This window comes from Streptomyces sp. NPDC018029, assembly GCF_044327655.1.
Classification (GTDB): domain Bacteria; phylum Actinomycetota; class Actinomycetes; order Streptomycetales; family Streptomycetaceae; genus Streptomyces.
On sequence record NZ_JBIRFV010000008.1, the window covers coordinates 279,070 to 334,034 of the forward strand.

Below are 54,965 nucleotides of genomic sequence, written 5' to 3' on the forward strand. Positions count from 1 at the left end.
GCGCCTTCCTGCTCATCCAGAGCCGGACCGCGCACCCGATGATGCCGCTGCGGCTCTTCAAGGACCGCAACCGCTCCGGCTCCTTCGCCACGATGCTGTTCATCGGCGCAGGCATGATGGCCACCTTCTACTTCCTCACCCTGTACATGCAGCTGATCCTGGGCTACAGCGCGGTCAAGACCGGCTTCGCCAACCTGCCGTTCAGCCTCGGCATGGGTGTCGCGGCGGCCCTCAGCGCCAAGCTGGTCACCCGCCTCGCTCCCCGCGTGATCGCCGGACCCGGTCTGCTGGTGGCGGCCGGGGGCATGTTCTGGTTCGCCACGCTCACCCCGGACTCGTCGTACGCGGGGCATCTCATGCCGGCGATGTTCGTGACCGCGCTCGGCCTCGGCATGGGCTTCGTCCCGATGACGCTGGGCGCCGTCAGCGGCGTCGACCACCAGGAGACGGGCATCGCCTCCGCGCTCCTGAACACCGCCCAGCAGATCGGCGGCGCCCTGGGCCTCGCCGTCCTCGCGACCATCTCCACCTCAGCAGCCAACGACCGGCTGCCCGAAGCGGCCGCCTCGTTCTACCGGGGCGTGGCCACGAAGGACCACGGCCTGGTGGCCGAGGCGGCCGACGCCCTGACCCACGGCTACACGCTGGCCTTCGTGGGTGCGGGCGTCATGTTCCTGGCGGGCCTCGCCGTCACGGCGCTTGCCATCAACGCCCGGAAGCAGGAGACGGCCGAGGGCGCGGCGCCCGTCCACATGGGCTGAAACACATGGGCGGAAGCCGCGGCCGGCCGCGGCGGCCGGGCCGGGCCCGACCGGCTAGGGCTTCCAGTCGCCGAGCCAGTCGGCGGTCTCCTGGTCCGCGGCCTGGGCGTCCGTGAGGTGCGGGCGGTCTCCGTTGGGGCCGCCCGCGCCGGGGCCGGTGTTCTTGTACTCGGCGAAGCGGTCGTCCTTCCAGGAGAAGCCGCCCATGTCGGTCCAGGGAGCCGTCTTGACGGCCGCGCCGAGCTTGCTGTCGCGGATGGTGGCCTGCGGGTCCAGGCTCGCGTCGCCTCCGGCGTGCCAGGGGCGGCCGAGGTGGAAGCTCCGCGCGGTGACGTCACCGTCGATGGTGGTGCGGGTGATGAGGAAGCCCTTGCGTCCGGCCGGGGTGCTGGGCGCGGTGACGTATCCGGCCGAGGTGCCGTTCCAGCGCTTCTTCAGGGTGAGGATGGACTTGTCGATGACCGCGGTGGCACGGCCGAAGACGAAGTCGGTGTTGCCGATGACGTAGGAGTTGGTCAGGTAGACCCGGCCCGCCTTGTCCTTCGCGGCCGTGTCGAGGAGCAGCGTGTCCTGGTCGCCGCTGACGATGAGGGAGTCGAGGCGGACCCGGTCGGCGGCGGTGCGCAGCGCCACGGCCTGGTGGCCGTCCAGGTTCTGGTTCCGCGCCTCGTCGAAGTCGTTGGAGATGGTGAGGTTGCGGACCTGGAAGTCGTCGGCCTCCACGGCGACGGTGGCGCTGCCGCCGGTGCCGTACGTACCCCCGCCGGGCTTGGTCATCCCGGAGGCGTGGCCCTCGACGATGACGGTGTCCTTGCGGCTGGTGCCGGTGCCCTCGAAGGTGACGTGGGGCTTGTTCGACGGGACCTTCACCGTCTCGCGGTACGTGCCGGGCGCGATCCGGATCACGACGCGCGAGGAGTTGCCCGCCGGGACGGCGTCGACGGCCTTCTGCACGCTCGTGTACCGGCCGCTGCCGTCCTTGGCGACGGTGAGGGTGCGGTCGGCACGGGCGCCGGCCGTCGTGCCGAGGGAACTCCGGGGGCCCGCGCCGGACTTGAGGAGCGCGGGGACGTCGGCCGCCTTGTCGAGCTTGTACTTGTAGTACGCCTTCGGGTCGAACGCCGTGCCGCCGCTCTCGTTGCGGCCGCTGGTCTTGGTGAAGACGTTGCCGCGCTGGACGAGGGCGGCGGTGGCGTCCTTGATGACCGGGTTGTTGATGCCCTGGAAGTAGCTGTTCTCCAGGACCATCTTCGTCCTGCCGCGCGAGTAGTTGCCGTACGACGAGGTGATGTCGGTGCCCGGGTCGTCCTGGAGGTAGTTGTTGTAGAGGTGGGCGTGGGCGACGTTGTCGGTCGACGGGTTGCGCTGCTCGGTCTCGCGGAACCAGTTGTGGTGGATCGTGAGGTCGGCGGTGGCGTTCTCGGTCCAGCCGATGCCGAAGGTCTTGTTGTTGTCGCTCAGCTTGTTCCAGGACACGGTCACGTAGGTGGTGTCCTTGCGGCTGTCGATCAGACCGTCGGCCATGTGCCGCAGATCGTTGTGGTCGATCCACACGTGGTGCGCGCCGTCCATCTGGATGGCGTCCCAGTCGTGCTCCTTGTCGTTCCAGGTGCCGTCGTACGAGTCCCGGATCGTGAGGTTCCGGATGATCACGTTGTGGACGCCCCGGCCGAGGAAGAAGCCGCCGCCGACGAGCTGTCCGGAGGTGCCCGCGCCCACGATCGTCTTGTCGGAGGCGACCTTGATCTCCTTGCCCTTGGGGTCCATGGTGATCGTCGCGGCCACGACGATGACGTACGGCTCCGGGGCGGTCGCGTACTTCTCCAGCTCGGCGAGGCTCCGCACGGTGACGGTCTTCCCGTCCCGGCCGCCGTACGTCCCCTTCTGCCCCAGCGCGTGGACCGACGCGAAGCCGTCGGCGGTGTCGTCGGCCCAGGCCGGGGCCGCTGCGGTGGCGGCGGCCGCGCGGGGCTGAGCCTCCTCGCCGAACGCGCCGAAGGCCGTGCCGTACGCCATCGCGGCGGCCGCGGCGACGGCCAGCGGGGCGCCCACCAGGAGGGCCCTCTTCTTTCTGCGGTGTCGCGCCTTGCCATGGAGGTCGGTCATGCGTCGCTTCCCGTCTGTCGTACGTGGGGGGCGCCCGTGTCCGGTGGACCGGGCCGCTGAGCAGTCGCCGCCGAAGGCACAGAAGGTTGCCCGTCGATACAATTTTTTTGGCGAGGTGTCGAGAACGCGCCGTCCGCTCCGACGTCTCCTGTGAAAGTCACCCGCGAGGGGTGACGGCGCAGCCGAGGAGCGAAGTCATGAAGTATCTGGTGATGGTGCAGGGCTCGCAGGCCGACTACGAAGCGATGGCGGGCAAGCCGTCCGCGGACGGTCCGGCGTGGAGCGAGAAGGAACTGCAGGCGATGTTCGCGTTCATGAGCGAGGTCACCAACGACCTCGCCGAGTCCGGTGAGCTCATCGACGCGCAAGGGCTCACGGAGCCCGCGCAGACCCGCTTCGTCAGCAGGGACAAGGACGGCCGCCCCGTGATCACGGACGGTCCCTACGGCGAGACGAAGGAGGTGCTCGCCGGGTACTGGCTGCTCGAATGCGCGAGCCTGGAGCGCGTCACCGAGATCGCGCAGCGCATCAGCGAGTGCCCCGGACCGGAGGGTGTCGTCGACCCGCCCGTCGTGATCCGTCCCGTGCAGGACTCCTCGGGAGGCGAGTGTTGAGACGTACGGCCCATTCCTCGGGAGACGGGCGTTGAGACGTACGACCGAGGCCGAGGACCTGCTGCGCCGGCACGCGCCGCAGGTCCTCGGCGCGCTCGTACGCCGGTACGGGCACTTCGGCGCCGCCGAGGACGCCGTGCAGGAGGCGCTGCTCGCGGCGGCGCGGCAGTGGCCGGACTCCGGAGTGCCGGACAATCCGCGGGGCTGGCTGATCAAGGTCGCCTCGCGCCGCCTCATGGACCAGCTGCGCGCCGACGAGGCGCGGCGGCGGCGCGAGGAGGACGCGGCGCGCCTCACCCCCCGGGACGCGTTCACCGCTCCCCCGCCGGGCGAGAGCCGCGCCCCGGCCGACGACGACACGCTCACGCTGCTGTTCCTGTGCTGTCATCCGCAGCTGACTCCGGCCGCGCAGATCGCGCTGACCCTGCGCGCCGTCGGCGGTCTGACCACGGGCGAGATCGCCCGGGCACATCTTGTGCCCGAGGCGACGATGGCTGGGGGCACCTCCCACGCCCTTGAGGCAGTGGGGGAGGATCAGCCGGGCGAAAGCGAGGATCAAAGGAGCGCCGTTCTTGCAGCCGGGGCCCGAGGACCGCGACGCGCGGCTCGCCGTGGTCCTCCAGGTGCTCTACCTGATCTTCAACGAGGGCTACACGGCGACCTCCGGCGAGGCCCTGCACCGCGCGGAGCTCGCCCGCAAGGCGATCCGCCTGACGCGTTCGGTACGCCGCCTCCTGCCCCACGAGGGCGCGGTGACGGGCCTGTTGGCGCTGATGCTGCTCACCGAGGCCCGCGGCGCTGCGCGGACGGGGCCGCACGGCGAGCTGATCCCGCTCGACGAGCAGGACCGCACCCGCTGGGACCGGGAGGCGATCACCGAGGGCACGGTGCTCGTCGAGGAGGCGCTGTCCCAAGGTCCGCCCAGCGCCTACCAGTTGCAGGCGGCGATCGCGGCGCTGCACGACGAGGCGGAGCACGCGGAGGCCACCGACTGGCCGCAGATCCTCGCCCTGTACGACGTTCTCGTACGCCGCGCGCCCGAGCCGATGGCCGAGCTGGGACGCGCCGTGGCCTACGCGATGGTGCACGGGCCCCGGGCCGGGCTCGGTGAACTGGCCGCGCTGGAGGACCGGCTGAAGGGCCATTACCGCCTGGAGGCCGTGCGCGCCCATCTGCTGGAGAAGGCGGGCGACACCGAAGGGGCCCGCGCCGCCTACCAGTTGGCGGCCCAGGGCACCCTCAGCCGCCCCGAGGCCCACTACCTTCAGACGCGAGCCGCCAGACTGGCGCCCTGAGCGGGGGCCGCGCCGAGCGGCGCGCAGTGCTCGGCGACGGTGTCGGCGAAGGCGCGGGCCAGCGGGCTCAACGCGTCCCAGCGGCGCACCGCCCAGCCCACCGAGAGCGGCGGCAGCTCCGGAACCGGGACGAGACAGAGGCCCGCGGGGCCGCTCTCGCGCCAGCCGGGCAGCGCGGGCACGACGGCCTGGCCGAGCCCGAGCTCGGCGAGGAGGACGGCGGTGTCCCAGTCCGCGACGCTGGTGACGGTCGGCAGCACCACATCCAACTGGCCGAGGTGCGCGTCGAGTCGGCCGCGCGATGTCGAGCCCTCCGGGGGCGTGATGAGCTGTCCCGAGGCCAGCTCGGCGGGCTCGACGCGCGGGCGGCCGGCCAGCGGGTCGTCGGTCCGGACGGCGAGGACCCAGGGCAGCTCCACGACGGGCCGCTGCTCGATGCCGCGCACGGGTTCGCCGAGAGTGATCCAGGCGAGGTCCAGGTCGTCGGCGGCGAGCGCGTCGAAGCAGCCGCGGCTGGAGCTCACGGTCTGGAATTCCAGGTTGACGCGCGGATAGCGGTCCCGGAAACCGACGACGGCTTCGGCCATGAAGTGCCGTACGGAGGTGGCCCCTGTGGTGATCCGCACCGCGCCGCCGTCACCGCGCACCTGCTCGCGCAGCCGGCGCACGGCGAGGTCGATGCCGCCGATGCCGTCGGCGGCGGCTGCCCGCAGGGTGCGCCCGGCCGAGGTGGGCACGACGCCCCGCGCGTGCCGCTCCAGGAGACTGACGCCGAGCTCCCGCTCCAGGCGTTTGACGTGCTGGCTCACCGCCGACTGCGTACAGGACAGGTCGCGGGCCACGGCACTGAGGCTGCCTGCGCGGCACACGGCGATGAAGATGCGAAGGTCGTCGAGGGTCACGAGGGCGAAGTTATCCCTTGGAGGGCTACAAGGAAACCTGAGGATTGACTTGGGTTTTCGCCGTGCACCAAGATCGTCCATGGCCCGGGCGGCGACCCGGCGACGGGCGTCGACCCGGGGTTCACGGAGCCCCGGGGGCGCGGGCCATCGACTCGGGAAAGGTGACGTGTGGAAGCGCTCGAGATGGTGGCCGTCGGGGCCGCCGGTGTCGCGGCCGGCGGGCTCAACGCGGTGGTCGGGTCCGGCACCCTCATCACCTTCCCCACGCTGATGGCGTTCGGCCTCCCGCCGGTGCTCGCCAACGTGTCGAACAACCTCGGCCTGGTGCCGGGCACCCTGAGCGCCGCGTACGGCTACCGCCGTGAGATGAAAGGGCAGTTAAGACGCCTGGTCCGGTTCGGCGCGGCCTCCCTCATCGGCGGCCTGATCGGCGCGCTGCTCCTCCTGCGGCTCCCCGCGGACGCCTTCCAGGCGGTGGTCCCGGCGCTCATCCTGACCGCGTGCCTGCTGGTCCTGCTGCAACCCTGGCTGAACCGCCGGCTCAAGAACCGCCGGAGCGGAGCGAACCGCGACGGCGGCGCCCCCATGTGGTGCGGAGTCCTCGTCACCGGCGTCTACGGCGGCTACTTCGGCGCGGCCCAAGGCGTGCTGCTCATGGCGCTCTTCGGCACCTTCCTCCCGGACGACCTGCAACGCCTGAACGCCGCGAAGAACGTCCTCGCCTCCCTCGTGAACGGTGTCGCCGCTGTCGTCTTCATCGCGGTCGCGGACATCGACTGGACGGCGGCCGGCCTGATCGCCGCGGGTTCGACAGTGGGCGGCCTGATCGGCGCCCGCTTCGGGCGCAAGCTCCCGCCGCTGGCCATGCGCACGTTCATCGTCGTCGTGGGGACGACGGCTTCAGTGATCATGCTCATGCAGTAGGACGACGTAACGCAGGTCACAGCCCCGGCCCCCCGGGTCAGGGAACCCCGATCCATGGTTTATCGTTGAACATGATGTGACCCCGACCGAGATTCCCCCGTCCGGTCGGGGTCACATTCCATTCATGGGGACGTCTTCCCCTGTTTTCACGCCTTCGAGGGCGAATATGCCAACCGCACCGCGTGACACACGCCCGGGCGGCATCATGCGTCCATGGACGGTGCCAAGCCTGTGCAGGTCTTGTTCACGCCCGATGAGTACGCCGCGATCGCGCGCCACGCGGATCACCTCGGGATGCCGGTGGCCGAGTTCGTCCGCCGCGCCGTGACCGTCCGGACCGAGGAGCGGTCCGGCCCGTGCCAGACGTCCGACAGCCGGCGCGGAGCGGCCGTTCCGCCGGTCCAGCGAGGGCTGGGGAGGGACGGGACGCCCGCGCTCAAGCGGTTCCTCGACACCCTCGCCGCCTCGGCCGAGCCGAAGGCCCTGGGAGGCGATCGGGACCGGTGAGAGATCAGGGCGGGAGTCAGCTGAGGGTGATCTCCGGCTTGTAGAGGTCCAGCCAGAGCGCCAGGTCGAGCGTCCGCTCCAGGTCGCGGCGGGAGGCCTGGGTGATCTGCGGCGCCTCCCGGTCGGCGGCCCGCGCGGCCCGCTCCCGGTCCACCAGATCGAAGACCGGGTGGCCGGGCCGGGCGAGCAGTTCCTTGACGTGGCCCTGGAGCGCGACCGCGTATTTGGGGTCCTGCGTCGACGGGTACGGGCTCTTCACCCGGTCGTAGACCGACCGCGGCAGCACATCTGCCGTCGCCTCCCGCAGCAGGCTCTTCTCCCTGCCGTCGAAGGACTTCAGCGCCCACGGCGTGTTGTACACGTACTCGACCAGACGGTGGTCGCAGAACGGGACGCGCACCTCGAGGCCGACGGCCATGCTCGCGCGGTCCTTGCGGTCCAGCAGGACGCGGACGAATCGCGTCAGGTGCAGATGGCAGATCTTCCGCATCCGGTACTCGAAGTCGCTCTCGCCGTCCAGGCGTTGGATACCGGCGACGGCCGTCGCGTAGCTCTCCTTGATGTACGCGGGGAGGTCGAGCGCGGCGGTCAGGTCGGAGCGCAGGACACCGGCGTCGTCCCCGAAGTGATCGGCGAACCGCACCAGCCAGGGGAAGGTGTCGGCCGTCCGCGCCGTCTCGTCGAAGAACTGCAGATAGCCGCCGAAGACCTCGTCCGCGGACTCCCCCGACAGCGCCACCGTGGAGTGCTCACGGATGGCGCGGAAGAGAAGGTAGAGAGACGCGTCCATGTCGCCGAAGCCCATGGGGATGTCCCGTGCGCGGATCATCTTGGCGCGCACGTCCGGGTCGGCGAGGGCGTGCGAGTCCAGGACGATGTCGCGGTGCTCGGTGCCGGCCGACTTCGCCACGTCGTGCACGAAGGGCGTGTCGGGCGTGGAGCGCAGCTCGTCGGCGACGAAGTTGTCGGCCTGGCCGACGAAGTCGACCGCGAAACTCCGCACCGTCTCGCCCGTCTCGGCCAGCTGACGCGCCGCGAGTGCCGTCATCGCCGAGGAGTCGAGGCCACCGGAGAGCAGCGTGCAGCGTGGCACGTCGGAGACGAGCTGGCGGCGCACGATGTCGTCGAGGAGCTCCCGCACCTTCGCGACGGACGCGTCGCGGTCGTCGGTGTGCGGACGCGTCTCCAGCGACCAGTAGACGTGCCGCCGCAGCCCCGCGCGGTCGACCGTCACGACGGTGCCGGGCTCGACCTCCCGCATGCCGTCCCACACGGCGTGCCCGGGCGTCTTGACGACCGTGAAGACCTCCCGCAGGCCGTCCAGAGTGACGCGGCGGCGGGCCAGCGGGTTGGCGAGGATCGCCTTGGGCTCGGAGCCGAACAGGACGCCGTCGGACGTCTCGTAGTAGTAGAAGGGCTTGATGCCCATGCGGTCCCGGATCATGACGAGCCTGTCGTGGCGCGCGTCCCAGATCGCGAAGGCGTACATGCCGTTCAGCCGCTCGGCGAGGGCCTCGCCCCATTCGAGATAGCCGCGCAGCACGACCTCGGTGTCGGACTCGGTGGTGAACCGGTGGCCGCGCCCCGCCAGTTCGCGGCGGAGCTCGGTGAAGTTGTAGGTCTCGCCGGAGTAGACCAGGGCGACGGTGCCCGTAGGTGTCTCGACGGTCATGGGCTGGCGCCCGCCGGGCAGGTCGATGATCGCGAGGCGACGGTGCCCGAGCCCGGCGGGGCCGCCGGTCCACGTGCCGCGGTCGTCGGGACCGCGGCAGGACATCGTCTCCGTCATGGCGTCCAGGGTGGTGGACTCGACCGTCAGATCACGGTCGAAGGAGACCCAGCCGGTGATGCCGCACATGCGCATTCCTTCCGCTCGCCGAACTAGGTGTATCTAGCACCTATATAGGCAGAGTGCGCCTCCGATTGCGTACGGTCAACGCGCCGGCTGCGCGGCCGCCTCACCGACCCCGACGATTCCGGCCGCTTTTTACCAAGGCCAGAGCCGCGTCGCGCGGGGGCGCCCCCCTTTCGATCCGCCCCGACAGGCAAGCCGCCCCTTCAGCGGAACGAAACATTCCAGCCATCGGCAAAGACTTGTCAACGATCCTCTTCGGCTGCCCTTAACAGCCCTGCGGCATCCTCGCGCGCCTGCTCGACGGCGGCGGGGAACACCTGGAGGCCGTGCGCCACGAGCGCGCCCTCGTGCAGCAGCATCAGCGTCCGCCCCAGGCGCGCCGCCCCGCGCGGCGCGATCTCTGCCGCGAGATCGGTGAAGAGCGCGAGCATCCAGGCTTTCTGGCCGGTGATGACCGCGTACGCGGGGTGGCCGGGGTCACTGATCTCGGCGTGCGCGTTGACCATGCCGCACCCCTTGGCCGAGTGCTCATCGACCCAGTCCCGCAAGGCGTCGAAGACGGCGAGGATCCGGGCGCCCGGCGAGGGCGCGGCCTCCAGATACGGGGCGAGGAAGGCACGCCAGCGCTCGTCCCGGTCGGCGAGGTACTCGACGACGATCTGCTCCTTGGAGCCGAACCGGTCATAGAGGGTCTTCTTGGTCACCCCGGCCTCGGCGGCGATCAGGTCCACCCCCACGGCGTGGATGCCTCGCTCGTAGAAGAGCCGCCCCGCGGCGTCGAGGGCGCGGCGAGCGCCCGGCGTCATGACGATGCGGCGCGGCGCCGCCACACCGCCCGCTTCCGTTCCGTGCATGCCGTTGCTCACGAATCCATCGTAAGCCTGCAGTAGACCGATCTGTATACTCGACGTTCCACTGAGGTATACAGATCGGTCTACTGGCTCACCGGCTCAGCCGCATCGCACGACGGGGAGGCATCCATGAACGTCCTGCTGTCGGCCGCATTCGTACTCACCTGGAGCTCCGGGTTCATCGGCGCCAAACTGGGCGCGGGCAGCGCGTCCGCGGTGACGATCTTGATGTGGCGCTTCCTGCCCCTGGCCGTGGTCCTCGGGCTCGCCGCCCTGGTCCTCGCGCGTGCCTCCTGGCGGGGCCTGACGGCGCGTGACCTCGGCCGGCAGGCGGCTGTCGGCGCGCTGTCGCAGAGCGGCTACCTCCTCACCGTGTACTACGCCATCCAGCTCGGCGTCTCCAGCGGGACCACCGCGCTGATCGACGGCACCCAGCCGCTCGTCGCGGGAGCCCTCGCCGGGCCGCTGCTCGGCCAGTACGTCTCCCGCACCCAGTGGATCGGGCTCGTCCTCGGCGTGAGCGGAGTCGTCATCGTCACCGCCGCCGACTTCTCCGGCGGTGGCGGCGCCCCGTGGTGGGCCTATCTCGTGCCGTTCCTCGGCATGCTCTCGCTGGTGGCGGCGACGTTCCTGGACCGGCGCGCACCCCGCCCGGTCGGCCCTTCGGTGTCGATGACGGTCCACTGCGTCACCAGTGCCGTGGTCTTCACGGGACTCGCGCTGGCGGCGGGAGCCGCGACACCGCCCGCCGAAGCGTCGTTCTGGACGGCCATCGGGTGGCTGGTGGCGCTCTCCACGTTCGGCGGGTACGGCCTGTACTGGCTGATCCTGCGGCGCTCCGGGGTCACCCAGGTCAACACCCTCATGTTCCTCATGGCTCCGGTGACCGCGCTCTGGGGTGCCCTGATGTTCGGCGAGCCCTTCGGCCCGCAGACGGTGTCGGGCCTGGCCGTCGGACTCGCGGCGGTGGTGGTCGTACGGCGGGGTGCGGGCCGGTCCGCCGCCGTCGCGCCGGAGGACCGGGTCAGGGCGGGGTCGGGAAGGCCTGCACGGCGGGCGCGTACCGGTCGGTGATCTCGTCGGTCTCCGCGGCCGGTGAGCAGGTGAGCAGGTGACGACCATGTGGCGGCCTGGCTCGGCGCAGGCGGTGCCGTTACGTTCCTCCCCTCATGTCACCTTCCCTCCAGAGCCGTCCCCTCGGCGGACCCGCCGCGCCGGGTGGTCCGTCGTGCGGTCTCCGGGGCCGGTTCCGAGGGGATGGCCAGGGCGGTGGCGCAGGCGATGAGCGCGACCGTTCCCGCCAGGGTGAACGCGAGGTGGTAGCCGCCCAGCGTGGGGACCTGCACGCCGTCGACCGACGACGTGTGCCGGACGAGCACGGCGGCGACCGCCGCGCTGGAGAGACTCTGGCCGATCGTCCGCATCAGGACGTTGACGCCGTTCGCGGACGCGGTCTGCTCCACCGGCACCGCCCGCAGGATCAGCGTGGGCAGCGCCGAGTACGCGAAGGTCGTCCCGGTCGCCACGACCGCGGCGCCGACCACGATCACCCACAACTCCCGGCTCTCCACGATGCGTACGAGATAGCCGAGCGCCATGATCGCGCCGCCGACGGCAAGGGTCACCCGAGGGCCACGAGCCGTCGAGACGCGGGCCGACACCGGCGACAGGACCAGCATGACCACTCCGTTGGGCAGCAGGCACAGGCCGGTCGCCACGATCGAGAGCTCCAGGCCGTAACCACTGCCGACGGGCGCCTGCAACAGCTGCGCGGTCAGCAACGAGTTGGCGTAGAAGGCGAATCCGGCGAGCAGCGCGGTCACGTGCGGCAGTGCCACGCGGCGCCCGGACGCCAGGCGCAGATCCACCAGGGGCTGTTCCGTCCGCAGCTGCGTGTGCCACCACAGGGGCAGGATGACGACGGCACCCGCGAACAGGCCGAGGACCGGGCCGCTCCCCCACCCCCACTGGCCGCCCTGCGACACCGCGAGCAGCAAGCAGACCAGTCCGGCCGTGAGGCCCAGCGCGCCCCGGATGTCGAAGCGCCCAGCTGAACGCACGGGTGACTCCGGCACGGCCCACCGGGTGAGGAGGAGTCCGAGGGTGCTCAGTGCCGCTGTGGCCCAGAACATGGCGTGCCAGTCCGCGTACTGCACGATGAGCGCGGCCAGCGGCAGACCGAGTGCGGCGCCGATCCCGACCGTCGAGCTCATCAGGGCGACGGCGGAAGCGGTGCGCCGTGGCGGGAGTTCGTCCCGCAGGATGCTGATGGACAGCGGCACCACCGCGGCGGAGCCGCCCTGCAGGGCGCGCGCCGCGATCAGCAGCCGGACGTCGGACGTGAGCGCGCAGAGCACCGAACCCGTGGCCATCAGGCCGAGGGCGAGCAGCAGGACGCGGCGCTTGCCGTACATGTCGCCGGCCCGGCCGAGAACGGGCGTGAGGACCGCGCCGGCCAGCAGCGTCGCGGTGACCAGCCAGGACACGGCCCCGGCCGAACTGCCGGTCAGCCGGGGCAGATCGGGCAGCAGCGGCACGACCACCGTCTGTGTGACGGCCATGAGGATGCCGCCGAAGGCCAGGACGGGAACGGTCAGCCGGGCGCGCAGCCCCCGTGCGTCACCCGGTTCCGGAACGGACCCCATGACGTCTCCCCCGCCCGATCATCTCTCGGCCCCGCCCGCACACGGTGAATTCGAATTCACCGTAGTGGGTGAATGGCAATTCACCGCCGGGAATTCGCCCCGAAATCTCCACCTCAATCTCTCCCTCCACCTCTACCGATGGAATCGAAGATTCTGTGGGTCGGACCGGATGGTCCCCGGACCGCCCCGTGCTCGGCCCCTGCCCGGCCCCTCCCTGGCCGTGAACCGCCTCGCCGGACCGGCGGACCACCGCCGCGGGAGGTCACCGTGGGGCGGCTTCGGTCATACTGCGGCCCATGAATCGACTCCGAATCGGCCTGGTGGGCACGGGTCCCTGGGCCTCCGCCACGCACGCCCCCGCACTGGCCCGGCACCCGGGCGTCGACCTCAGCGGCGTCTGGGGACGCCGCCCCGAGGCGGCTGCCACCCTCGCGGCCGCGCACAAGACGACGGCGTACGCGGACGTGGACGAGTTGTTCGCCGTCAGCGACGCGGTGGCGTTCGCGGTACCGCCCGACGTACAGGCGCCGCTCGCCGCGCGGGCCGCGGCGGCGGGCTGCCACCTGCTGCTCGACAAGCCGGTGGCCACGACCGTCGACGGGGCCCGGGACCTCGCCGCCGCGGTGGAGCGGGCCGGAGTGGCGTCCGTGGTCTTCTTCACGCTGCGCTTCGCCGCCGACACGTCGGCCTGGCTGTCCGAACAGGTCGCGACGGGCGGCTGGTTCACCGGCCGCGCCGACTGGTACGGCTCGTTCTACGGCCCGGACGGCACCGAGGCGTTCTCCTCACCGTGGCGTGCGAGCCGGGGCGGCCTGTGGGACGTGGGCCCGCACGCCCTGTCCATGCTGATACCCGTACTCGGCGACGTGAGCGCCGTGACGGCCGCGCCGGGCCCCGGCGACACGGCCCATCTGATCCTGCGGCACACCGGCGGCGCGTCCAGCACGGCGACGCTGAGCCTGACGGCACCGGCGAAGTGCGCGGGGCTGACCGTCGAGCTGCGCGGCGAGAGCGGCACCGTCGTGCTGCCGACGTGGGAGCCGGGCGAGGCGTTCCGGACGGCGGTCGACCAGCTCGTCGAGTCGGCGGGCAGCGGCACGGCGCACCCGTGCGATGTCCGGTTCGGGCTGCGGGTCACGGAGATTCTGGCGCAGGCGGAGGAGCACCTCACGGCCGCGTGATCCGCCCGGCACCAACGATGTGAGCCGGGATCCGGCCAAGTCAGGCCGTGGGGTTCGACGAGAGCGGCCACGGCGTCCGCCCGGGGCAACCACGGGCGGCCGGTACCGTGGCCGCTACGTAATGGCGAGTGACGGCACCGACCGCAGCCGGGGATCCTACGGAGCCACCGCGGGAAGTAGCGCCGTGCGGTCCTGCGCTGCTCCGATTCCGACCACTCCGACGACTCGGGCCGAAATACGAACAGTTGTCCCACACGCTTCCCGCATCAGCCTCAGTAGGCCTAGGGGGTACCCAATGCCGGGGAATTTCAGCCATTCTCGAACTCCCCGGACAAGATGCCCCGCTGGTGCGCACGGGCGCCACCCGACGATCAAACCTGCAGGTCGGTGACCCCGCACGCTCCATGATGCCCCAGCGACTGATCGTTTTCTTCGGGCAATGTTTACTACCAAAGCCGATGTGAATATTTAGACTGATCACGCTCCAACTCGGCGTGCACCAAGAGGGATTACCCACCATGAACAAGACGGCGCTCCGCGCTCTGCTCCGCGAACGACGCGCCCTCATAGCCCCCGAATCGCACGGCTTCGCCCGCCCCACAGGTCAGGGCCGGCGCGCCCCCGGCCTGTCCCAGCACCAGGTCGACCAGTTGCTCCACCGCACGTTCGGGACGTATCACCGCCTCGAGTCCGGCAATTACCCCAATCCGCCGACCTCGTTGCTCCGGGACGTGGCCCGCCTCTTCGGGCTCAACGAACAGGAGTGGGTCTCCCTCTGCCGCTACGCACTGCTCCAGGACCCGCCGGGACCGCTGCATCTCTCCTCCGGCAAGGAGGTGCCCGGAGTCTGGCAGGAGGCCGTCGACGGGATCGGTCACATGGCCTACGTGACGGACGCGTCCTGGGAGATGCTCGCCTACAACACGGCCTTCGCGGGCATGTTCCCGAACGGCAAGGTGCCGGGCAACACGCTGCGCTGGATGCTCCTCGACCCGCACGGCCGCGAGACGCTGATGAACTGGCACACCGCCTGGGCCCCCATGGTGCTGCCGCAGCTGCGGGCGGCGCTCGCCACCAGGCCCGACGACGACATACTGCGGCAGATCGAGAAGGAGATCCTCGCCGATCCCGAGCTCGCCGACCTCTACACCGCGGGCAACTCCCACCCGCACCCCGACGGTGACGAGCGCCCCCTGCTGCACGCCCTGGAAGGCCCCGGCTGGGTCACCATGTGTGCCGCTCAGCCCCTGACGGCGCCCGGCTCCCGGCTGATGATCCTGGTGTTCCACCGCGGCACGCAGCGCACCCACTCGCGCGCGTCCATTCTCCGCTCGGACTGACGCGCCCTGCCCCGGGCGGACCACCCCCGCACACGGCGCTCAACAGGGCACTTCGGCCCCAGTGCAGTACGTTGGCCACATCCCCACCCGCTCTGCCGATCCTCGGGGAGCCGCCTCGTGACCGCTCACGTACTCAGACCCCGTACCGTCCTCGGCGACCACAAGGTCACCACGGCCGAGATCGCCGACGATGTGAGCAGGCACCACGCCGACCACCCGCGCCTGCGCGCGATCCTCCGCGTCATCGGCAACAGCGGTGTCCAGACCCGCCACTTCACCCGCCCCCTCGATTCCCCCACCGTCTCCGGCACCGCCGACGTCGGGGAGCGCGCCCGCACCGCCTTCGGCGACGCGCTCGCCATGGCGGAACGGGCCGCGACCGGGGCCCTGGACGACGCGGGGCTCGCCGCGCGGGACATCGACGCGATCGTCACCACGCACACCACGAGCTGGGCCGTCCCCCACCTCGACATCAACCTGGTCTCACGGCTCGGCCTCCGCCCCGACCTGCGGCGCGTCGCACTCGCCACGGTGGCCTGCACGGGCGGCACCCAGGCGCTCGCCCGCGCCGCCGACCTCGTCGCCGCGCGACCTGGCAGCAAGGTCCTCGTGGTGGCCGCCGAGGTGCTCTCCAGCATCTACCACCACAGCGACACCACCATCGAATCGATGATCTACAAGGCGCTGTTCGGCGACGCGGCCGCCGCCACGATCGTCACCGACACACCGCTGGGGCCCGGTCTCGCCGTCGAGGACACCTTCGAGTACGTCCTGCCGGACAGTGTCGAACGCCAGCGCGGCCGGATCTCCACCGACGGCATCCACTTCGACTCCACGAAACAGGTCCTGGCCGCCGTCACCGACGTGCTGCCCCCGCTCCTGGAGTGGCTCGGGCCGCGCCGGCCCGACTTCGCCCTCATTCACCCCGGCAGCCCCCGCATCATCGCCGACACGACGGACGCCCTGCGCCTGGACGAGCACGCCGCGCGGCACTCCACGGACACGCTCAGCCACGAGGGAAACCTCGGCGGCGTGAGCATTCTGCGCGTCCTGGAACGCACCCACGCCGATCCCCCGCACGACGGCGCACACGGCGCGGCCGTCGCCTTCGGCCCCGGCTTCGCCACCGCGGCCGCGCGCTGCCGCTGGCAGGCATGACCCACAGCCGCTGACAGGGCCGAGCCCGCCGCCCGCCAAAACCGGTTGCCGCCACCGCACCGCCCTGCTGAGGTGACCCCATGGATCATGCAGCGGTATTGACCGCGTACGACCGGCAGCTACGGCACGACACGCAGGGCGAGGGCGGCGACACACGGGGCGAGCGGACCGGCGGTGTCGTGCGGGTGACCGGCTCGGCACACGACTGGAACGGCGTCCTGTGGGCCGACATCGACGCGTCGACGGCCGACGCCGTCATAGCCGAGCAGGTGCGCCACTACACCGCGGCCGGGCGCGAGTTCGAGTGGAAGCTGCACTCCTACGACCAACCCGCCGACCTCGCCGAACGCCTCCTCGCGGCCGGCTTCGAGGCCGAGCCGGTGGAGACCGTGATGGTCGCCGAGGCCGCCTCGCTGCCCGCGGGGCCCGAACTGCCCGACGGCGTGCGGCTGCTCCCGGTGACGGACGCCGAGGGCGTGCGGCTCATGGCCGAAGCCCACCTCGCGGCCTTCGGGGAGGGCGACGCCGCGCTGAGCGAGCACCTCGCCCGGCGCGTGCTCGCCCAGCTCACCGAGGCGCCCGACGACATCGTCGCGGTCGTCGCCATGGCCGGTGACCGGCCGGTGTGCGGAGCGCGGATGGAGTTCCGCCCCGGCACCGACTTCGCCGGCCTCTGGGGCGGCGGCACCGATCCGCAGTGGCGCGGCAAGGGCATCTACCGCGCGACGGTGGCCCACCGCGCCCGCATCGCCGTCGAGCGCGGCTACCGCTATCTGCAGGTCGACGCCTCCGACGACAGCCGCCCGATCCTGGACCGCCTCGGTTTCACCACGCTCTGCACGACCACGCCGTACGTGTACCAGCCGTAGGGACACCCGCGCGGGCCGCGCCGGCGCGCCGGTCTAGCGGATCGGCATCCCCGACAGCGTGCGCGCGATGACGAGGCGCTGGATCTCGCTCGTGCCCTCGAAGATCGTGTAGATCGCGGCGTCGCGGTGCATGCGCTCCACCGGGTACTCGCGGGTGTAGCCGTTGCCGCCGAGGATCTGCACGGCCTGCGCGGTGACCTTCTTGGCGACCTCGCTCGCGTACAGCTTCGACATGGAGCCCTCGGCCGACTCGAACTTCTTGCCGGTGGTGGCCATCCAGGAGGCGCGCCACACCAGGAGGCGGGCCGCGTCGATCTGGGTGCGCATGTCGGCGAGCTGGAAGGCGACGCCCTGGTTGTCGATGATCGGGCGGCCGAACTGGGTGCGCGTCTTGGCGTACTCCAGGGCCTCCTCGTACGCGGCGCGGGCCGTGCCCACCGCCATGGCGCCGACCGCCGGGCGAGACGCCTCGAACGTGGCCATCGCGGCGTTCTTCACGCGCTCGCCGCCCGACTTGGCGCGCTCACGGGCGCGGGCGAGGCGCTCGTCGAGCTTCTCCTTGCCGCCGAGCAGGCAGTGGCCGGGGACGCGTACGTCCTCCAGGACGACCTCGGCGGTGTGCGAGGCGCGGATGCCGTGCTTCTTGAACTTCTGGCCCTGCGCGAGACCGGGGGTGTTCGGCGGGACGATGAAGGAGGCGTGGCCCTTCGAGCCGAGCTCGGGGTCGACGACCGCGACGACGACGTGGACGTTGGCGATGCCGCCGTTGGTCGCCCAGGTCTTCGTGCCGTTGAGGACCCACTCGTCCTTGGCCTCGTCGTAGACGGCGCGGGTGCGCATCGCGGCCACGTCGGAACCCGCATCGGGCTCGGAGGAGCAGAAGGCAGCGACCTTGACGTCGTTCACGTCGCCGTACATCTGCGGGATCCAGGTGCCGATCTGCTCCTCGGTGCCGTTGGCGAGCACGCCGACGGCGGCCAGGCCAGTGCCCATGATGGACAGGCCGATGCCCGCGTCACCCCAGAAGATCTCCTCGGTGGCCATCGGGATGCCGAGGCCGGAGGGGTCGAAGAACTGCTGGGCATAGAAATCGAGCGAGTAGATCCCTATCTTCGCCGCTTCCTGGATGATGGGCCACGGGGTCTCTTCGCGCTCGTCCCACTCGGCGGCCGCGGGGCGGATCACCTCGGCGGCGAATCCGTGGAGCCAGTCACGGACTTCCTTCTGTTCGTCGTTGAGCTCCATGGTGAACTCGGCCATGACCCCTCCAGGACCTGCGATCAGCTGCGGCTGCGATCAGCCACGGCGTTACTTGCGGTAACCAGAAGTGTGTTACCGGCCAGTAGTCCATGTCAACTCCCGGCGGCCCGTTCGATGCCTGCCGGCCGCCGGGTGTTACGTTGCGCGTGCGTCACCGATTCAGCACGGGCGGGGAGAAACGATGGAGACCACGCAGCAGACCGATCAGCCACGGTCCGCGGATCATCAGCGGCGTCGGCGGGAGCTGCTCGAGGCCGCGGACCGGGTCGTGCTCCGCGACGGCCCCGGCGCCTCGATGAACGCCATCGCCGCCGAGGCGGGCATCACCAAGCCGATCCTCTACCGCCACTTCGGCGACAAGGGCGGCCTCTACGCCGCGCTCGCCAAGCGGCACACCGACGCACTCCTCGAAGCCCTGCGCGCCGCCCTCGACGCACCCGCCGAGCGCAGGGAGCGGGTCGAGGCGACGCTCGACACCTACCTCTCGGCGATCGAGGCACGCCCCCAGGTCTACCGCTTCCTCATGCATCCGTCGGAGGCCCCCTCACCCGGCGAGCAGGGCTTCGACGTCGGCCTGCACTCGGCCCCCCTGCTGCGCCGCCTCGGCGAGGAGCTCGCCGAGGTCATCGAGGAGCGCGTCGACCTCGGCCCGGAGAGCGCCGAGCTCGCCCGGGTGTGGGGGCACGGCATCGTCGGCATGATGCACGCGGCCGGCGACTGGTGGCTCGGCGAACGGCCGTGCTCACGCGCCCAGTTGGTGCGCAGCCTCGCCGACCTGCTGTGGGGCCGGCTCGCGGCGGCGGGCAACCGCGTCGGCGGTCCCGGGTTCTGAGCCCTTCAGGAGTTCCCGCTCCCGGCCTCTCGGGAGTTCCACGAAGCCCTGGCGGCGGCCCGCAGCACCCTGCGGCGCCGCCAGCCCGTGACGCGGTCGGTGTAGACACCGCCGTCCAAGTGGTCGCACTCGTGCTGGAGACAGCGCGCGAACCAGCCCGTCCCGTGCACCCGCACGGGCTCCCCCCGCACATCGACGCCCTCGACCACGGCGTGGTCGAAACGCGGCGTGCCGGCTTCGAGTCCCGGCAGCGACAGACAGCCCTCCGGGCCGCGCACCGTGACGCCGTCCACCTCGACGAGTGTCGGGTTGACCACGTGCCCGAGGTGCCGGACGTCCTCGTCGTCGGGGCAGTCGTACACGAACACCCGCCGGCCCACGCCGATCTGGTTCGCGGCGAGTCCCACGCCCCGCGCGGCGTACATCGTCGCGAACATGTCCTCGACGAGACGCGCCAGTTCGGGCCCGAAGTCGGTGACCTCCTCGCAGGCCGTGTGCAGCACGGGGTCACCGAGCAGGGTCAGAGGTCGTACGCGCCCCGAGGCGCCCGGGATCGTGCCGTGTCGCATGGCGGCAAGAGTACGGTCTCGGCATGGAGCGGCACCGCCGAGGTGCCGAGGTGGTGCCGTGATTCGGGCTTGTCAGTGGATCTCGATAGGCTGAGCAGCGAAACGATGCCGGGGGCAGGCGCGGCGCCGTACGCAAGGAGGATCTCGACAGATGTCAGGCAACACGGACCCGCTGTCGCCGCGGGCCAAGCTGGCCGTGACGGCGGGCAAGGCGGCCGCGGCGGTCTCGCGGGCTGCCGGCCGCGGCAGCGGATCGGTGATCGGCGGCAAGGTCGCGCTCAAGCTCGACCCCGAGCTGCTCGGACGGCTCGCCACGCACCTGGACGTGGTCCTCGTGTCGGCCACCAACGGCAAGACGACCACCACGCGCCTGATCGCCGAGGCGCTGCGGGCCAGCGGCCCCGTCGTCTCGAACGCGCTCGGTGCGAACATGCCCGCCGGAATCACCTCGGCGCTCGCCGGCGGGTCCGACGCCAGGTTCGGTGTGATCGAGGTCGACGAGAAGTACCTCGCGGGTGTCGCCCGTGACGTCGACCCCAAGGCGATCGCCCTGCTGAACCTCTCGCGCGACCAGCTGGACCGCGCCGCCGAGACCCGCATGCTCGCCGAGAAGTGGCGCGAGGGCCTGGCGGGCTCCAAGGCCGTCGTCATCGCCAACGCCGACGACCCGCTGGTCGTCTGGGCGGCCTCCTCCTCACCGAACGTGGTGTGGGTGGCCGCCGGCCAGGAGTGGAAGGACGACGCCTGGTCGTGCCCGTCCTGCGGCGGCGTCATGCAGCGCCCCGGGGACGACTGGTTCTGCGGCGAGTGCGGTTTCCGCCGCCCGGCGCCCAGCTGGGTGCTCTCCGGCGACCACGTCCTGGACCCGCACGGCTCGGCCTGGCCGATCCACCTCCAGCTGCCCGGCCGCGCCAACAAGGCCAACGCCGCCACCTCGGCGGCCGTCGCCGCCGTCTTCGGCGTGCCTCCGCAGGTCGCCCTGGAGCGGATGTACCAGGTGCAGGCGGTCGCCGGACGCTACGACGTCGTGCAGTTCCAGGGCCGCGACCTGCGCCTGCTCCTGGCGAAGAACCCGGCGGGCTGGCTCGAAACGTTTTCGCTGATCGACCCGCCGCCCACCCCGGTGATCCTCTCCGTGAACGCCCGGGGGGCGGACGGCACGGACACCTCCTGGCTCTGGGACGTCGACTACACCCGGCTCGCCGGTCACCCGATCTTCGTGCTCGGCGACCGCAAGCTGGACCTCGCCGTCCGCCTGGAGGTCGCGGGTCTGGACTTCCGGGTCTGCGAGAGCGTCGACGAGGCGGTGCAGTTCGCCCCGCCGGGACGCATCGAGACGATCGCGAACTACACCGCGTTCCAGGACCTGCGCCGCCGCGTCGGCAACTGACCCGCCCGGCCTCTAGATCTTCGTAGGGACAAATGAGCATGAGCGACAACAGCCTGCGGCTGGTGTGGGTCTACCCCGACCTGCTGAGCACGTACGGAGACCAGGGCAACGCCCTGGTCGTGGAGCGCCGCGCCCACCAGCGCGGCCTCCAGGTCGAGCGCTACGACGTACGCAGCGACCAGCCGGTGCCCACCTCCGGCGACATCTACCTGATCGGTGGCGGCGAGGACCGCCCGCAGCGTCTCGCGGCCGAGCGGCTGCGCCGCGACGGCGGCCTGCAGCGCGCGGTGGGCAACGGAGCGATCGTCTTCTCGGTCTGCGCCGGCTACCAGATCCTGGGCAACGAGTTCATCAACGACCTCGGCCAGCGCGAGCCCGGTCTCGGCCTCCTCGACGTGGTCTCCACCCGCGGCGAGGGCGACCGGTGCGTCGGCGACGTGCTCGCCGACATCGACCCGCAGCTGGGCCTGCCCCCGCTGACCGGCTTCGAGAACCACCAGGGCATCACGCACGTCGGCCCGGCCGCGCGGCCCTTCGCCCGCGTCACCCTCGGCCGGGGCAACGGCACGGGCGACGGCACCGAGGGCGCGTACAACGGCACGGTCTTCGGGACGTACATGCACGGCCCCGTTCTCGCCCGCAACCCGCTCATCGCGGACCTGCTGCTCAAGCTGGCCCTCGATGTGAACGCGCTGCCGCCGACGGACGACCGGTGGTACGAGGCGCTGCGCGCCGAGCGCATCAACGCCGCGCAGCAGCCCGCGTAACACTCCGGAACACCCCGGAACACGCCGGATCGAAGCCCGCTTGACGCCCCGCCCGCACATGTGAGCGGGGCCGTCCAGCCTTCGGACGCGAGGTGCGGCCCCGCCCCCCGGCGCCTATAGGGTGGCGGGGATCCAGCCGGACGACGTGGTCCGGTCATCGACCCACGTTGCAAAGGTATTCCGGGCAATGCGCATTGGTGTCCTGACCTCCGGCGGCGACTGCCCCGGCCTGAACGCCGTCATCCGCTCCGTCGTGCACCGCGCGGTGGTGGACCACGGCGACGAGGTCATCGGCTTCCACGACGGCTGGAAAGGCCTCCTGGAATGCGACTACCGCAAGCTGGACCTCGACGCGGTGGGCGGCATCCTCGCCCGCGGCGGAACGATCCTCGGCTCCTCGCGCGTCCAGCCCGCGCACCTGCGGGACGGCGTGGAACGCGCCAGGGGGCACGTCGCCGAGCTCGGCCTCGACGCGATCATCCCGATCGGCGGCGAGGGCACCCTCAAGGCGGCCCGGCTCCTCTCCGACGCGGGCCTGCCCATCGTCGGAGTGCCCAAGACCATCGACAACGACATCGCGGTCACGGACGTCACCTTCGGCTTCGACACGGCCGTCGGCGTCGCGACCGAGGCCCTCGACCGCCTCAAGACCACCGCGGAGTCCCACCAGCGCGTGCTCATCGTCGAGGTGATGGGGCGGCACACCGGCTGGATCGCCCTGCACTCGGGCATGGCGGCGGGCGCGCACGCCATCGTCGTCCCGGAGCGTCCCTTCGACATCGAGGAGCTGGCCGCGAAGGTCGGTGAGCGCTTCTCCGCCGGCAAGAAGTTCGCCATCGTCGTGGCCGCCGAGGGCGCCAAGCCCCGCGCGGGCTCCATGGAGTTCGACGAGGGCGGCAAGGACGTCTACGGCCACGAGCGGTTCGCCGGCATCGCCCGGCAGCTCTCCCTGGAACTGGAGCAGCGCCTCGGCAAGGAGGCCCGCCCGGTCATCCTCGGCCACGTCCAGCGCGGCGGCACCCCCACGGCGTACGACCGCGTCCTCGCGACCCGCTTCGGCTGGCACGCCGTGGAGGCCGTGCACCGCGGCGAGTTCGGCCACATGACCGCCCTGCGCGGCACGGACATCACGATGGTGCCGCTGGCCGAGGCCGTCGAGACGCTGAAGACGGTGCCCGAGGAGCGGTACGCCGAAGCGGAGTGCGTGCTCTAGTCTCCGCCGCCCCGCGTATGACGCGCCTTAATCGCCTTATGCGCTTTACTCGCCCCCGGTCGCAGCAGCGGCCGGGGGCGGTTCTACTCTGGTGCGGACACACGTCGCACAATCCGCACGAATCAGGAGCCACTGGATGGATCACAGCGGGCACGGCATGAACATGGATCTGCCGCCGTTCACGCTGGGGCGAGGCCTCGAACTGTCGGCCGATCCCTTCTTCCTCATCGGCTGCCTGGTGGCGCTCGCCCTGTACGGGTGGGGTGTGGCGCGGCTCGTGCGGCGCGGCGACAAGTGGCCGGTGGGCCGCACGATCTCGTTCGTGCTCGGCATCCTGACCGTGCTGCTCGTGATGTGCACCAAGCTCAACGACTACGGCATGGTCATGTTCAGCGTGCACATGGTGCAGCACATGGTGATCAGCATGCTGTCGCCGATCCTGCTGCTGCTCGGCGCGCCCATCACGCTGGCGCTGCGCGCGCTGCCGGTCGCCTCCCGCGGCAGCAAGGGCCCGCGCGAGTGGCTGCTCTGGCTGCTGCACAGCCGGTACATCAAGATCATCACGCATCCCGCGTTCACGATCCCGCTGTTCATCGCGAGCCTGTACGCGCTCTACTTCACGCCGCTCTTCGACACGCTGATGGGCTCCAAGCCGGGCCACATCGGGATGATGGTCCACTTCCTCGCCGTCGGCCTGATCTTCTTCTGGCCGATCATGGGCGTCGACCCGGGGCCGCACCGGCCGGGCTACATCATGCGGATGCTGGAGCTGTTCGCGGGCATGCCGTTCCACGCGTTCTTCGGCATCGCGCTGATGATGGCGACGCAGCCGATGATCGGCACGTACATGCACCCGCCCGCCTCGCTCGGCATCGACGCGCTGGAGGACCAGGAGGCGGCGGGCGGCATCGCCTGGGCGTTCAGCGAGATCCCGTCCGTGGTGGTCCTGGTCGCCCTGCTCTTCCAGTGGCGGCGCTCCGAGGACCGTGAGGCGCGGCGCAAGGACCGTGCCGCGGACCGCGACGGCGACAAGGAGCTGGAGGCGTACAACGCCTATCTGGCCTCACTGGCCGCTCGCGGACGCTAGCGCCAGAGGGTCTTCCCGGGTCACGATGGTCTTCGGACCGCGGTCCGGGCGCACGGGCGCCGCGGACTGCCGGGAGGAGGCTGAGCGATGCCCGGTTCCACGAAGACCATGGGTGGGTTCACCATCGGAGGCCTGGTCATGGTGACGGCCTATACAGCGGCGCTCGGGAGCAACGGCTGGTTGTGGTTCGGCTGGGTCGTGCTCGGTCTGATCACACTGGCGATGGTGCTGTCGCGCGCCGCATGAGCGCGGTACCGCGCGACAGCCGCCACGAAGCGCGAAGCCCGGACACGGAACGCTCGGAAGCGCGGGGCTCAGAAGCGGAAGACGTGGCCGGTGTCCGCGTCGAGCGCGCAGGCGTTCGGGTACGTCTTGCGCCAGCCGACCGGCCGGCCCTTATACGACCCGGTCACCTTCACGCTGACCGGCTCGTACTCCTTCGTGCACGCGTGCGGGTCGTCGGGGAGCGCGTCGAAGTTCCCCTTCGCCCGAGCGATCGCCTCGCAGGCCTCGGCCGCCTGCGGGTGGGGACCCGACGGCCCGGGCTCGCAGCGCAGCAGCACACCGCGGATCCAGGTGTTCTGGGCGCCGGTGACGGTGAGGAAGAGGCCGCGCTTCGGGGCCGGGGCCGGGTCCGCCGCCTGGGCGGGAGTGAGCGCGCCGAGGGAGCCGAGGGAGAGCAGGGCGGCGGCGGCGAGGGCGAACGGACGCATGGGGAACCTCCGGGATACAGGTCGGACGCGACGGCGTCAGCGACGTCGACCGGGACGGTGACGTTCCGTGGCGTCGACGACGCCGGGGCAAGCCCAGGGCACCCCTCGTACGCGCCGCCCGGCGAACCGCCGCGCCGGTCGTTCCCCCGCTCGGCCCCGCGCAAGGGCCCGAACGGGCTCTCGCATCCGCGCCACCGATTGACTACCGTGCGTCGGCACCGGGACGAGGGGGAAGGCTGCCGCCATGTTCTACCTACTGCTCAAGCACGTGATCCTCGGCCCACTGCTCCGGCTGATGTTCCGGCCCAGAATCGAGGGCCTGGAACATGTGCCGGACTCCGGCGCGGCAATCGTCGCTGGCAACCACCTGTCGTTCTCCGACCACTTCCTGATGCCGGCGATCATCAAGCGCCGCATCACGTTCCTCGCGAAGGCCGAGTACTTCACGGGGCCGGGCATCAAGGGACGGCTGACGGCCGCGTTCTTCCGCAGCGCCGGGCAGATCCCGGTGGACCGGTCAGGCAAGGAGGCGGGGCAGGCGGCGATCCGTGAGGGCCTCTGCGTGCTGCGCAAGGGCGAACTGCTCGGCATCTACCCGGAGGGCACCCGCTCGCACGACGGCCGGCTGTACAAGGGCAAGGTCGGCGTCGCGGCGATGGCGCTCAAGGCCCAGGTGCCGGTCGTGCCGTGCGCCATGATCGGCACGTTCGAGGCGCAGCCACCGGGCCAGAAGGTCCCGAACCTCAAGCGGGTGACGATCCGCTTCGGCGAGCCCCTCGACTTCTCCCGATACGTCGGCATGGACAACGAGAAGGCCGTCCTCCGCGCCGTCACCGACGAGATCATGTACGCGATCCTCGGGCTCTCCGGGCAGGAGTACGTCGACAAGTACGCGGCGGTCGTGAAGGCCGAGGAAGCGGCGGAGGCCGAGCGCGAGCGCGCGGCGGCGGGCGCCAGGGAGCGCCGCAGGTTCCCGAAGCCGCCGCTGAGCTGAGCACCGCTCCCCTGCCTTCGCCCGTCTGCCGAGAGCAGATCCCTCTTCGGCGCACGTATGCCGGGACGTACGGTCCGATCATGAAGAAGACATTGGTGATCGGCGCGACGGGGCAGATCGGGCGCGTGGCGGTGCGAGCCCTCGCGGAGGACGGCTGGGCGGTGCTGGCGGCGTCGCGGGGTGCGGACTGCGACGTACGGTGGCCCGAGGACGTACGAACGGTGCGGCTCGACCGGGAGGACGACGCGGCGCTCGCCGAGGCGCTGGGAGACGGCGTGGATCTCGTGGTCGACACGGTGGCGTTCACCGCGGCGCACGCCCGGCAGTACGCCGGCCTCGGCGATCGCATCGGGTCGGCCGTGGTGCTCTCCAGCGGAGCGGTCTACCGGGACGGGCGGGGCCGCAGCTTCGACACCCAGGACCAGCCGGACGGCTTTCCCGAGTACCCGGTGCCGATCCCGGAGAGCCAGCCCACCGTCGAGCCCGGTGACTCGACGTACGGCACCCGGAAGATCCGGATCGAGCGGGAACTCCTGGCGCTCGGCGAGAAACTGCCCGTGACGCTGCTGCGGGCCGGGGCGGTCTACGGCCCGTACTGTCGTACGCCGCGCGAGCTGTACTTCGTGAAGCGGAACCTGGACGGGCGGCGTACGCGCGTACTGGCGCACGGTGGACTCAGCCGCTTCCATCCGGTGAGCGTCCACAACATCGCGGAGCTGGTGCGGCTCGCCGCCGCGCGGCCCGGTTCCCGGGTACTCAACGCGGGCGATCCCGACGCGCCCACGGTCGCGGAGATGGGCGCGGCGATCGACGCCGTGATGGGGGTCGGGGGCGAGACGGTGACAGTGACGGTGCCGGGTGCGGCGCCCGCCCGGAACGTCGGCGTCACGCCCTGGACCACGCCGCACCCGGTGGTCTACGACATGTCCGCGGCGGAGCGGGAACTGGGCTACCGCGCCGTGACGACGTACACCGACTCGGTGGCGGAGACAGTGGGCTGGCTCGCCGAGCGGCTGGGCGACCGCGACTGGCGTGAGGCGTTCCCGAAGATGGCGAAGAACTACGATCCGTCGGTCGACCTCTTCGACTACGCGGCGGAGGACGAGTGGCTGGAGCGGCGGAGGTCCTGAGGCCGGGCATGGGGGCAGGCGCGGGGGGGGGGCGGCCGCCGCCGGAAGTCGATCCGGTGACGGCCGCCCGCGTGTCTGCGCGTCTGCGCGTCTGCGCGTCTGCGCGTTACGGCTTCGGCGTGGCGTGCGGGGCGCAGGTCACGTCGGAGGCATCAAGCTTGCCGGTCAACAGGTAGGTGTCGACGCGGTCGTTGAGGCACGGGTTGGCGATGTTGGTGATGCCGTGCGAACCGGCGTCCTTCTCCGTGATCAGGCGGGAGCCCTTCAGGCGCTCGTGCAGTTCGACGGCGCCGGGGTAGGGCGTGGCGGCGTCACGGGTGGACTGGACGATCAGCGTCTGCGGCAGGCCCTTGTGGGTGCGGATCTCCAGCGGGCGCTGCTGCTTGCTCGACCAGGTCGCGCACGGCAGGTTCATCCAGGCGTTGCCCCAGGTGAAGAAGGGGCTGGTCCGGTGGATGCGGGTGTTGTCGCGGTCCCACTTCTTCCAGCTGCGGGGCCACTTGGCGTCGGCACACTCGACGGCCGTGTAGACCGCGTTGCTGTTCTCCTGGGCGATGTTGCCCGCGGTGTCGGCCATGTCGGGGCTCGCCGCCTCGACGAGGGGCTTCGGGTCGCCGGCGACGTACTTGCTCCAGTTCGTGGCGATCTCGACCCAGTACGAGTCGTAGTACGGCGCGTTCTGGAAGTAGGAGTGCAGCTCGGCCGGGCCGACGACGCCGTCCAGGGGCTGCTTCTTCGCGGTGGCGCGGAGCTTGTCCCACTGGGCGCGGACCTTGTCGTAGGTGTCGCCGAGGTGGAAGGCGGCGTCGTTCTTCGCGACCCACGTCATCCAGTCGATGAGGCGCTTCTCGAAGGCGACGTCCTGGTCGAGGTTGACCTCGTACCAGATCTTGTCCGTACGCGGGTTCACCACGGAGTCGAAGACCATGCGGCGCACGTGCGTCGGGTACAGGGTGCTGTAGACCGCGCCCAGGTAGGTGCCGTAGGAGACGCCGAGGAAGTTCAGCTTCTTCTCGCCGAGCGCGGCGCGGATGACGTCCAGATCGCGGGCCGTGTTGGGCGTCGTCATGTGCGGGAGGAGGTCGCCGCTGCGCTCCTGGCAGCCGTCCGCGTACTCGGCGGCGAGCTTGCGCTGGGCGCGCTTGTCGGCCTCGCTGTCGGGGATCGGGTCCAGCTTCGGCGCCTTGACGAACTCCTGCGGGTCCACGCAGGAGACGGGGGCCGAGTGGCCGACGCCGCGCGGCTCGAAGCCCACGAAGTCGTACGCCTTCGCCGTCTTCTCCCAGAGCTTGCTCTTGGTGACGACGCGACGCGGGAAGCGCAGGCCGGAGGCGCCGGGACCGCCGGGGTTGTAGACGAGGGCGCCCTGGCGCTCGCTCTTGCCGCCGGTGTTGCCGATCCGGTCGACGGCGAGCTTGATCTTCCTGCCGTTGGGCTTGGCGTAGTCGAGCGGGACGGTGACCCAGCCGCACTGGATGGGCTTCTCCAGACCCCAGTCGGCGGGGCAGTCCCGCCAGTCGATCCCGGCCTTCGCGGCACGCTGCGCGGCGATGGCGGCGCCTCGGGCCTCACGGTCCTTGCCGGAACCGGAATGGGACGTGCCGTCGGCGGTCGCCGTGGGTGCGGCGACGCCGCCCGCTATCAGCGTCGCCACGACGAGACCACCCGCGGATCCGAGCACCGCCGTCCGCCGCCTGCTCCCTGGGCTCCTTCTCAAGTGAGGCCTCCCGCACATAGATTCGAACACTGTCGATCAGTACGGGGATCCTTGCGCCTGAGGGGCGCCGGGGACAGGCGCGGCGGGGGTTCTTTACCAATCCGATAAACGGATTGATCCGACCCGGTGAGCGGGTCGTGACCGTCACCGGTGGGTGGGCTGCTGGTGTCCTTGATGTGGCGTGGGTTACGGGAGGGGGTGGTGGGTTAGGGGTGGTGGGTGAAGTCGGGGTGGTGCAGGGCCAGGTAGCGGATGAAAGGGGTCAGGCCCCGCTCCACGGCGAGGTGTCGGGCCGCTGTCGCCAAGGGCAGTCGGTCGGTTCCGTCGGCGTCGTAACCGGCCCGGTAGTCGAAGCCCCACGCGGCGGCGGTGTCGCGGTCGACGGCGAAGCGGACGGCGGTGATGCCGTGAGCGGCGGCGGCGCGGTAGCACAGGGCGCACGGCTCCCCCGTCGCCAGCAGGGTCGCTCCCCGCAGAGCAGCACGGCCGCGGGCCCGGACGGCCTGTCGCAGGGCGACGATCTCCGCGTGAGCGGTGGGGTCGCCGGTCTCGTGGACGAGGTTCACGCCGGGGTCGGAGACCCACCCGTCGTCGGCGACGAGCACTCCGACGAAGGGGACCCCGCCGGACTCGACCCTGCGGACGCAGGCCTCCACGGCGTCGGCCATCAGGGCCGTGAGCCGGGGCGTGTCCGCGCTCACGCGGCGGCCGTTTCGCGCAGGGCCCGGCGGATCACGCCTTCGGTGGCGACGCCTTCGATGCGCCGGGTGCCGATGACGATCGTGGGGACGACGGTGATGTTCATCCGCGCCGACTCGGCCAGCGCACGGCGGTGCCGCTCCGCGTACTTCTGCTCGTCGAGGGCCGCCGCATAGGCGACCGGGTCGAGTCCGGCCTCCTCGGCCAGGCGGGCCAGGACCGCGCGGTCCCCGATGTCGAGGTCGTCACGGAAGAACGCCGTCATCACGCGACGGTGATAGGCATGGGCCCGCCCTTGCTCCGCGGCGTACTGGGCGCCCCGGAAGGCCAGTTCGGTGTAGGGCTGCGGCGAGACGGTCGGCAATCGCAGCGGGACTTGGTGGTGGTGCGCCATCGGGTAGACGGCACGTTCCCAGATGTCGGGCAGGTACGGGTCCTCCGGCCGCAGGGTGGGCGCAGGCCGGGCACGCAACTCGTGGGCGTGGTGGACGACTTCGGTATCGGGCTGATGGGTGATCGCTCGCTCGACCAGCTCTTCGGCGATCAGGCAGAACGGGCAGACGTAGTCCGACCACAGATGGATCTGAGCGGGATGGGTCTGAGCAGTCACGTTGGCCTCCGGCCCTCCGAAGCACCTCGGTCGGTGCGACACCCGGATCGTGTAACTTCACGCCGGTGTCAACTTCAAGGAACGGAAGTCGGCGAACAGTTCAGGAGGTTTCATGCGTATCGGTGAGCTGGCGGAGGCCAGCGGCGTCAGCACGCGGTCTCTGCGGTATTACGAGTCGCACGGGCTCATACGCTCCGAGCGCACTCCCGGCGGGTGGCGTGACTTCGACAGCTCGATGGTGGAGCGGGTCGTCATGATCCAGCACCTGTTCGCCGCCGGCCTGGGCAGCGCGACCATCGACGAAGTGCTGCCTTGTATGGAGGCCCCGCCCGAAGAGCGCAACGGTGTCATGGAGCAGTTGTTCGCCCAGGAGGCCGAGCGCCTGGAGGCCAAGCGACGCGACATCGACCGGGAACTCGACACGCTGCAGGCGCTCCGCATCGAAACGGCCTTGCCCGGCGAAGCCCCGTAGCCGACAGACGATAGGCCAGGACCAGAAGCCGGCCGTCGTCCACCGAGGCAGGACCCTGGCGTGGGAGGGGTTCTGCATGAGGCCGGAGCTGCTGTCGCGTGCGGAACTTGAGCAGGTCTCACTGCGTCTGCTCGGGCTGGACCTGGCCGGCGCCGCGGAGGCGGCCCGTGCCGAGTACAACGAGGCAAGGTCGGTGTATCTGGGCGCGCCGGGCGACCTCGTCGTGGGGCTCGGGGAGCCGTGGCGGCGTCCGAGGCAGTTCCCGTACAGGTTCCCGAGATGCGCTATTGCTACCTGACCCACGCACTCCTTGCGCTGGCGGTCGCATCTCCCCCGGACCGGCCGGCCGCACCGCTGGAGCAGTTGAGCTGAACCGCAAGACGACGCTGTATCCGTCGGTCGAGGACCAGGTGGAAGTGCCCGCGCCACGACCGGATGACGACCCGTACGCCACCCTGGCCACCGAGGCCGGAGCGACCGCGTTCCACCGAAAGTTCGGCGTCTGCCTGCCGCGGTTGCCCGGCTACTCGATCACCCGGGCCGAGGCCGACAAGACGCTGCTGCGCGAGCGCCATGGGTTGCCACTGGGCTGCTTCAAGCCCGCCGAGGCGCTGACCGGCAGCCGCATCCGTGTCGCGGTGCCGTTGGCCGACGACGCGGCGCTGGACGCACTGGCGGACCAGGCGATGGAGACCGACGAGGACTGCGTCCTCGAGGCGCACACCCACTACCTGCGCCAACGCGTCCCCGGTTACGAGTTCATCCTGGCGCCTCCGCCCACCTGGTGGCGGGACAGCTCGCCGAGGGCAGCACGATGCAGATCACCAGGGCAGTGTCTAAATCGACGACGACACCTGTGCCCGGTTCGGCATCACGCCCGAGCAGTTCCGCGCCGTGCGGCAGGGCATGGCGCCACTGTACGGGGCATTCCGGGGGCCGGGGCGCGACCTCAGGTCACCAAGGGCGGCGTGGACTTCCCCATCGCCCATCTCGGCGGCCGCGCTGAGTGCGGCCGGCGTTTCTCGCCGACGCGAGGAACGTGCTCGACAGCTAGGCGGCGACAGGGGCCATACGTCGTTCTCGTCGAAGCCGAACCAGTCGCGCGTGACGTCGAAGAGCCGCACGACGTTGCGGTGTTCCACCTGGACACCCTTGGGCAGACTCCGGAAGCGTGGATGACGTAGGCCAGGTCGTCCGCGCCCGAATTCCGGGTGGTGACGAGATGGTGACGCCGCTGTCTTCGAGCGTCCAGGCGATCCGCTCCTCCGGATAGTCGAGGTCCACGGGGACGTAGGCGGCACCGCACTTGAGGATGCCGAGGATGCCGACCGCGAGTGCACGGGTGTGTGGGGCCAGCAAATCGATCAGGGAGCCGGTACCAACTCCGTGATGTCGCAGACGCTGGGCGACCGCGGCGGCCCGGCGGTGGAGCTCCTGGTAGGTGAGTTCACGGCGTCGGCCGTCACCGCCCCCCGGGCCGGGAAGCGGGAGACGATTCCCACCAATCCCTTTGGACGACACCTCGACCACAATTGTGCATCTTCATCGGATTGACACGATTACCTATGGCCACTCCCCCTGACCTGGGGTGGAGCCACTCCCAATCGTGTTCCAGCTGTGCAATTCAACTTGCAACGATCTAACGGGGCGGGCCCGGCGGGGAGATCCCTCGGAGTTGACCACGTCGAATTCGAAGACGTATGGGTGGGCGAGATCAATTCCGGCGAGGCGAGCGACCGCCCGGCCGGGCCGACGAGTCGTCCGGCGCATGCCGTGAAGACCGAGTGGCCGCCCCGGGAACAGCCTGTCCGGTCGGCGCTGTTGCATCGACCAGGGGCCTCGTCGCCCCTGGTTTGCGGTATGACCGCCGCGTAATTCGATCACGACCTTACTTCTGCAGGAGGACCGACTCATGGCCGACCGGCCTTTGACGCTCATGGCAGTTCACGCCCACCCCGACGACGAGGCCACCGGAACCGGAGGGATCCTCGCGCGGTACGCGGCGGAGGGTGTGCGCACGGTTCTCGTGACGTGTACCGACGGCAGTTGTGGTGACGGGCCGGGGGGTGTGAAGCCCGGTGAGCCCGGACACGACCCGGCGGCCGTCGCTCTGATGCGCCGTCACGAACTCAAGGCGAGCTGCGACGTCCTGAAGATCAGCGATCTGGAGATGCTGGACTATGCCGACTCCGGGATGATGGGCTGGCCGAGCAACGACGTCCCCGGGTCCTTCTGGCAGACCCCCGTCGAGGAAGGCGCCGCCCGCCTCGCGGAGCTCATGCGGCACTACCGACCCGATGTGGTCGTCACCTACGACGAGAACGGCTTCTACGGACACCCCGACCACATCCAGGCCCACCGCATCACGATGGCGGCGCTGGAGATGACCTCGCTGACACCGAAGGTGTACTGGACGACGATGCCCCGCTCGGGAATGCAGCGGTTCGGCGAGATCATGCGCGAGTTCGGTGAGGACATGCCCGAGCCCGATCCCGCCGAGGCCGCCGCACTGGCCGAGATCGGCCTCCCCGACGACGAGATCACCACGTGGGTGGACACCACCGCGTTCAGCGGCCAGAAGTTCGACGCACTGGCCGCGCACGCCAGTCAGGGCGAGAACATCTTCTTCCTCAAGATGGGCAAGGAGAGGTTCGGCGAGCTGATGGGCATGGAGACCTTCGTACGCGTCAAGGACACCACCGGCGCGCCCGTGCCCGAGAACGATCTCTTCGCCGGACTGCGCTGACGCCCCACACTCACACGGGTTCGGCTCTCCTGAGGTCTTGACAACTTGATTGGTCTGGACCAACGATGCGCACAGCAGCGGTGGCCACCGTCGTTCACTTCCTCCCCCACCCCTCCCTGGAGGCACCCCGTGGACCGTGTACGTCAGGGCAGAGCCGGTGTTCGACGGAGACTCGGTGCGGCGATCGCCGTCGGCGCGGCCGCCGCGCTCGCCGTCACCGGGCTCGCCGCACCCGCACAGTCGGCGGACGCCAAGACGGCCGACGTCAGCGCGGCGAACGCCACAGCAGACGTCAACGTCGTCAAGAACGCCGGGTTCGAGTCGGACCTGAGCAACTGGACCTGCGCCGCCGGCAGCGGCGCCGCCGTCTCCTCCCCCGTGCACGGCGGCACGAAGGCGCTCAAGGCCACTCCGTCCGGCCAGGGCACCGCAGAGTGCTCCCAGATCGTCGCGGTGAAGCCCAACTCGACGTACAAGCTCAGCAGTTGGGTGCAGGGCAGCTACGCCTACCTCGGCGCCCGCGGCACCGGTACCACCGACGTGTCGACCTGGACGCCCAGCACCTCGTCCTGGCAGCAGCTCTCCACCAGCTTCACCACCGGCGCGAACACCACGTCGGTCACCGTGTACACGCACGGCTGGTACGGGCAGAGCGCGTACTACGTGGACGATGTGAGCGTCTTCGGGCCCGACGGGGGCGGCGGCACCGACCCGGTGGAGATACCCGCCGTGCCGGCCGGACTCGCGGCGGGCGCGACGACGCCCACGACGGTGGACCTGTCCTGGACCCCGGTGTCCAAGGCCACCGGTTACACCGTCTACCGCGACGGCACGAAGGTCGCCTCCACCAGCGGCGCCTCCACGACCGTCACCGGCCTCACCCCCGACACCGCCTACACCTTCCAGGTGAGCGCGTCGAACGCGGCGGGTGAGTCCGCCAAGTCGACGGCCGTGACCGCACGGACCGCCAAGGGTGACGGCGGCGGGGACAGCACCGTGCCCAGGCACGCGCTGACCGGCTACTGGCAGAACTTCGACAACGGCGCCACCGTGCAGAAGCTGCGGGACGTGTCCTCGCAGTACGACATCATCGCCGTCTCCTTCGCCGACGCCACGCCCACCCCCGGCCAGATCACCTTCAACCTGGACCCGGCCGTCGGCTATGCCTCCACCGCCGACTTCAAGGCGGACATCGCCGCGAAGAAGGCAGCGGGCAAGTCCGTCATCCTCTCGGTCGGCGGCGAGAAGGGCACCATCTCCGTCAACAGTGATGCCTCCGCGACGGCGTTCGCGAACAGCGCCTACGCGCTGATGCAGGAGTACGGGTTCAACGGCGTCGACATCGACCTGGAGAACGGCCTCAACCCCACCTACATGACGAAGGCGCTGCGTCAGCTCGCGGCGAAGGCGGGCCCGAAGATGGTGCTCACGATGGCGCCGCAGACCATCGACATGCAGTCCACCTCCGGCGGCTACTTCCAGACGGCGCTGAACGTGAAGGACATCCTCACGGTCGTCAACATGCAGTACTACAACAGCGGTTCGATGCTGGGCTGCGACGGCAAGGTCTACAGCCAGGGCAGTGTGGACTTCCTGACCGCGCTCGCCTGCATCCAGCTGGAGGGCGGCCTCGACCCGTCGCAGGTCGGGATCGGCGTCCCCGCCTCGACGCGTGGCGCGGGCAGCGGCTATGTGGCCCCGTCGGTCGTGAACAACGCCCTGGACTGCCTGACCCGCGGCACCGGCTGCGGCTCCTTCAAGCCGTCCAAGACGTACCCGGCGCTGCGCGGTGCCATGACGTGGTCCACGAACTGGGACGCGACCGCGGGCAACGCGTGGTCGAACGCCGTCGGCCCGAAGGTGCACAGCCTTCCCTAGTGAACGGGTAGGGAACGGGTCAGCCCAGGCGGCGTACAGCCTCGTCCATCACCCCGCGCACCAGGAGGGCGTCCGGCGCGACAGCGGTGACCAGCACCCCGGGGCCCGCGAGCGGCGTGATGGCGGCCCACTCCCCCAGCGGCCCCGCGGATGGCTTTTCGTGCGCGAACTCCGGTCGTACGACGATCAGTTGCCCGAGCGCCCGGTGGCCGGCGAGGACCGCCGGGCCGTCCCAGCCGCCGGGCGAGCCGGGGCCGCAGGACAGCTCCTGGTCGAGGAGGAGCTGTCCCGCGCGGCGCACGGTGAGGCGGCTCGTCAGGCGGCCGGGGGCTTCGCCCGTGCGGCCGAGGACCTGCTCCTCGCGCAGCACCAGGCGCGCGCCGGCGGCGAGCTCGGCGCGCGTGGTGACGCGCAGGTCGCTGTCGCACACGGAGATCAGCTGCTCGGGCAGCCAGTACAGTTCTGCGCCGTCGGCGACGGTGAGGCGTACGTCGTAGCGCGCGGTCGCCCGGGTCTGGCCCGGCAGCGCGAGGGTGGCCGCCGCCGATGCGATGTGCAGTGCCGAGCCCTGATGGGCGGTGGCCTCGACGGTGAGGTGGTCGCCGCCGAGGGGACCGCTCATCGCGCCGACGAGCGTGACGCGCGCCGCGTGGCCGGTGGAGCGGGTGCGGCGCAGCGCGAGCGGGCCCTCGCCGTCGAGGACGGGGAGCGACGTGCCGCCCCGGCCGTCGGCACGCGCCTCCAGGCGGGCGGTCGCGCGGATGCCCGCGCCGCCCGTCTCGGCGCCGGTCGCGGCCGACGACAGCAGGCTCGCGTCCGTGGCGACCCGGGGGGCCAGGTCGACCGTCACGCCGACGCGGTCCACGTCGCGTACTGCTCGCGCACCCATGCGGCGACCGGGCCGACGCCCTCGCCGGACCTCAACGACTGGAAGATCACGGGGAGTTCGGCGCGCTGCGCCTTCGCGTCGGCGGCCATCCGGGCGAGGTCGGAGCCGACGTGCGGGGCGAGGTCGGTCTTGTTGACGACGAGCAGGTCGGCCGTGGAGACACCGGGGCCGCCCTTGCGCGGGATGTCGTCGCCGCCCGCGACGTCGATGACGAAGATCTGCGCGTCGACGAGGCCCTTGGAGAAGGTGGCCGTGAGGTTGTCGCCGCCGGACTCGACGAGGATCAGGTCGAGCGGGCCGACCTCGTCCTCCAGGTCCTCGACGGCCTCCAGGTTGGCGGAGATGTCGTCGCGGATCGCGGTGTGCGGGCAGGCGCCGGTCTCCACGGCGGTGATGCGCTCGGGCGGCAGGACGGCCTCGCGGAGCAGGAACTCGGCGTCCTCGCGGGTGTAGATGTCGTTGGTGACGACGGCGAGGGAGAGTTCGTCGCGCAGTTCGCGGCAGAGCGCGGCGACGGTCGCCGTCTTTCCGGAGCCGACCGGGCCGCCGAGCCCGATGCGCAGCGCGCGGCGGCGGCCGTCGGGACGGTGGGCGTCGGCGGAGACGGCGGCGGGGCCGTCGTGGGAGTGGTCGAGGTGCAGCATGAAAGCTCCATGGGTCGGGGGTGGGCCGCCGGAGGGGGCGGGCAGGGGCAGTGGATCGGGGGTGCTACGACGCGAAGAGGCGTACCGGCCAGGCCGCGTGTACCTCCGCGCTGATCTCCAGGAGCGGCGCGGAGGCCGCGGGCAGCGCGTCGACGCCCTCGTGGACGGCGCGTCTCGCCGCGTCGGCGGCCTGGAGTGCCACGTGATCGACGTCGGGCGTGAGCCGGGCCAGGACCGCCGTGGCGTCGAAGGGGTCGAGGCTGAGCAGCCGCACGGTGGCGGTCGCCGGTCCGCTGATCCCTTCGTACGCCGAGCAGTACGCCGCGTCCTCGGGCCCGAGTCCGGCGGCGCGGGCGGCGAGGCCGAGGACGACGGGCTGGTGGGCGCCCTTGGGGAACTGCCGGGCCAGCGCGTCGAGTTCGGGGTGCGGCCAGGTGGCGCGGGCGGCCCGCATCATCTGCCGGCCGAGGCGCCGAGCGGCGGTGCGCAGGGCGGGCGAGGGCGTGCGGGCGTCCGCCGCCGAGTCCAGGGCTCCCGGGTCGACGCCGAGGGCGGCGGCCGCCGCCAGGGCGGCCGACACGAGCCCGGAGGTGTGCAGCCGGCCCCGGCAGAAGGCCTCCAGGCTCGCGGCGCCGGTGATGCGGCCCGCCTTGACGGCCGCCTCGGCGCCGCCGGAGTGGGCGTGCCCGCCGGCGGGGAAACGGCCGTCGGCCAGGACGAGAAGTGCTGCTCTGGACATGGGTGGGGTCGCCTGGTGTCGTCGGGCCGTCAGAAGAGGAAGTAGCGCTGGGCGAGCGGGAGTTCGGCGGCGGGTGACGGTTCGACGAGTTCGCCGTCGATGGTGACGGCGAAGCTGTCGGCGGCGACCTCGACCCGGGGCAGCGCGTCGTTCTCGCGCATGTCGGCCTTGCTGCGGCCGCGGGTGGAGCGGATCGCGGCGAACGGCTTGGCCAGGCCGAGGCGCTCCGGAAGACCGTCGTCCAGCGCCGACTGGGTCACGAAGTTGACCGAGTTGAGTGCCGGGGCCCCGCCGTGCGCCCCGAACATGCGGCGCGGCAGGACCGGCTGCGGGGTGGGGATGGAGGCGTTGGCGTCGCCCATCTGCGCGTACGCGATCTGTCCGCCCTTGAGGACGAGCTGCGGCTTGACGCCGAAGAAGGCCGGTTCCCACAGCACCAGGTCGGCGAGTTTGCCGGGCTCGACCGAGCCGAGCTCGTGGTCGATGCCCTGGGCGACGGCCGCGTTGATCGTGTACTTGGCGACATAGCGACGTGCGCGGTGGTTGTCGGCGCGGGTGTCCCCCGGCAGGAAGCCGCGGCGCCGCTTCATGACGTGCGCGGTCTGCCAGGTGCGCATGATGACCTCGCCGATGCGTCCCATGGCCTGGGAGTCCGAGGACATGATCGAGATGGCGCCGAGGTCGTGGAGGATGTCCTCCGCGCCGATCGTGGTGGGCCGGATGCGGGACTCGGCGAAGGCAAGGTCCTCGGGGACGGCCGGGTTGAGGTGGTGGCAGACCATCAGCATGTCGAGGTGCTCCTCGACGGTGTTGACGGTGTGCGGCCGGGTCGGGTTGGTGGAGCTCGGCAGCATGTTGGGCAGCGAGACCGCCGTGATCATGTCGGGGGCGTGGCCGCCGCCCGCGCCCTCGACGTGGAAGGCGTGCAGGGTGCGGCCCGCGACGGCGTCGAAGGTGGCGTCGATGAATCCCGCCTCGTTCAACGTGTCGGTGTGGACGGCGAGTTGGGCGCCGGTCTCCTCACAGACGTTCAGGCAGGCGTCGATCGTGGCGGGTGTGGCGCCCCAGTCCTCGTGGATCTTGAAGCTGACGGCGCCGGCGCGGAGCTGGGCGTGCATCGACTCGGCGTTGACGGTGTTGCCCTTGCCGAGGAAGCCGATGTTGACGGGGCTGGACTCCAGCGCCGCGAACATCCGGGACAGGTGCCAGGCGCCGGGTGTGATGGTGGTCGCCTTGCTGCCCTCGGCGGGCCCGGTGCCGCCGCCGAAGAGGGTGGTGACGCCGGAGGCGAGCGCCTCGTCGACGATGGTCGGCGAGATGAAGTGGATGTGGGTGTCGATGCCGCCCGCGGTGAGGATCTTGCCGTTGCCCGCGATGACCTCGGTCTCGGGACCGATGACGAGATCGGGGTGGACGCCGTCCATCGTGTCCGGGTTGCCGGACTTGCCGATGCCGGTGACGCGGCCGTCGCGGATGCCGATGTCGGCCTTGACGATTCCCCAGTGGTCGATGATCACCGCGCCGGTGATGACGGTGTCGGGGGCGCCTTCGGCGCGGGTGGTGCGGGACTGGCCCATCGACTCGCGGATGACCTTGCCGCCGCCGAAGACGGACTCGTCGCCGGAGCGGCCGGGGCCGCCCGAACGGTCCTCCTCGATCTCGATGAGCAGGTCGGTGTCGGCGAGCCGGATGCGGTCGCCGGTCGTGGGGCCGAAGAGATCCGCGTACGCGGCACGGGACAGCTCAGGCATCGAGGGCACCTCCGGTCTCGCCGCGCAGACCGGGCACCACGCGCTTGCCGGCCAGCGGGACGAGTTCGACGTCGACGGGGATTCCGGGCTCGAAGCGCACGGCGGTTCCCGCGGCGATGTTGAGCCGCTTTCCGTGCGCGGCGCCGCGGTCGAAGTCCAGACCCGGGTTGGCCTCGGCGAAGTGGTAGTGAGAGCCGACCTGGACGGGGCGGTCGGCGGCGTTGAGGACGGTGAGGCGGGTGACCTCGCGGTTCTCGTTGAAGGGGACGGGCTCGTCCGCGAAGAGGATCTCTCCGGGGACCAGGCCGTGGGCGGTGCCGTGCGATGGGGCATGCATGAGGCGCGAGACTCCCGTCAGACGATCGGCTCGTGGACGGTGACGAGCTTCGTGCCGTCCGGGAAGGTGGCCTCGACCTGGACGTCGTGGATCATCTCCGGGATGCCGTCCATGACGTCGTCCCGGGTGAGGATCCGCCGCCCTGAGGACATCAGCTCGGCGACGGTGCGGCCGTCGCGGGCACCCTCGAGGATGTGGGAGGTGATGAGGGCGATCGCCTCGGGGTGGTTGAGCCGCAGTCCCCGCGCCCTTCGCTTCTCGGCCACATCCGCGGCCACATGGATGAGCAGTCTCTCCTGCTCGTGCGGGGTCAGTTGCACGCGTCCCACCTCACAGTCCTCGCTCCGAACCGTGCGGGGTCCGGCTGCCGCGGCCACCGCGACGGATATAGATGTAACACACAGCGAGTGCACGCGATCTTGCGCACCCAGGTCAGAAAACCCGCTGGTGGCGTGGCACGGGAGAGTAGTTGGGAGGAGTTTCAACGAGGTTAACCAGTCGTTGACCGCCCCATGACCGTCAGCTGGGCTCCGCCATACCCATCAGGGCCCGCAGCCCGCACCGCACCCCGCGACCTGCCACTCTGCGCCGAAGGGCCGGGTCCGTACCGGATCCGTATACGACGCGATCGTCGCCGCGTCCGGCGCACCAAAGCTGCTCACCGCGACGAGTGCGAGCCCGGCCGTCGCGCAGTTGCCGCGGCAGGCCGTACGGGAACAGGCCCCCGACTCCACCGTAGTGGCGACGGCGGCCGCACTCGCGCACAGCCGACTCGGCGGCCACACCGGCAACTGGTGCGCGGCAGCGGGGGCGTTGGGCCTGACGACGCTCGCAGCGAGCGCTGCCGTCGCCGGGCTCGCGGCCTGCCCGGCGCCGCGGGCGTCGGGGCCGGCCCGACGCTCGGGCGGACGTCGCGCTACGTCGCGTTCGGGCCGCGGTGTTCGGCCGCGATACCGAACCGCTGCCGCTCCGACGGGGCGGGCGACGTGGACTCGATCGAGGTGACGGTGCTGACCGTCCGCTCCTCGGAGGCCTCCGCGAGCCCTTCGAGGCGTTCGAGATCGGCGGCGGAGACGAGCGCCACGAGCGGCTTGCCGTGCCGGGTGACGACGACCCGCTCGCCGCCGTAGACGACGCGGTTGATCAGCTCGGCGAGCTCTGCGCGGGCTTGCGTCACCGGAATCTCGTAGGCCATGCGTCCAGCTTAGACGCCGCTCTTCGCAGGCTCTGGGCGCGAGCGACCCCTACGGACGTCCTGATCACCGAATCCGACGCCGCGCGCCGGGCCCACGCCTAACGTACGTCCTGTACATTTTTTACAGAGCCGGACCGCACCGTGGCGACCGGAAGAAGAAAGGCGCGTCATGAATCACTCGTCCGCCCGTCCAGCTGCCCGTCATGTCCTGCCCGAGTTCACCGAACGCACCAGTTCGGGAGCGCGGACCACGGACCCGTACTCCAAGCTCCTCGAAGAGCGGATCGTCTTCCTCGGCACCCCCGTCGACGCCACCTCGGCGAACGACGTGATGGCGCAGTTCATGCACCTGGAGTACCAGGCGCCGGACCGCGACATCTCGCTGTACATCAACTCCCCCGGCGGCTCGTTCAGTGCGATGACCGCGATCTACGACACGATGCGGTTCGTCAGCTGCGACGTGGAGACGATCTGCCTGGGCCAGGCCGCGTCGGGCGCCGCCGTCCTGCTCGCCGCCGGCACACCCGGCAAGCGGTTCGCGCTGCCCGGCGCGCGCGTCCTGATCCACCAGCCGGCCATCTCCGAACCGATCCAGGGCCAGGCCACGGATCTGGCGATCCAGGCCGACGAACTCCTGCGCACCAGGCGGCAGTTGGAGGACATGCTCGTACGGCACACAGGGCAGAGCCAGGAGCGGGTCACCGCCGACATCGAACGGGACAAGATCTTCGACGCCCCGGCGGCCCTGGAGTACGGGCTCGTGGACCGGATCATCCCGAGCCGCAAGACCTCGCTCGCCGCCCGCGACCCGAGGTGAGCCACCGATGCTGCCGCCCGAACTGCCGCCCCTGCCCGCCCTCACACGCGCCGAGGCGGAGGTGATCGACCGCTATCTCGAAGTCGTCGACCTGCTCGGCCGCATCAATCCGGCCCGCGCCGAGCACACCTACCGCGGGCTGCGCGCCGCCCAGGCCCTGGTCGGCCGGGCCACCGCCCTGCGGGACGCGCTCGCCCTCATGCACCAGCGGGGCGAGACTGAGGTGCACGCACCGACGCTGGCCCGGGCGCTGCGCGTCCTCGACGGCGAGCGGCGGGCGGGACGACTCACCGTGCCACCGCCGCAAGGCTCCTGAAATCCCGTCGGCAGCCCGTGCAGCCCGGCGCCCGACACCGGAACGTCCGGGACCGCTTCGAAACGGACCAGTCGGGCTACCCCGGACGGCGTACCCGGACGTCGTCATCCGCACGGTCCGAAGTTGCGTCCAGCGAGTACAGCAAGGGCGGAATTACGTATTCCGCTGCTGGTCGAGCGGTCGTCAGAGAAGGCGGCGGAACGTCGAATTCGGCAGTGTCCACCTGAACAGGTCAGTCGTGAGGAGCCTCACAAAACGCCGTTTCGACTCGGTTTTCGGACCTGTTTCGGGTCAAGATCCCTTCCGACGACAAGCCCCCGCCACAGCGGCGGGGCGGTCCGGGCGGACGCCGAGTCCTGCCGCCACCCGGATGACCGGTCGACATCGGTGCAACGGCAGGAGTGGAGGACCCAGGTACGACGGGCCCGTCCGGGAAGTCCGGACGACGCCCTTGGGGTGAAGCCGCAGAGCACGACGCGGCCGGGCATCTTCGCCTGCCCGAACCCGACAGGTCATCCTTCACAGGCGGCTGACGAAGGGTTGCGCATGACCGCGCTGAATCATGTTCCGTCGCTGCTCAGCAGGACCGGTGCCGCATCGGCCCTCACGCTCGCCGTCGTAGGCGGCACCGTCGTGGCCCCCGGGCTCACGGCGGAGGCCGAGGCAGCGACGCACGGAACGAAGGCGCTCAAGATCGCGGCGTCCAAGAAGGGCTCCCCGTACGGCTACGGGGCAGCCGGACCCAACCGGTTCGACTGCTCGGGGCTGACGCTCTACTCGTTCAAGAAGACGGGCAAGAAGCTGCCTCGCACGGCCGCCGCGCAGTACAACAAGACCAAGCACATCTCCAGGTCCCAGCGGACCCGTGGTGATCTGGTGTTCTTCCACTCCGGCAGGAACGTCTACCACGTCGGGATCTACGCGGGTAACAACCGCATCTGGCACGCCCCCAAGAGGGGGACCGTGGTGCGCCTGGAGAAGATCTGGTCCAACAGCGTCTGGTACGGCAGGGTGCGCTGACCGCACCGTCCAGCGCGGCACTCGTGGGCCGCGGCCGAGCCGGTCAGCGGTCGTCATCACGCGAGCCGCGCTGGACAGGTGCCTGCCAGGGCAGTGCGATCCACACGGTCTTGCCGCCCTCGTCGGTGGGGCTGACGGAGAGCCTGCCGCCGCACTCGGCCGCCAGCCAGCGGATGATGACCATGCCGCGGCCGTTGTCCTGCTGGACGGCCGCGGGGAGCCGCTTGGGGTAGCGGGGGTGGCTGTCGGTGACACCGATGCGCAGCTGCTCGTCACGGTCGAGTTCGAGGTCCACGGTGAAGGTGGGCGACTGCCCCAGGGTGTGCTGCACGGCGTTGGTGGCGAGTTCGGAGACGATCAGTCTGATCGTGTCGGCCACCTCCGCGTCGCCGGGCAGGCCCCATTCCGCGAGCACGCGGGAGACGAATTTCCGGGCGGCGGGGACCGAGACAGGATCGCTCGGCAGGGTGACGGAGGCTTCCTGGTGGTCTGCCATGGCGACGTTGTCCCTTTCCCACCGGGACCGGTCTCCGGCTCGCGGCGGATGACTCGAGGACAGTCCCGGACTGGTGCTTCGCGCCAGCCTGCCACTCCTTGGCCGGTCACGGGTGGCGATCCACCGAGATGTGCATATATCTGTCGCTCGAAGCGGTGAACTCTGCTACGGCAGACCGTATTTGGGCGGGAGAGCGGTACTTCCTCTAATCTCGCCTACTGCCCTGCCCTGCCGCCGGGAGATCCGACGGCTCCGTCCGAAAGGAGACGGGCATGCAGTACGGCCCCGCGGTGCGCCGTCGACAGCTCGGCGCCGCCCTGCGCGCCCTGCGCGGTCACGCGGGGCTCACCAGCAGCGAGGCCGCGGCCAGGGTCGGCTGGCACCAGTCCAAGGTGAGCCGGATCGAGACGGGCCGCAGCGGCGTGAAGGCCGCCGACGTGCGGCTGCTGATGGAGGCATATCAGGTCAAGGATCCGCAGCGCAGCGAGCTGCTCATCGCGTTCGCCGGCGCCGACGATCCCGGCGCGGGGCGTCATCACTGGTGGAAGGCGTATCGCGATCTGCTGCCCGCCACCTACCGCGATTTCATCAGTCTGGAATCGCAGGCGAGTTGGGTGCGCACGCTGGAGACCTCCGTGGTTCCCGGCCTGCTGCAGACCTCGGAGTACGCACGCGCGGTGACCCGGGCCGCGCTCGGCGAGCTGCCGGAGGAGCAGGTCGAGGCGCTGGTGGAGGTCCGGCTGGCCCGGCAGGACGTGCTGCGCGCCGATCCGCCGCTGCGGTTGAGCGTGGTCATGGACGAGGCGGTGCTGCGGCGGCCGGTGGGCGGCGCGCAGGTCTTCGCGGGGCAGTTGGTCCGGTTGAGGGAGGCTTCCCACATGCCTCACGTTCGGCTTCAGGTGTTGCCGTTCGCCGCAGGTGAGCATGTGGGTCTGATCGGTCCTTTCGTTATTTTTTCATTTCCGGACATTGCTGATCTGGATGTGGTTGTTCTCGACCATTTGACGAGTAGCCTCTATCTCGAACGGAAAGAAGACCTCCAGGCGTACACGGAGGCCTTCAACTCCCTTCAGGTACAAGCGCTCTCACCCGAGGACTCAACGGATTTCATCGCCGGGCTATGCGACGGCGCGTAAGGAGGCACAATGACCGCAATGCCTCGGTACGTACCTTCCAGCACTATCATTCAAGGTGCACGGTGGCAGCGCAGCAGCTACAGCAACGGAATGAACAACTGTGTCGAGACGGCCACCCTCGACTCGGGTCCGCTGACCGGCCTGCGTGCCGTGCGTGATTCGAAGAACACCGCAGGGCCAGCCCTGCTCTTCTCCCCCGGCCCCTGGGAGTCGTTCATCAACTGCCTCCGGTAAGCGGTCCCCGGCCCTTCGCGGGCCCGGCACGCTTCATCGGGGTGCGTTGCGGCTGATCACCCGTACCGCACCGGCGATCTGTGCGTCGGTGAGATCGGCGCGGGCGGTCAGCCGCAGCCGTGAGATGCCGTCCGGCACCGACGGCGGCCGGAAACAGCCCACGGCAAGACCCTCCGCCCGGCAGTCGGCGGCCCACCGCACGGCCCGCTCCGGTGACGGCGCGCGCACGGAGACGACGGCGGCGTCGGGTCGTACCGCCGACAGACCCTCGGCCGTGAGACGGCGATGCAGCTCGGCCGCGACCTCGCGGGCCCGTGCGGCCCGGCCCGGCTCGCGGCGCAGCAGGCGCAGGGCCGCGAGCGCGGCGCCGGCCGCGGCGGGCGCGAGGCCCGTGTCGAAGATGAAGGTGCGGGCGGCGTTCACCAGGTGCTCGATGACCCTGGCGGGGCCCAGCACGGCGCCGCCCTGGCTGCCGAGGGACTTCGAGAGGGTCAGGGTGACCACGGTGTCGTCCGCGCCCGCGAGACCCGCCGCGTACGGGGCGCCCCGGCCGCCGTCGCCGAGCACCCCGAGGCCATGGGCGTCGTCGACGATCAACCCCGCGCCGAAGCCCCGGCAGACCGCGGCCAGTTCCGCGAGCGGCGCCATGTCGCCGTCGACCGAGAACACCGAGTCGGACACCAGGACGGCGTGGCCGCCGTGCGCGTCCAGCGTCTTGCGGACCGCCTCCGGGTCGGCGTGCGGCACCACCTGCGTCGTCCCGCGCGCGAGCCGGCACCCGTCGATCAGGGATGCGTGGTTGCCCGCGTCGGAGACGATCAGCGAGCCGTGCGGGGCGAGCGCGGTGACGGCGGCGAGGTTCGCCGCGTAACCGGAGGAGAAGACGAGGGCCGCCTCGGCGCCGCAGAAATCGGCGAGCTCACGCTCCAGTTCGGCGTGCAGCTCCGTGGACCCTGTGACGAGCCGGGACCCGGTGGCGCCGCCGCCCCAGCGCCGGGCCGCGGCGGCCGCGCCCTCGGTGACCTCGGGATGCCGGGTCAGACCCAGGTAGTCGTTTCCCGCCAGATCGAGGAGGCCGTCCGCGGCGGCGGGGCGCGGGCGCAGGGTGCGGACGAGTCCGGCGTCAGCGCGCAGCCGCGCCTGCTCGTCGAGCCAGCCGAACGCGGTGCGCGGTGCGTCGCCGAGGGCGTCGTCGGAGGCGTCGTCGGACGCTCTGCCCGGCGCGGTGGACGCGCCCGTCACGGGGTGCCTGTTTGTAGACATTGCACAGACCTTAGCCGTCGTGCCACCTGGCCAGGGTGTGGCAATACCCACACCTCAAACCGTTTCTGTTGTGCGAACTCTCCTTGGCCCGGCAGGCTGCCGTGCGTAAGGATCAGCGCCATGGACCTGCTGAACACGCTGGTGGACAAGGGGCTTCGGCGCGAACTGCCGACCCGTGAAGAGGCGCTGGCCGTCCTGGCCACCTCCGACGACGAACTCCTGGACGTAGTGGCCGCCGCCGGGAAGGTACGGCGGCAGTGGTTCGGGCGACGGGTGAAACTCAACTATCTGGTCAACCTCAAGTCGGGCCTGTGCCCCGAGGACTGCTCGTACTGTTCGCAGCGCCTCGGCTCCAAGGCCGAGATCCTCAAATACACCTGGCTGAAGCCCGACGAGGCCTCGCAGGCCGCGGCGGCCGGGGTCGCGGGCGGTGCCAAGCGGGTCTGTCTGGTCGCCAGCGGCCGCGGCCCCACGGACCGTGACGTCGACCGGGTCGCGCAGACCATCGCGGCCGTCAAGGAGCAGAACGAGGGCGTCGAGGTGTGCGCCTGTCTCGGCCTGCTCTCGGACGGGCAGGCGGAGCGGCTGCGGGGTGCGGGCGCCGACGCGTACAACCACAACCTGAACACGTCCGAGGCGACGTACGCGGACATCACCAAGACCCACACGTACGCCGACCGCGTCGACACCGTGCAGAAGGCGCACGCGGCGGGGCTCTCCGCCTGCTCGGGGCTGATCGCGGGCATGGGCGAGAAGGACGAGGACCTGGTCGACGTCGTCTTCTCGCTGCGCGAGCTCGACCCGGACTCGGTGCCGGTGAACTTCCTCATCCCCTTCGAGGGCACGCCGCTGGCCAAGGAGTGGAACCTCACGCCGCAGCGCTGTCTGCGCATCCTCGCGATGGTCCGCTTCGTCTGCCCGGACATCGAGGTGCGCATCGCGGGCGGCCGGGAGGTCCATCTGCGCTCGATGCAGCCGCTCGCCCTCCACATCGCCAACTCCATCTTCCTCGGCGACTACCTGACCAGCGAGGGCCAGGCAGGCAAGGCCGACCTGGAGATGATCGCGGACGCCGGCTTCGAGGTCGAGGGCACGGACCAGGTGACGCTGCCGCAGCACCGCGTCGACGCGGCGGCCGCGGCCGCGGGGGGCTGCGGTTCGCACGACGGGGGCGGCTGCGGTTCGCACGACGGGGGCGGCTGCGGTTCGCACGACGGGGGCGGCTGCGGCTCGCACGAGGGGGGTGCCTGTGGTCCCTGTGGGAGCTCCGAGCCGGTCGCCGAGGCTCCGGCGGAACCCGCGGCGGCGCCCGCGGCCGGTTCCCACGAGGCACGTACGGACCTGGTGGCGGTACGCCGCCGGGGCGCGGGAACGGACCTGGCCCCCAATGCCTGACCTCTCCACGGCGGACCTGCTCGCCCTCGACCGGCAGCACGTCTGGCACCCCTACGGGCCGATGCCGGGCCGCCAGGAACCCCTGGTCGTCGAGTCCGCGAGCGGCGTCCGGATGCGCCTGGCCGGCGGTGGCACGGAGCTGATCGACGGCATGTCGTCCTGGTGGTCGGCGATCCACGGGTACAACCACCCCGTGCTCAACGACGCGGTGCGCGGCCAGCTGGACCGCATGAGCCACGTCATGTTCGGCGGACTGACGCACGAGCCCGCCGTCGCGCTCGCCAAACGCCTCGTCGACATCACGCCCGCCGGTCTGGAGCACGTCTTCCTCTCCGACTCGGGCTCCGTCGCGGTCGAGGTCGCGGTCAAGATGTGCCTGCAGCACTGGCGCTCGCTCGGCCGGCCCGAGAAGCGGCGGATGCTGACGTGGCGCGGCGGCTACCACGGCGACACGTGGCAGCCGATGGCCGTGTGCGACCCCGAGGGCGGCATGCACGAGCTGTGGCAGGGGGTGCTGCCGCGGCAGGTGTTCGCGGACGCGCCGCCGAGCGGGTTCGACGCGTACGAGGAGTCGTACGCCGAGCACCTCCACGAGCTCATCGGGCGGCACGCCCACGAACTCGCCGCGGTGATCGTCGAACCCGTGGTGCAGGGGGCCGGTGGGATGCGGTTCCACTCCCCCGGCTACCTCCGCGCCCTCCGTGAGGCGTGCGACGCCCACGACGTGCTTCTGGTGTTCGACGAGATCGCGACGGGCTTCGGCCGTACGGGCGCGCTGTTCGCGGCCGACCACGCGGGTGTCTCCCCCGACGTGATGTGCCTCGGCAAGGCGCTGACCGGCGGCTATCTGTCGATGGCGGCGACGCTGTGCACGCCGCGGGTCGCCGACGGCATCTCGCGGGGCGAGGTGCCGGTCCTCGCGCACGGGCCGACGTTCATGGGCAATCCGCTGGCCGCTGCGGTGGCCGGCGCCTCGATCGACCTGCTGCTCGGGCAGGACTGGCCGACCGAGGTCAAGCGCATCGAGTCGGGCCTGCGGAACGGCCTGGCCGAGGCGGCCGCTCTCCCTTCGGTACGTGAGGTCCGTGTCCTCGGGGCGATCGGTGTCGTGCAGCTCGACCACCCGGTGGACATGGCCGCGGCGACGCGTGCGGCGGTGCGCGAGGGTGTGTGGGTGCGGCCGTTCCGCGACCTGATCTACACGATGCCGCCGTTCGTCACGGGCGACGACGACGTGGCACGGATCGCCCGCGCGGTGTGCGCGGCGGCGAAGGAGGGGTGACGTGACGGTGATCGTGGTGTCCGGTACGGGCACGGAGATCGGCAAGACGGTGACGACCGCCGCGGTGGCCGCGGTCGCCCTGGCGGCCGGGCGCAGCGTCGCCGTGCTCAAGCCGGCGCAGACCGGGGTGGCGCCCGGCGGTCCGGGCGACGCGCAGGAGGTGGCGCGGCTCGCGGGGGACGGCGTCACCACGCTCGAACTCGCCCGTTACCCCGAGCCGTTGGCCCCCGACGTCGCGGCGCGGCGGGCCGGTCTCGCTCAGATCCACCCGCAGGACGTGGCCGACGCGGCCGCGAAGCTCGCGACCGAGCACGACCTGGTCCTTGTCGAGGGGGCGGGCGGGCTGCTGGTGCGCCTCGACGACGAGGGCGGCACCCTCGTGGACGCGGCCCGGCTCCTGGACGCGCCGGTCCTGCTGGTCGTCACGGCGGGTCTCGGCACGCTCAACTCGACGGCGCTGGCGGCGGAAGCGCTGCGGGCGCGCGGTGTGCGCCAGCTGGGCCCCGTGGTCGGCAGCTGGCCGTCCGACCCCGACCTGGCGTCCCGCTGCAACCTCGCGGACCTGCCGAAGGACGCGGGCACACCACTCCTCGGCGCGATCCCGGCCGGAGCCGCATCGCTCACCGCCTCCCGATTCCGCGCCGAGGCGGCCGGTTGGCTGGGGCCGGAGCTGGGAGGCACGTGGGACGGGACGGCGTTCACGGAGCGGGAGGCGCCGGGGGCGTGGGGGCGGTGAGTCCGCGTTCCGTGTGACCGGAGCGGGAGGGGAGGAGCGCGTGTCGCTCCTCCCCTCCCGCCGTGACCGGGCATCGGCTAGCGAAGATCCCCGAATACCACGCTGGTTTACCCACTGCTGCGCGCGGTTGACGTCGGTATCAACCCCCCGTTGGATGCGACCTTGTTGAGCCCCGCAATATCTTTGGCGGCGACCGTATCAGCGAAAGCACAGGGGGTAGGGAAATGAGATCCCAGCAATTACCGCGGCTGTTGTCCGTGTTCCTGGCCGTGCTGACAACTCTTGCTGTCGGCGGAACGGCGACCGCAGCCGCATCGTCCGGCGCCGCCTCAGGAAAGGCGGCAGCCGCGGTGCCGCCGCGAAACGACTCGTCCGACGATCCGGTCTACTTCCTCAAGGGCTATCTCGGGGCATCATCGGATGCGAAGGGCACCGATTGCATGGATTCCTGGGGACCTGCCAACAAACTCTTCGAAGAAGAGGGCTGGACCGGCCCCCGCCACTTCGTCGGGTATTACTCCGGCGACACGAACTGCAATACCCGGCTCCTCGACGACGGCACCAAGAACACCTCCCTCAAGGAATTGGGAAGGCTGCTCGCCTGGGACATCCACCGTGCGTACTCCCAGGTCGGGCAGTCGGTGGACATCGTCTCGCACTCCATGGGCGGTCTGATCGCGCAGGCGGCCATCACCGGGGTCGAGCGCGGTGAGCCCGGGTGGCCGCCCTACATCTACGTCGAGGACGCGGTCAGCATCGCCGGTCCGCACGCCGGTACCGCATTCGCCTATGCCTGCGACCCGTTCGAGCCGACCACCCAGTGCCGTGAGATGAGGCCGGGCTCCGACTTCCTCGACTGGACGGGCGAGAACCCGCAGTCCGCCCAGGGAACCGACTGGACCGTCATCGGTGCGGCGGCCGACTGGAAAATAGGTCTGTCCGCGATGGGAATGTCGGCGGACCACCGGGTGTGGTATCCCGAGACCGACGCCACCGAGGGCTGGACGCACGAGAATCTCAACGAGATAACCACCGGGGTCTACCCCCAGTGGTATCAGAACGTGCCCGAACGGCCCAAGAACGACCGGACCGGCGCGGCTCCCGCCCGCGTGGCGATGAACGCCCTTTACTGGTGCGAGAAATGGTAGGCCGGGAAATGGTAGGCCGAGCGGCACACCGGTGCACATAGTCGGATTGCGCCGGAGCATCGCGAAGACCGTCCAGGCCGGCCGAGGACCCGCCGGCCTGGACGAGCACCGGCTCCCCCGCACCCGCGGCACATGGACGTGATCGGCTGCGGTCCGGAGGCAGGTACGGCGGCCGCGTGCCGGGGACACGTGCCCCGCATTCGGGGCACCATGGCCATATCCGCTCGCTCCGCCGAGGAGGTCCCATGTCGCCGCGCTCCGCAAGGTCCGTGCCCCGGGATGCCGTGCACCACCCCGTCTTCGCCCGGTTCTACGCTCGGCACAGCGTGGCCGCCGAGCCCCTCATCGGCGTGCACCGGCGGGAGCTGCTCGCCGGGCTTGCCGGGCGGGTGATCGAGGTCGGTGCGGGGAACGGGCTCAACTTTCCGTACTACCCGCGCGAGGTCTCCGAGGTCGTGGCGATCGAACCGGAGCGTGTTCTGCGGCGGCTCGCGGTCTCCGCGGCCCTGCGCGCGGACGTGCCGGTGGACGTCGTGCCCGGCGCCGCGGAGGCGCTGCCCGTCAAGAGCGAGGCGTTCGACGCGGCTGTCGTCTCACTCGTGCTGTGCAGTGTGCGGGACGTGCGGCGGGCGCTCGGCGAGCTGCGGCGGGTGCTGCGGCCCGGCGGTGAGCTGCGGTTCTTCGAGCACGGCCGGGCACCGGGCAGGCTGATGTCGGTCACCCAGCGCGTCCTGGACCGGACGGTGTGGCCGCCGCTGTTCGGTGGCTGTCACGTCGCGCGGGATCCGCTGGCGGCCCTGCGCGACGCCGGGTTCGAACTCGGCGCGCACCGGCGGTTCCTGGTCCCGGCGAAGGGACCGCGCCTGCCGACGTCCTACTGCGTGCTGGGCACGGCTCAGCGGCCCGACCTCGTCTGACGCCGGCTCACAGGCTCCACTGGCGCAGCTGGTCCGCTATGGCGTGCACGCTCGCGCCGTCCTCCTTCACCAGGCGGGCCAGCTCGCGCACCTGCTCGGGGGAGGTGACGACCTTCAGACCGCTGGAGACGAGGTAGGCGTAGGCGACGGAGGAGGCGAAGAGGGCGTTGGAGCGTTCGAGTGCAGGGATGTGGAGCAGGACCTGGAGGAGCGCGGCCGCGCGGTCGTGCGGGGTTTCGTAGACGGGCACCCCGAATATCTCCGCCTCGTGTCTGCTGACGGCGGCGACGAGCGCGCCCCAGTCGGTGACCTGCGGGTCTCCTGGCGTCTTGTGTTCGGCGACCATCAGGAGCCAGGCGAGGTCGATTCTGAGGTCCAACGGCTCAGCAGCGACCTTCACGCACCGGGCGGCTGCCCTCGCGCTCGACGCCGAACTCCTCGGCGAACACCGATTCGTACTGCTTCATGAAGTCGGCGGCGGCCTCGACGAAGGTGTGGCCGATTTCCCCGGCGTCCTGTTTGACGAGTTCTTCGATGTAGCGGTTGACGCTCATGCCGCGGGCCAGGGCGCGCTCCCGCGCGGCCCGGGCGGTGTCCTCGTCCACCCGCACGTTCAGCTGTGTCTTCGCCATACCGTCAAGCTAGCGCCGGGGTGCTAGCACCACAAGGCCGCCATGACCTTGCCCCTTACATACGTTTCGGGGCCCGACCTCGGAGGGATACCGGACACCCGGGCGGCCCCACTACTCTCGGCGGGGTTACGGGAGTTGGAACGGCCACAACCCAGGAGGCCGCCTTGTCCACACCTGCTTCGACACCGGCCGCGGGCCGTCCGGAGCCCGCCGGGATCGCCGCGCGTGCCCGCGGCCTCACCAAGGCGTACGGCTCGGGCGAGACGACCGTGCTCGCCCTCGACTCGGTCGACGTGGACATCACGCGCGAGCGCTTCACGGCCGTCATGGGCCCCTCCGGTTCGGGGAAGTCCACCCTGATGCACTGCCTCGCCGGCCTCGACAGCGTCTCGGCGGGGCAGGTGTGGCTCGGCGACACCGAGATCACGGGCCTCAAGGAGCGGGAACTGACCCGGCTGCGGCGCGACCGCGTCGGCTTCATGTTCCAGTCCTTCAACCTCATCCCCACGCTCAACGCCCTGGAGAACATGACGCTGCCGATGGACATCGCGGGGCAGCGGCCCGACCGCGACTGGCTGGAACACGTCATCGACACACTGGGGCTGCGGGACCGGCTCAAGCACCGTCCCGCGCAGCTGTCCGGCGGGCAGCAGCAGCGGGTGGCGTGCGCGCGGGCGCTGGCCGCCAAACCCGAGCTGATCTTCGCCGACGAGCCGACGGGCAACCTCGACTCACGGGCCGGGCTCGAAGTCCTCGGCTTCCTGCGCGAGGCGGTGGACCAGCTCGGCCAGACCGTCGTGATGGTGACCCACGACCCCGGCGCGGCCGCCCACTCCGACCTGGTGCTCTTCCTCGGCGACGGCCGGATCGTGGACGACATGGAGCGGCCGACGGCGGAGGCGGTGCTCGAACGCATGAAGCGGTTCGACGCCCTGCACGCGGTGGCATCGGGCGCGCCCGGGGCGGCGCCGGGCCCGACCACGGCAGCGCCGAGCGCGTCCGTGTCCATCGACAAACCGTCCGACCAGAGCTGAGCCGGGGGCCGCGGTGCTGAAGGCGACACTCAGGAGCTTCCTGGCGCACAAGGGACGGCTCGCGCTCTCCGCGCTGGCCGTCATCCTCTCGGTGGCGTTCGTGGCGGGCAGCCTGATCTTCTCGGACACGGTCACGCGCACCTTCGACCGCCTCTTCGCCTCCACGTCGGCCGATGTGACGGTCGGCCCGAAGGAGGACCTGGACGAGGCCATGCCGTCCGGGCAGACACCGACGGTGCCCGCGAACCTCAAGGAGCAGGTGGCCGGGGTCGACGGGGTCGAGGACACGCACATCGACGTGTCCGTCGAGAACATCACCATCGTCGACCGCGACAACGAATCCGTGGGCTCGACGACCGGCGCGCCCACCATCGCCACCAACTGGTATCCCACCGACCGCAGCCCCGTGGAGCTCACCTCGGGCCATGCACCGCGCGGCGACGGCCAGGCGATGATCGACGCGGACACGGCCGACAAGAAGGACGTGGAGATCGGGGACACCCTCACCGTCCAGGCACGCCCCGGCTCGTTCAAGGTGAAGATCGTCGGCATCGCCACGTTCACCACCACGAACCCGGGCGCCGCTCTCGTCTTCCTCGACACGTCGACCGCCCAGCGCGAGCTGCTCGGCTCGCAGGACGTGGCGACGAGCATCGCCGTGACGGCCGCGGACGGCGTCGACGACCCCACGCTGAAGCGCCGGATCGCCGCCGAGCTGGGTTCGGGCTACGACCTGCAGACCGCCGACGAGCAGGCCGAGTCGGCGGCGTCCGAGCTCGGCGGGTTCCTCGACGTCATCAAGTACGTGATGCTCGGCTTCGCCGGGGTCGCCGTGCTCGTGGGCATCTTCCTGATCGTCAACACCTTCTCGATGCTCATCGCGCAGCGCACCCGCGAACTCGGCCTGCTGCGCGCCCTCGGCGCCGACCGCAGGCAGGTGCGCCGCTCCGTGCTCTTCGAGGCGCTGCTGCTCGGCCTGGTCGGCTCGACACTGGGGCTCGCCGCGGGCATAGGGCTGGCCCTCGGCCTGATCGAGCTGATGGGCCTGCTCGGGATGAACCTGAAGTCCACGGAGATGGTCATCGGGTGGGCGACGCCCGTCGCCTCGTACGTCGTCGGGGTCGGCGTCACGTTCGTCGCGGCGTACCTCCCGGCCCGGCGGGCCGCGCAGGTGTCGCCGATGGCGGCGCTCGCCGACGCGGAGATCGCCGGTGTGGGGCGGCCGTTGAAGGTGCGGGCCGTCGTGGGAGCCGTCGTCGGGGCGGCCGGAGCCGCCGCGCTCGTCGGTTGCGCGACCGCGGAGAAGACCTCGTCGGCGGCGTCGCTGCTGGGGCTCGGCATCGTCCTGACCCTGATCGCCACGGTCGTCGCGGGACCTCTCCTGGTGCGCCCGGTGATCCGGGTCCTCGGCGGCGCGTTCCCCGCGGTCTTCGGCTCGGTCGGCCGGATGAGCCAGCGCAACGCGCTGCGCAACCCGCGGCGCACGGGCGCCACGGCGGCCGCGCTGATGGTGGGGCTCGCGCTGGTCGGCGGCCTCTCGGTGGCCAGTGCGTCGATGACGAAGTCGTTCGACCGGCAGATCGACAAGACGCTCGGCGCGGACTTCGTCGTACAGAACAGCAACTTCATGCCGTTCTCGCCGGAGATCACCGGGAAGGTCGAGGACACCGAGGGCGCCGGTCTCGTCGTACGCCAGCGCTTCACGCCCATCGAACTGGCGCTGCCCGACGGCAAGAACGTCGAGTCGACCGCCGCCGGGTACGACCCACGACTCGACGACGTCGCCAAGGTCACGTACGCGCAGGGCAGTTCACGGGAGGCGCTGGCGGCCGGCCGGATCGGCATGGACAAGGACTTCGCGGAGAAGCACGACGTGCGGCTCGGGGACGCGCTGCCCGC

Annotated in this window: 55 protein-coding genes, 2 pseudogenes and 1 riboswitch (2 of these 58 only partly in view); of the genes and pseudogenes, 34 read left to right on the forward strand and 23 right to left on the reverse strand. The window is 71.0% G+C overall.

Going from position 1 to position 54,965, the window contains the following annotated elements:
- Nucleotides 1–761, forward strand: the 3' portion of a protein-coding gene (locus ACH4D5_RS25195; protein ID WP_398306629.1) for an MFS transporter. The gene continues 772 nt to the left of window position 1, outside the view; 761 of the gene's 1,533 nt are visible here — the last part of the coding sequence; its start codon lies off the left edge, out of view; its stop codon occupies nt 759–761.
- Between the two features lie 54 nt (nt 762–815).
- Here the strand turns inward: ACH4D5_RS25195 and ACH4D5_RS25200 are convergent, their stop codons facing one another.
- Nucleotides 816–2,867, reverse strand: coding sequence for a pectinesterase family protein (locus tag ACH4D5_RS25200; protein ID WP_398306631.1), 2,052 nt, complete (start codon nt 2,865–2,867; stop codon nt 816–818).
- Nucleotides 2,868–3,064: 197 nt separating this feature from the next.
- Between ACH4D5_RS25200 and ACH4D5_RS25205 the strand changes: the two genes are divergently transcribed.
- Both ACH4D5_RS25205 and ACH4D5_RS25210 read left to right on the forward strand, forming a co-directional pair.
- The gene (locus ACH4D5_RS25205; protein WP_398306633.1) at nt 3,065–3,481 is read left to right on the forward strand and encodes a YciI family protein; all 417 of its coding nucleotides are present in this window, start codon (nt 3,065–3,067) and stop codon (nt 3,479–3,481) included.
- Nucleotides 3,482–3,512: 31 nt separating this feature from the next.
- Nucleotides 3,513–4,776, forward strand: a pseudogene (locus tag ACH4D5_RS25210) (RNA polymerase sigma factor).
- On the opposite strand, the gene ACH4D5_RS25215 reads toward ACH4D5_RS25210, so the two are convergent.
- Entirely contained in the window at nt 4,746–5,678 is a 933-nt protein-coding gene (locus ACH4D5_RS25215) for a LysR family transcriptional regulator (RefSeq protein ID WP_398306635.1), read from the reverse strand. The pseudogene ACH4D5_RS25210 and the gene ACH4D5_RS25215 overlap by 31 nt on opposite strands.
- 168 nt (nt 5,679–5,846) lie before the next feature.
- On the opposite strand from ACH4D5_RS25215, the gene ACH4D5_RS25220 reads away from it, so the two are divergent.
- Nucleotides 5,847–6,602, forward strand: a complete 756-nt coding sequence (locus ACH4D5_RS25220; protein WP_398306637.1) for a sulfite exporter TauE/SafE family protein — start codon at nt 5,847–5,849, stop codon at nt 6,600–6,602.
- Between the two features lie 213 nt (nt 6,603–6,815).
- Entirely contained in the window at nt 6,816–7,109 is a 294-nt protein-coding gene (locus ACH4D5_RS25225) for a plasmid mobilization protein (RefSeq protein ID WP_398306638.1), read from the forward strand.
- Between the two features lie 16 nt (nt 7,110–7,125).
- On the opposite strand, the gene asnB is transcribed toward ACH4D5_RS25225, so the two are convergent.
- Nucleotides 7,126–8,967 carry an asparagine synthase (glutamine-hydrolyzing) gene (asnB, locus tag ACH4D5_RS25230; RefSeq protein ID WP_398306640.1) on the reverse strand — a complete coding sequence of 614 codons (1,842 nt, stop codon included), beginning with the start codon at nt 8,965–8,967 and terminating at the stop codon, nt 7,126–7,128.
- A gap of 239 nt (nt 8,968–9,206) precedes the next feature.
- Nucleotides 9,207–9,770 carry a TetR/AcrR family transcriptional regulator gene (locus ACH4D5_RS25235; protein WP_398307084.1) on the reverse strand — a complete coding sequence of 188 codons (564 nt, stop codon included), beginning with the start codon at nt 9,768–9,770 and terminating at the stop codon, nt 9,207–9,209.
- Nucleotides 9,771–9,944: 174 nt separating this feature from the next.
- Between ACH4D5_RS25235 and ACH4D5_RS25240 the strand changes: the two genes are divergently transcribed.
- Nucleotides 9,945–10,889 (forward strand): DMT family transporter, encoded by a 945-nt coding sequence (locus ACH4D5_RS25240; protein ID WP_398306642.1) that lies wholly within the window; start codon nt 9,945–9,947, stop codon nt 10,887–10,889.
- A gap of 98 nt (nt 10,890–10,987) precedes the next feature.
- Here the strand turns inward: ACH4D5_RS25240 and ACH4D5_RS25245 are convergent, their stop codons facing one another.
- Nucleotides 10,988–12,460 carry an MFS transporter gene (locus ACH4D5_RS25245; protein WP_398306644.1) on the reverse strand — a complete coding sequence of 491 codons (1,473 nt, stop codon included), beginning with the start codon at nt 12,458–12,460 and terminating at the stop codon, nt 10,988–10,990.
- Nucleotides 12,461–12,756: 296 nt separating this feature from the next.
- On the opposite strand from ACH4D5_RS25245, the gene ACH4D5_RS25250 reads away from it, so the two are divergent.
- The 4 genes from ACH4D5_RS25250 to ACH4D5_RS25265 all read left to right on the forward strand — a co-directional run bounded on the left by ACH4D5_RS25250 (nt 12,757) and on the right by ACH4D5_RS25265 (nt 17,008).
- A complete protein-coding gene (locus ACH4D5_RS25250; RefSeq protein ID WP_398306646.1) occupies nt 12,757–13,641 on the forward strand; it encodes a Gfo/Idh/MocA family protein in 885 nt (294 codons plus the stop codon).
- Between the two features lie 518 nt (nt 13,642–14,159).
- Complete coding sequence (locus ACH4D5_RS25255) at nt 14,160–14,981, forward strand: helix-turn-helix domain-containing protein (RefSeq protein WP_398306648.1); 822 nt, start codon at nt 14,160–14,162, stop codon at nt 14,979–14,981.
- 117 nt (nt 14,982–15,098) lie between these two features.
- On the forward strand, nt 15,099–16,139 hold the full coding sequence (locus tag ACH4D5_RS25260) for a PhlD (RefSeq protein ID WP_398306650.1): 1,041 nt from the start codon (nt 15,099–15,101) through the stop codon (nt 16,137–16,139).
- An 80-nt stretch (nt 16,140–16,219) separates the two neighbouring features.
- Entirely contained in the window at nt 16,220–17,008 is a 789-nt protein-coding gene (locus ACH4D5_RS25265; protein ID WP_398306652.1) for a GNAT family N-acetyltransferase, read from the forward strand.
- A gap of 33 nt (nt 17,009–17,041) precedes the next feature.
- Here ACH4D5_RS25265 and ACH4D5_RS25270 read toward each other — a convergent pair whose 3' ends face one another.
- Nucleotides 17,042–18,268 carry an acyl-CoA dehydrogenase family protein gene (locus ACH4D5_RS25270; RefSeq protein WP_398306654.1) on the reverse strand — a complete coding sequence of 409 codons (1,227 nt, stop codon included), beginning with the start codon at nt 18,266–18,268 and terminating at the stop codon, nt 17,042–17,044.
- Between the two features lie 181 nt (nt 18,269–18,449).
- Between ACH4D5_RS25270 and ACH4D5_RS25275 the strand changes: the two genes are divergently transcribed.
- Nucleotides 18,450–19,100 carry a TetR family transcriptional regulator gene (locus tag ACH4D5_RS25275; RefSeq protein WP_398306656.1) on the forward strand — a complete coding sequence of 217 codons (651 nt, stop codon included), beginning with the start codon at nt 18,450–18,452 and terminating at the stop codon, nt 19,098–19,100.
- Nucleotides 19,101–19,105: 5 nt separating this feature from the next.
- Here ACH4D5_RS25275 and def read toward each other — a convergent pair whose 3' ends face one another.
- On the reverse strand, nt 19,106–19,669 hold the full coding sequence (gene def, locus ACH4D5_RS25280; RefSeq protein ID WP_398306658.1) for a peptide deformylase: 564 nt from the start codon (nt 19,667–19,669) through the stop codon (nt 19,106–19,108).
- Nucleotides 19,670–19,820: 151 nt separating this feature from the next.
- Here def and ACH4D5_RS25285 point away from each other — a divergent pair, with 151 nt between their 5' ends.
- The 5 genes from ACH4D5_RS25285 to ACH4D5_RS25305 all read left to right on the forward strand — a co-directional run bounded on the left by ACH4D5_RS25285 (nt 19,821) and on the right by ACH4D5_RS25305 (nt 24,372).
- Nucleotides 19,821–21,059 (forward strand): MurT ligase domain-containing protein, encoded by a 1,239-nt coding sequence (locus tag ACH4D5_RS25285; protein WP_398306660.1) that lies wholly within the window; start codon nt 19,821–19,823, stop codon nt 21,057–21,059.
- Between the two features lie 38 nt (nt 21,060–21,097).
- Nucleotides 21,098–21,826 (forward strand): type 1 glutamine amidotransferase, encoded by a 729-nt coding sequence (locus tag ACH4D5_RS25290; protein WP_398306662.1) that lies wholly within the window; start codon nt 21,098–21,100, stop codon nt 21,824–21,826.
- Nucleotides 21,827–22,013: 187 nt separating this feature from the next.
- On the forward strand, nt 22,014–23,039 hold the full coding sequence (locus tag ACH4D5_RS25295) for a 6-phosphofructokinase (RefSeq protein WP_398306664.1): 1,026 nt from the start codon (nt 22,014–22,016) through the stop codon (nt 23,037–23,039).
- Nucleotides 23,040–23,175: 136 nt separating this feature from the next.
- On the forward strand, nt 23,176–24,126 hold the full coding sequence (locus tag ACH4D5_RS25300) for a cytochrome c oxidase assembly protein (protein ID WP_398306666.1): 951 nt from the start codon (nt 23,176–23,178) through the stop codon (nt 24,124–24,126).
- An 87-nt stretch (nt 24,127–24,213) separates the two neighbouring features.
- Nucleotides 24,214–24,372: a hypothetical protein gene (locus tag ACH4D5_RS25305; RefSeq protein ID WP_398306668.1), complete on the forward strand. Its 159-nt coding sequence runs from the start codon at nt 24,214–24,216 to the stop codon at nt 24,370–24,372.
- 68 nt (nt 24,373–24,440) lie between these two features.
- On the opposite strand, the gene ACH4D5_RS25310 is transcribed toward ACH4D5_RS25305, so the two are convergent.
- The gene (locus ACH4D5_RS25310; RefSeq protein ID WP_398306670.1) at nt 24,441–24,839 is read right to left on the reverse strand and encodes an SSI family serine proteinase inhibitor; all 399 of its coding nucleotides are present in this window, start codon (nt 24,837–24,839) and stop codon (nt 24,441–24,443) included.
- 244 nt (nt 24,840–25,083) lie between these two features.
- Between ACH4D5_RS25310 and ACH4D5_RS25315 the strand changes: the two genes are divergently transcribed.
- Complete coding sequence (locus ACH4D5_RS25315; protein ID WP_398306672.1) at nt 25,084–25,833, forward strand: lysophospholipid acyltransferase family protein; 750 nt, start codon at nt 25,084–25,086, stop codon at nt 25,831–25,833.
- Between the two features lie 80 nt (nt 25,834–25,913).
- Nucleotides 25,914–26,963, forward strand: coding sequence for an NAD-dependent epimerase/dehydratase family protein (locus ACH4D5_RS25320; protein ID WP_398306674.1), 1,050 nt, complete (start codon nt 25,914–25,916; stop codon nt 26,961–26,963).
- A 106-nt stretch (nt 26,964–27,069) separates the two neighbouring features.
- Here the strand turns inward: ACH4D5_RS25320 and ACH4D5_RS25325 are convergent, their stop codons facing one another.
- The 3 genes from ACH4D5_RS25325 to ACH4D5_RS25335 all read right to left on the reverse strand — a co-directional run bounded on the left by ACH4D5_RS25325 (nt 27,070) and on the right by ACH4D5_RS25335 (nt 29,989).
- Nucleotides 27,070–28,698: an alpha/beta hydrolase gene (locus ACH4D5_RS25325; protein WP_398306675.1), complete on the reverse strand. Its 1,629-nt coding sequence runs from the start codon at nt 28,696–28,698 to the stop codon at nt 27,070–27,072.
- A gap of 188 nt (nt 28,699–28,886) precedes the next feature.
- Complete coding sequence (locus ACH4D5_RS25330; protein ID WP_398306677.1) at nt 28,887–29,381, reverse strand: nucleoside deaminase; 495 nt, start codon at nt 29,379–29,381, stop codon at nt 28,887–28,889.
- Nucleotides 29,378–29,989 carry a DsbA family protein gene (locus ACH4D5_RS25335; RefSeq protein WP_398306679.1) on the reverse strand — a complete coding sequence of 204 codons (612 nt, stop codon included), beginning with the start codon at nt 29,987–29,989 and terminating at the stop codon, nt 29,378–29,380. The genes ACH4D5_RS25330 and ACH4D5_RS25335 overlap by 4 nt, the downstream gene beginning before the upstream one ends.
- Nucleotides 29,990–30,101: 112 nt before the next feature.
- Here ACH4D5_RS25335 and ACH4D5_RS25340 point away from each other — a divergent pair, with 112 nt between their 5' ends.
- Both ACH4D5_RS25340 and ACH4D5_RS25345 read left to right on the forward strand, forming a co-directional pair.
- The gene (locus ACH4D5_RS25340) at nt 30,102–30,461 is read left to right on the forward strand and encodes a MerR family transcriptional regulator (protein ID WP_398306681.1); all 360 of its coding nucleotides are present in this window, start codon (nt 30,102–30,104) and stop codon (nt 30,459–30,461) included.
- A gap of 410 nt (nt 30,462–30,871) precedes the next feature.
- Entirely contained in the window at nt 30,872–31,645 is a 774-nt protein-coding gene (locus ACH4D5_RS25345) for a hypothetical protein (protein WP_398307112.1), read from the forward strand.
- A 97-nt stretch (nt 31,646–31,742) separates the two neighbouring features.
- Here ACH4D5_RS25345 and ACH4D5_RS25350 read toward each other — a convergent pair.
- Nucleotides 31,743–31,991, reverse strand: a pseudogene (locus tag ACH4D5_RS25350) (AMP-binding protein); the annotation flags it as partial.
- 382 nt (nt 31,992–32,373) lie between these two features.
- Between ACH4D5_RS25350 and ACH4D5_RS25355 the strand changes: the two are divergent.
- Both ACH4D5_RS25355 and ACH4D5_RS25360 read left to right on the forward strand, forming a co-directional pair.
- Complete coding sequence (locus ACH4D5_RS25355) at nt 32,374–33,207, forward strand: PIG-L family deacetylase (protein WP_398306683.1); 834 nt, start codon at nt 32,374–32,376, stop codon at nt 33,205–33,207.
- 129 nt (nt 33,208–33,336) lie between these two features.
- Nucleotides 33,337–35,085 (forward strand): chitinase, encoded by a 1,749-nt coding sequence (locus ACH4D5_RS25360; protein WP_398306685.1) that lies wholly within the window; start codon nt 33,337–33,339, stop codon nt 35,083–35,085.
- 19 nt (nt 35,086–35,104) lie between these two features.
- On the opposite strand, the gene ACH4D5_RS25365 is transcribed toward ACH4D5_RS25360, so the two are convergent.
- The 7 genes from ACH4D5_RS25365 to ACH4D5_RS25395 form a co-directional block, all read right to left on the reverse strand.
- Nucleotides 35,105–35,974, reverse strand: coding sequence for an urease accessory protein UreD (locus tag ACH4D5_RS25365; protein ID WP_398306687.1), 870 nt, complete (start codon nt 35,972–35,974; stop codon nt 35,105–35,107).
- Complete coding sequence (gene ureG / locus ACH4D5_RS25370) at nt 35,932–36,615, reverse strand: urease accessory protein UreG (RefSeq protein WP_398307086.1); 684 nt, start codon at nt 36,613–36,615, stop codon at nt 35,932–35,934. Before ureG ends, ACH4D5_RS25365 begins: the two co-directional genes overlap by 43 nt.
- Nucleotides 36,616–36,682: 67 nt before the next feature.
- A complete protein-coding gene (locus ACH4D5_RS25375) occupies nt 36,683–37,357 on the reverse strand; it encodes an urease accessory protein UreF (protein ID WP_398306689.1) in 675 nt (224 codons plus the stop codon).
- Between the two features lie 29 nt (nt 37,358–37,386).
- A complete protein-coding gene (locus ACH4D5_RS25380; RefSeq protein ID WP_398306691.1) occupies nt 37,387–39,108 on the reverse strand; it encodes an urease subunit alpha in 1,722 nt (573 codons plus the stop codon).
- Entirely contained in the window at nt 39,101–39,412 is a 312-nt protein-coding gene (locus ACH4D5_RS25385; protein ID WP_398307088.1) for an urease subunit beta, read from the reverse strand. The genes ACH4D5_RS25380 and ACH4D5_RS25385 overlap by 8 nt, the downstream gene beginning before the upstream one ends.
- Nucleotides 39,413–39,462: 50 nt before the next feature.
- The gene (locus ACH4D5_RS25390) at nt 39,463–39,765 is read right to left on the reverse strand and encodes an urease subunit gamma (protein WP_398306692.1); all 303 of its coding nucleotides are present in this window, start codon (nt 39,763–39,765) and stop codon (nt 39,463–39,465) included.
- Nucleotides 39,766–40,361: 596 nt separating this feature from the next.
- Entirely contained in the window at nt 40,362–40,640 is a 279-nt protein-coding gene (locus ACH4D5_RS25395; protein ID WP_398306694.1) for a type II toxin-antitoxin system Phd/YefM family antitoxin, read from the reverse strand.
- Nucleotides 40,641–40,809: 169 nt separating this feature from the next.
- Between ACH4D5_RS25395 and ACH4D5_RS25400 the strand changes: the two genes are divergently transcribed.
- The 3 genes from ACH4D5_RS25400 (at nt 40,810) to ACH4D5_RS25410 (ending at nt 42,793) form a co-directional block, all read left to right on the forward strand.
- Entirely contained in the window at nt 40,810–41,457 is a 648-nt protein-coding gene (locus ACH4D5_RS25400; RefSeq protein WP_398306696.1) for an ATP-dependent Clp protease proteolytic subunit, read from the forward strand.
- 7 nt (nt 41,458–41,464) lie between these two features.
- Nucleotides 41,465–41,773, forward strand: coding sequence for a hypothetical protein (locus tag ACH4D5_RS25405; RefSeq protein WP_398306698.1), 309 nt, complete (start codon nt 41,465–41,467; stop codon nt 41,771–41,773).
- Nucleotides 41,774–42,139: 366 nt separating this feature from the next.
- Nucleotides 42,140–42,316, forward strand: a riboswitch (cyclic di-AMP (ydaO/yuaA leader).
- Between the two features lie 3 nt (nt 42,317–42,319).
- Nucleotides 42,320–42,793, forward strand: coding sequence for a C40 family peptidase (locus ACH4D5_RS25410; protein WP_398306700.1), 474 nt, complete (start codon nt 42,320–42,322; stop codon nt 42,791–42,793).
- A 43-nt stretch (nt 42,794–42,836) separates the two neighbouring features.
- Here the strand turns inward: ACH4D5_RS25410 and ACH4D5_RS25415 are convergent, their stop codons facing one another.
- Nucleotides 42,837–43,289, reverse strand: coding sequence for an ATP-binding protein (locus ACH4D5_RS25415; RefSeq protein WP_398306702.1), 453 nt, complete (start codon nt 43,287–43,289; stop codon nt 42,837–42,839).
- A 272-nt stretch (nt 43,290–43,561) separates the two neighbouring features.
- Between ACH4D5_RS25415 and ACH4D5_RS25420 the strand changes: the two genes are divergently transcribed.
- Both ACH4D5_RS25420 and ACH4D5_RS25425 read left to right on the forward strand, forming a co-directional pair.
- Nucleotides 43,562–44,425 (forward strand): helix-turn-helix domain-containing protein, encoded by an 864-nt coding sequence (locus tag ACH4D5_RS25420; RefSeq protein ID WP_398306704.1) that lies wholly within the window; start codon nt 43,562–43,564, stop codon nt 44,423–44,425.
- A gap of 9 nt (nt 44,426–44,434) precedes the next feature.
- Entirely contained in the window at nt 44,435–44,659 is a 225-nt protein-coding gene (locus tag ACH4D5_RS25425) for a DUF397 domain-containing protein (RefSeq protein ID WP_398306706.1), read from the forward strand.
- Nucleotides 44,660–44,692: 33 nt separating this feature from the next.
- Here the strand turns inward: ACH4D5_RS25425 and ACH4D5_RS25430 are convergent, their stop codons facing one another.
- On the reverse strand, nt 44,693–45,922 hold the full coding sequence (locus tag ACH4D5_RS25430; protein ID WP_398306708.1) for an 8-amino-7-oxononanoate synthase: 1,230 nt from the start codon (nt 45,920–45,922) through the stop codon (nt 44,693–44,695).
- Between the two features lie 120 nt (nt 45,923–46,042).
- Here ACH4D5_RS25430 and bioB point away from each other — a divergent pair, with 120 nt between their 5' ends.
- The 5 genes from bioB (at nt 46,043) to ACH4D5_RS25455 (ending at nt 51,400) form a co-directional block, all read left to right on the forward strand.
- Nucleotides 46,043–47,317 carry a biotin synthase BioB gene (gene bioB, locus ACH4D5_RS25435; RefSeq protein ID WP_398306710.1) on the forward strand — a complete coding sequence of 425 codons (1,275 nt, stop codon included), beginning with the start codon at nt 46,043–46,045 and terminating at the stop codon, nt 47,315–47,317.
- Nucleotides 47,310–48,599: an adenosylmethionine--8-amino-7-oxononanoate transaminase gene (locus ACH4D5_RS25440; RefSeq protein ID WP_398306712.1), complete on the forward strand. Its 1,290-nt coding sequence runs from the start codon at nt 47,310–47,312 to the stop codon at nt 48,597–48,599. The genes bioB and ACH4D5_RS25440 overlap by 8 nt, the downstream gene beginning before the upstream one ends.
- Before the next feature lies 1 nt (nt 48,600).
- Complete coding sequence (gene bioD / locus ACH4D5_RS25445) at nt 48,601–49,335, forward strand: dethiobiotin synthase (RefSeq protein ID WP_398306714.1); 735 nt, start codon at nt 48,601–48,603, stop codon at nt 49,333–49,335.
- A gap of 257 nt (nt 49,336–49,592) precedes the next feature.
- Entirely contained in the window at nt 49,593–50,483 is an 891-nt protein-coding gene (locus tag ACH4D5_RS25450) for an esterase/lipase family protein (RefSeq protein ID WP_398306715.1), read from the forward strand.
- A 245-nt stretch (nt 50,484–50,728) separates the two neighbouring features.
- A complete protein-coding gene (locus tag ACH4D5_RS25455) occupies nt 50,729–51,400 on the forward strand; it encodes a class I SAM-dependent methyltransferase (protein WP_398306717.1) in 672 nt (223 codons plus the stop codon).
- A gap of 7 nt (nt 51,401–51,407) precedes the next feature.
- Here the strand turns inward: ACH4D5_RS25455 and ACH4D5_RS25460 are convergent, their stop codons facing one another.
- Together ACH4D5_RS25460 and ACH4D5_RS25465 are read right to left on the reverse strand one after the other, a co-directional pair.
- Nucleotides 51,408–51,779, reverse strand: coding sequence for a fic family toxin-antitoxin system, toxin component (locus ACH4D5_RS25460; RefSeq protein ID WP_398306719.1), 372 nt, complete (start codon nt 51,777–51,779; stop codon nt 51,408–51,410).
- Nucleotides 51,780–51,783: 4 nt separating this feature from the next.
- On the reverse strand, nt 51,784–52,032 hold the full coding sequence (locus tag ACH4D5_RS25465; RefSeq protein ID WP_362988728.1) for an antitoxin: 249 nt from the start codon (nt 52,030–52,032) through the stop codon (nt 51,784–51,786).
- 164 nt (nt 52,033–52,196) lie between these two features.
- Between ACH4D5_RS25465 and ACH4D5_RS25470 the strand changes: the two genes are divergently transcribed.
- Nucleotides 52,197–53,066, forward strand: a complete 870-nt coding sequence (locus ACH4D5_RS25470; RefSeq protein ID WP_398306721.1) for an ABC transporter ATP-binding protein — start codon at nt 52,197–52,199, stop codon at nt 53,064–53,066.
- A gap of 13 nt (nt 53,067–53,079) precedes the next feature.
- Nucleotides 53,080–54,965, forward strand: partial view of an ABC transporter permease gene (locus ACH4D5_RS25475; RefSeq protein ID WP_398306723.1) — the 5' portion only. Its footprint extends 679 nt past the window's final position; only the first 1,886 of its 2,565 coding nucleotides appear in the window; it begins with the start codon at nt 53,080–53,082; its stop codon lies off the right edge, out of view.

Coding starts and splice junctions, on each gene's coding strand:
- ACH4D5_RS25200 (WP_398306631.1), bottom strand. CDS start 2,867: ATGACCGACCTCCATGGCAAGGCGCGACACCGCAGAAAGAAGAGGGCC.
- ACH4D5_RS25205 (WP_398306633.1), top strand. CDS start 3,065: ATGAAGTATCTGGTGATGGTGCAGGGCTCGCAGGCCGACTACGAAGCG.
- ACH4D5_RS25225 (WP_398306638.1), top strand. CDS start 6,816: ATGGACGGTGCCAAGCCTGTGCAGGTCTTGTTCACGCCCGATGAGTAC.
- asnB (WP_398306640.1), bottom strand. CDS start 8,967: ATGTGCGGCATCACCGGCTGGGTCTCCTTCGACCGTGATCTGACGGTC.
- ACH4D5_RS25235 (WP_398307084.1), bottom strand. CDS start 9,770: ATGACGCCGGGCGCTCGCCGCGCCCTCGACGCCGCGGGGCGGCTCTTC.
- ACH4D5_RS25240 (WP_398306642.1), top strand. CDS start 9,945: ATGAACGTCCTGCTGTCGGCCGCATTCGTACTCACCTGGAGCTCCGGG.
- ACH4D5_RS25245 (WP_398306644.1), bottom strand. CDS start 12,460: ATGGGGTCCGTTCCGGAACCGGGTGACGCACGGGGGCTGCGCGCCCGG.
- ACH4D5_RS25250 (WP_398306646.1), top strand. CDS start 12,757: ATGAATCGACTCCGAATCGGCCTGGTGGGCACGGGTCCCTGGGCCTCC.
- ACH4D5_RS25255 (WP_398306648.1), top strand. CDS start 14,160: ATGAACAAGACGGCGCTCCGCGCTCTGCTCCGCGAACGACGCGCCCTC.
- ACH4D5_RS25265 (WP_398306652.1), top strand. CDS start 16,220: ATGGATCATGCAGCGGTATTGACCGCGTACGACCGGCAGCTACGGCAC.
- ACH4D5_RS25270 (WP_398306654.1), bottom strand. CDS start 18,268: ATGGCCGAGTTCACCATGGAGCTCAACGACGAACAGAAGGAAGTCCGT.
- ACH4D5_RS25275 (WP_398306656.1), top strand. CDS start 18,450: ATGGAGACCACGCAGCAGACCGATCAGCCACGGTCCGCGGATCATCAG.
- def (WP_398306658.1), bottom strand. CDS start 19,669: ATGCGACACGGCACGATCCCGGGCGCCTCGGGGCGCGTACGACCTCTG.
- ACH4D5_RS25285 (WP_398306660.1), top strand. CDS start 19,821: ATGTCAGGCAACACGGACCCGCTGTCGCCGCGGGCCAAGCTGGCCGTG.
- ACH4D5_RS25290 (WP_398306662.1), top strand. CDS start 21,098: ATGAGCGACAACAGCCTGCGGCTGGTGTGGGTCTACCCCGACCTGCTG.
- ACH4D5_RS25295 (WP_398306664.1), top strand. CDS start 22,014: ATGCGCATTGGTGTCCTGACCTCCGGCGGCGACTGCCCCGGCCTGAAC.
- ACH4D5_RS25300 (WP_398306666.1), top strand. CDS start 23,176: ATGGATCACAGCGGGCACGGCATGAACATGGATCTGCCGCCGTTCACG.
- ACH4D5_RS25305 (WP_398306668.1), top strand. CDS start 24,214: ATGCCCGGTTCCACGAAGACCATGGGTGGGTTCACCATCGGAGGCCTG.
- ACH4D5_RS25310 (WP_398306670.1), bottom strand. CDS start 24,839: ATGCGTCCGTTCGCCCTCGCCGCCGCCGCCCTGCTCTCCCTCGGCTCC.
- ACH4D5_RS25315 (WP_398306672.1), top strand. CDS start 25,084: ATGTTCTACCTACTGCTCAAGCACGTGATCCTCGGCCCACTGCTCCGG.
- ACH4D5_RS25320 (WP_398306674.1), top strand. CDS start 25,914: ATGAAGAAGACATTGGTGATCGGCGCGACGGGGCAGATCGGGCGCGTG.
- ACH4D5_RS25325 (WP_398306675.1), bottom strand. CDS start 28,698: ATGTGCGGGAGGCCTCACTTGAGAAGGAGCCCAGGGAGCAGGCGGCGG.
- ACH4D5_RS25340 (WP_398306681.1), top strand. CDS start 30,102: ATGCGTATCGGTGAGCTGGCGGAGGCCAGCGGCGTCAGCACGCGGTCT.
- ACH4D5_RS25355 (WP_398306683.1), top strand. CDS start 32,374: ATGGCCGACCGGCCTTTGACGCTCATGGCAGTTCACGCCCACCCCGAC.
- ACH4D5_RS25365 (WP_398306687.1), bottom strand. CDS start 35,974: ATGGGTGCGCGAGCAGTACGCGACGTGGACCGCGTCGGCGTGACGGTC.
- ACH4D5_RS25375 (WP_398306689.1), bottom strand. CDS start 37,357: ATGTCCAGAGCAGCACTTCTCGTCCTGGCCGACGGCCGTTTCCCCGCC.
- ACH4D5_RS25380 (WP_398306691.1), bottom strand. CDS start 39,108: ATGCCTGAGCTGTCCCGTGCCGCGTACGCGGATCTCTTCGGCCCCACG.
- ACH4D5_RS25395 (WP_398306694.1), bottom strand. CDS start 40,640: ATGGCCTACGAGATTCCGGTGACGCAAGCCCGCGCAGAGCTCGCCGAG.
- ACH4D5_RS25400 (WP_398306696.1), top strand. CDS start 40,810: ATGAATCACTCGTCCGCCCGTCCAGCTGCCCGTCATGTCCTGCCCGAG.
- ACH4D5_RS25405 (WP_398306698.1), top strand. CDS start 41,465: ATGCTGCCGCCCGAACTGCCGCCCCTGCCCGCCCTCACACGCGCCGAG.
- ACH4D5_RS25410 (WP_398306700.1), top strand. CDS start 42,320: ATGACCGCGCTGAATCATGTTCCGTCGCTGCTCAGCAGGACCGGTGCC.
- ACH4D5_RS25415 (WP_398306702.1), bottom strand. CDS start 43,289: ATGGCAGACCACCAGGAAGCCTCCGTCACCCTGCCGAGCGATCCTGTC.
- ACH4D5_RS25420 (WP_398306704.1), top strand. CDS start 43,562: ATGCAGTACGGCCCCGCGGTGCGCCGTCGACAGCTCGGCGCCGCCCTG.
- ACH4D5_RS25425 (WP_398306706.1), top strand. CDS start 44,435: ATGACCGCAATGCCTCGGTACGTACCTTCCAGCACTATCATTCAAGGT.
- ACH4D5_RS25430 (WP_398306708.1), bottom strand. CDS start 45,922: ATGTCTACAAACAGGCACCCCGTGACGGGCGCGTCCACCGCGCCGGGC.
- bioB (WP_398306710.1), top strand. CDS start 46,043: ATGGACCTGCTGAACACGCTGGTGGACAAGGGGCTTCGGCGCGAACTG.
- ACH4D5_RS25440 (WP_398306712.1), top strand. CDS start 47,310: ATGCCTGACCTCTCCACGGCGGACCTGCTCGCCCTCGACCGGCAGCAC.
- ACH4D5_RS25455 (WP_398306717.1), top strand. CDS start 50,729: ATGTCGCCGCGCTCCGCAAGGTCCGTGCCCCGGGATGCCGTGCACCAC.
- ACH4D5_RS25465 (WP_362988728.1), bottom strand. CDS start 52,032: ATGGCGAAGACACAGCTGAACGTGCGGGTGGACGAGGACACCGCCCGG.